61 protein-coding genes and 1 pseudogene (1 of these 62 only partly in view) are annotated in these 54754 nt (G+C 71.7%); 35 read left to right on the top strand and 27 right to left on the bottom strand.

Annotated elements, in window-relative coordinates:
• Window positions 1-286: 286 nt before the first annotated feature.
• The 8 genes and pseudogenes from ACGFH8_RS25150 to ACGFH8_RS25115 form a co-directional block, all read left to right on the top strand.
• On the top strand, window positions 287-433 hold the full coding sequence (locus tag ACGFH8_RS25150; protein ID WP_393371359.1) for a hypothetical protein: 147 nt from the start codon (window positions 287-289) through the stop codon (window positions 431-433).
• Entirely contained in the window at window positions 433-1629 is a 1197-nt protein-coding gene (locus ACGFH8_RS25145; RefSeq protein ID WP_393371357.1) for a YeiH family protein, read from the top strand. Before ACGFH8_RS25150 ends, ACGFH8_RS25145 begins: the two co-directional genes overlap by 1 nt.
• 158 nt (window positions 1630-1787) lie before the next feature.
• On the top strand, window positions 1788-4175 hold the full coding sequence (locus ACGFH8_RS25140; protein WP_393371355.1) for a discoidin domain-containing protein: 2388 nt from the start codon (window positions 1788-1790) through the stop codon (window positions 4173-4175).
• Window positions 4176-4277: 102 nt separating this feature from the next.
• Window positions 4278-4616 carry a hypothetical protein gene (locus ACGFH8_RS25135; protein ID WP_393371352.1) on the top strand — a complete coding sequence of 113 codons (339 nt, stop codon included), beginning with the start codon at window positions 4278-4280 and terminating at the stop codon, window positions 4614-4616.
• Window positions 4617-4678: 62 nt separating this feature from the next.
• On the top strand, window positions 4679-5200 hold the full coding sequence (locus ACGFH8_RS25130; RefSeq protein WP_393371350.1) for an NUDIX hydrolase: 522 nt from the start codon (window positions 4679-4681) through the stop codon (window positions 5198-5200).
• A gap of 204 nt (window positions 5201-5404) precedes the next feature.
• Window positions 5405-5809, top strand: a complete 405-nt coding sequence (locus tag ACGFH8_RS25125; protein ID WP_393371347.1) for an SgcJ/EcaC family oxidoreductase — start codon at window positions 5405-5407, stop codon at window positions 5807-5809.
• Window positions 5810-6043: 234 nt separating this feature from the next.
• Window positions 6044-6319, top strand: a complete 276-nt coding sequence (locus ACGFH8_RS25120) for a hypothetical protein (RefSeq protein ID WP_393371344.1) — start codon at window positions 6044-6046, stop codon at window positions 6317-6319.
• 71 nt (window positions 6320-6390) lie between these two features.
• Window positions 6391-6471 (top strand): annotated as a pseudogene (locus ACGFH8_RS25115) (transposase family protein); the annotation flags it as partial.
• Between the two features lie 179 nt (window positions 6472-6650).
• On the opposite strand, the gene ACGFH8_RS25110 reads toward ACGFH8_RS25115, so the two are convergent.
• Window positions 6651-7538, bottom strand: coding sequence for a metallophosphoesterase family protein (locus ACGFH8_RS25110; protein ID WP_393371341.1), 888 nt, complete (start codon window positions 7536-7538; stop codon window positions 6651-6653).
• Window positions 7539-7677: 139 nt separating this feature from the next.
• On the opposite strand from ACGFH8_RS25110, the gene ACGFH8_RS25105 reads away from it, so the two are divergent.
• Window positions 7678-8529: an alpha/beta fold hydrolase gene (locus ACGFH8_RS25105; RefSeq protein WP_393371338.1), complete on the top strand. Its 852-nt coding sequence runs from the start codon at window positions 7678-7680 to the stop codon at window positions 8527-8529.
• A gap of 89 nt (window positions 8530-8618) precedes the next feature.
• Here the strand turns inward: ACGFH8_RS25105 and ACGFH8_RS25100 are convergent, their stop codons facing one another.
• Genes ACGFH8_RS25100 through ACGFH8_RS25075 form a run of 6 tightly spaced genes read right to left on the bottom strand, consistent with a single transcriptional unit; the run spans window position 8619 to window position 14239 of the window.
• Window positions 8619-9635, bottom strand: a complete 1017-nt coding sequence (locus ACGFH8_RS25100) for a methyltransferase (protein ID WP_393371335.1) — start codon at window positions 9633-9635, stop codon at window positions 8619-8621.
• Window positions 9636-9677: 42 nt separating this feature from the next.
• A complete protein-coding gene (locus ACGFH8_RS25095) occupies window positions 9678-10307 on the bottom strand; it encodes a hypothetical protein (protein WP_393371332.1) in 630 nt (209 codons plus the stop codon).
• On the bottom strand, window positions 10304-11710 hold the full coding sequence (locus tag ACGFH8_RS25090) for a selenium-binding family protein (RefSeq protein WP_393371330.1): 1407 nt from the start codon (window positions 11708-11710) through the stop codon (window positions 10304-10306). Before ACGFH8_RS25090 ends, ACGFH8_RS25095 begins: the two co-directional genes overlap by 4 nt.
• A gap of 14 nt (window positions 11711-11724) precedes the next feature.
• Window positions 11725-12456 (bottom strand): ABC transporter ATP-binding protein, encoded by a 732-nt coding sequence (locus ACGFH8_RS25085; protein ID WP_393371328.1) that lies wholly within the window; start codon window positions 12454-12456, stop codon window positions 11725-11727.
• Entirely contained in the window at window positions 12429-13262 is an 834-nt protein-coding gene (locus ACGFH8_RS25080) for an ABC transporter permease (RefSeq protein ID WP_393371327.1), read from the bottom strand. The genes ACGFH8_RS25085 and ACGFH8_RS25080 overlap by 28 nt, the downstream gene beginning before the upstream one ends.
• Entirely contained in the window at window positions 13259-14239 is a 981-nt protein-coding gene (locus ACGFH8_RS25075; protein WP_393371324.1) for an aliphatic sulfonate ABC transporter substrate-binding protein, read from the bottom strand. The genes ACGFH8_RS25080 and ACGFH8_RS25075 overlap by 4 nt, the downstream gene beginning before the upstream one ends.
• Window positions 14240-14416: 177 nt before the next feature.
• Between ACGFH8_RS25075 and ACGFH8_RS25070 the strand changes: the two genes are divergently transcribed.
• Window positions 14417-15592 carry an LLM class flavin-dependent oxidoreductase gene (locus ACGFH8_RS25070; protein WP_393371321.1) on the top strand — a complete coding sequence of 392 codons (1176 nt, stop codon included), beginning with the start codon at window positions 14417-14419 and terminating at the stop codon, window positions 15590-15592.
• Window positions 15593-15679: 87 nt separating this feature from the next.
• Here ACGFH8_RS25070 and ACGFH8_RS25065 read toward each other — a convergent pair whose 3' ends face one another.
• The 6 genes from ACGFH8_RS25065 to ACGFH8_RS25040 all read right to left on the bottom strand — a co-directional run bounded on the left by ACGFH8_RS25065 (window position 15680) and on the right by ACGFH8_RS25040 (window position 18813).
• Window positions 15680-16021, bottom strand: coding sequence for a DUF1036 domain-containing protein (locus ACGFH8_RS25065; protein WP_393371318.1), 342 nt, complete (start codon window positions 16019-16021; stop codon window positions 15680-15682).
• Between the two features lie 3 nt (window positions 16022-16024).
• Complete coding sequence (locus ACGFH8_RS25060; RefSeq protein WP_393371316.1) at window positions 16025-16402, bottom strand: hypothetical protein; 378 nt, start codon at window positions 16400-16402, stop codon at window positions 16025-16027.
• Window positions 16403-16852: 450 nt separating this feature from the next.
• A complete protein-coding gene (locus ACGFH8_RS25055; RefSeq protein WP_393371314.1) occupies window positions 16853-17611 on the bottom strand; it encodes a VOC family protein in 759 nt (252 codons plus the stop codon).
• 85 nt (window positions 17612-17696) lie between these two features.
• On the bottom strand, window positions 17697-18242 hold the full coding sequence (locus tag ACGFH8_RS25050) for a GNAT family N-acetyltransferase (protein ID WP_393371312.1): 546 nt from the start codon (window positions 18240-18242) through the stop codon (window positions 17697-17699).
• Between the two features lie 95 nt (window positions 18243-18337).
• Entirely contained in the window at window positions 18338-18643 is a 306-nt protein-coding gene (locus tag ACGFH8_RS25045) for a hypothetical protein (RefSeq protein ID WP_393371310.1), read from the bottom strand.
• Window positions 18640-18813: a hypothetical protein gene (locus ACGFH8_RS25040; RefSeq protein ID WP_393371308.1), complete on the bottom strand. Its 174-nt coding sequence runs from the start codon at window positions 18811-18813 to the stop codon at window positions 18640-18642. The genes ACGFH8_RS25045 and ACGFH8_RS25040 overlap by 4 nt, the downstream gene beginning before the upstream one ends.
• 386 nt (window positions 18814-19199) lie before the next feature.
• Between ACGFH8_RS25040 and ACGFH8_RS25035 the strand changes: the two genes are divergently transcribed.
• Genes ACGFH8_RS25035 through ACGFH8_RS25010 form a run of 6 tightly spaced genes read left to right on the top strand, consistent with a single transcriptional unit; the run spans window position 19200 to window position 23720 of the window.
• A complete protein-coding gene (locus tag ACGFH8_RS25035; protein WP_355029767.1) occupies window positions 19200-19502 on the top strand; it encodes an urease subunit gamma in 303 nt (100 codons plus the stop codon).
• Window positions 19499-19834 carry an urease subunit beta gene (locus ACGFH8_RS25030; RefSeq protein ID WP_393371305.1) on the top strand — a complete coding sequence of 112 codons (336 nt, stop codon included), beginning with the start codon at window positions 19499-19501 and terminating at the stop codon, window positions 19832-19834. The genes ACGFH8_RS25035 and ACGFH8_RS25030 overlap by 4 nt, the downstream gene beginning before the upstream one ends.
• The gene (locus ACGFH8_RS25025; RefSeq protein WP_393371302.1) at window positions 19831-21534 is read left to right on the top strand and encodes an urease subunit alpha; all 1704 of its coding nucleotides are present in this window, start codon (window positions 19831-19833) and stop codon (window positions 21532-21534) included. Before ACGFH8_RS25030 ends, ACGFH8_RS25025 begins: the two co-directional genes overlap by 4 nt.
• The gene (locus ACGFH8_RS25020; RefSeq protein WP_393371300.1) at window positions 21534-22223 is read left to right on the top strand and encodes an urease accessory protein UreF; all 690 of its coding nucleotides are present in this window, start codon (window positions 21534-21536) and stop codon (window positions 22221-22223) included. Before ACGFH8_RS25025 ends, ACGFH8_RS25020 begins: the two co-directional genes overlap by 1 nt.
• Window positions 22213-22998 (top strand): urease accessory protein UreG, encoded by a 786-nt coding sequence (gene ureG, locus ACGFH8_RS25015; protein WP_393371297.1) that lies wholly within the window; start codon window positions 22213-22215, stop codon window positions 22996-22998. Before ACGFH8_RS25020 ends, ureG begins: the two co-directional genes overlap by 11 nt.
• Window positions 22998-23720 (top strand): urease accessory protein UreD, encoded by a 723-nt coding sequence (locus tag ACGFH8_RS25010; protein ID WP_393371294.1) that lies wholly within the window; start codon window positions 22998-23000, stop codon window positions 23718-23720. The genes ureG and ACGFH8_RS25010 overlap by 1 nt, the downstream gene beginning before the upstream one ends.
• A gap of 101 nt (window positions 23721-23821) precedes the next feature.
• On the opposite strand, the gene ACGFH8_RS25005 is transcribed toward ACGFH8_RS25010, so the two are convergent.
• Window positions 23822-24319, bottom strand: coding sequence for a MarR family winged helix-turn-helix transcriptional regulator (locus tag ACGFH8_RS25005; protein WP_393371292.1), 498 nt, complete (start codon window positions 24317-24319; stop codon window positions 23822-23824).
• A gap of 96 nt (window positions 24320-24415) precedes the next feature.
• On the opposite strand from ACGFH8_RS25005, the gene ACGFH8_RS25000 reads away from it, so the two are divergent.
• The 10 genes from ACGFH8_RS25000 to ACGFH8_RS24955 all read left to right on the top strand — a co-directional run bounded on the left by ACGFH8_RS25000 (window position 24416) and on the right by ACGFH8_RS24955 (window position 33505).
• Window positions 24416-25498 (top strand): substrate-binding domain-containing protein, encoded by a 1083-nt coding sequence (locus ACGFH8_RS25000; RefSeq protein WP_393371289.1) that lies wholly within the window; start codon window positions 24416-24418, stop codon window positions 25496-25498.
• A 415-nt stretch (window positions 25499-25913) separates the two neighbouring features.
• Window positions 25914-27158: an urea ABC transporter substrate-binding protein gene (gene urtA / locus ACGFH8_RS24995; protein ID WP_393371287.1), complete on the top strand. Its 1245-nt coding sequence runs from the start codon at window positions 25914-25916 to the stop codon at window positions 27156-27158.
• A 75-nt stretch (window positions 27159-27233) separates the two neighbouring features.
• Complete coding sequence (gene urtB, locus ACGFH8_RS24990) at window positions 27234-28121, top strand: urea ABC transporter permease subunit UrtB (protein ID WP_357253273.1); 888 nt, start codon at window positions 27234-27236, stop codon at window positions 28119-28121.
• The gene (gene urtC, locus ACGFH8_RS24985) at window positions 28118-29305 is read left to right on the top strand and encodes an urea ABC transporter permease subunit UrtC (protein ID WP_393371284.1); all 1188 of its coding nucleotides are present in this window, start codon (window positions 28118-28120) and stop codon (window positions 29303-29305) included. The genes urtB and urtC overlap by 4 nt, the downstream gene beginning before the upstream one ends.
• Window positions 29302-30078, top strand: a complete 777-nt coding sequence (gene urtD / locus ACGFH8_RS24980; RefSeq protein ID WP_393371281.1) for an urea ABC transporter ATP-binding protein UrtD — start codon at window positions 29302-29304, stop codon at window positions 30076-30078. The genes urtC and urtD overlap by 4 nt, the downstream gene beginning before the upstream one ends.
• Window positions 30078-30770, top strand: a complete 693-nt coding sequence (gene urtE / locus ACGFH8_RS24975; protein ID WP_357813753.1) for an urea ABC transporter ATP-binding subunit UrtE — start codon at window positions 30078-30080, stop codon at window positions 30768-30770. The genes urtD and urtE overlap by 1 nt, the downstream gene beginning before the upstream one ends.
• Before the next feature lie 63 nt (window positions 30771-30833).
• On the top strand, window positions 30834-31304 hold the full coding sequence (locus ACGFH8_RS24970) for a molybdenum cofactor biosysynthesis protein (protein ID WP_393371277.1): 471 nt from the start codon (window positions 30834-30836) through the stop codon (window positions 31302-31304).
• 94 nt (window positions 31305-31398) lie between these two features.
• On the top strand, window positions 31399-32097 hold the full coding sequence (locus tag ACGFH8_RS24965; protein ID WP_393371275.1) for a DNA polymerase beta superfamily protein: 699 nt from the start codon (window positions 31399-31401) through the stop codon (window positions 32095-32097).
• 20 nt (window positions 32098-32117) lie between these two features.
• Window positions 32118-32876, top strand: a complete 759-nt coding sequence (locus ACGFH8_RS24960; RefSeq protein WP_393371781.1) for a DNA polymerase beta superfamily protein — start codon at window positions 32118-32120, stop codon at window positions 32874-32876.
• A gap of 107 nt (window positions 32877-32983) precedes the next feature.
• Complete coding sequence (locus ACGFH8_RS24955; protein ID WP_393371273.1) at window positions 32984-33505, top strand: SUKH-4 family immunity protein; 522 nt, start codon at window positions 32984-32986, stop codon at window positions 33503-33505.
• 6 nt (window positions 33506-33511) lie between these two features.
• On the opposite strand, the gene ACGFH8_RS24950 is transcribed toward ACGFH8_RS24955, so the two are convergent.
• The 4 genes from ACGFH8_RS24950 to ACGFH8_RS24935 all read right to left on the bottom strand — a co-directional run bounded on the left by ACGFH8_RS24950 (window position 33512) and on the right by ACGFH8_RS24935 (window position 35896).
• Window positions 33512-33889: a nuclear transport factor 2 family protein gene (locus ACGFH8_RS24950; protein WP_393371271.1), complete on the bottom strand. Its 378-nt coding sequence runs from the start codon at window positions 33887-33889 to the stop codon at window positions 33512-33514.
• Between the two features lie 104 nt (window positions 33890-33993).
• Window positions 33994-34413 carry an ATP-binding protein gene (locus ACGFH8_RS24945; RefSeq protein WP_393371269.1) on the bottom strand — a complete coding sequence of 140 codons (420 nt, stop codon included), beginning with the start codon at window positions 34411-34413 and terminating at the stop codon, window positions 33994-33996.
• A gap of 284 nt (window positions 34414-34697) precedes the next feature.
• Window positions 34698-35534 (bottom strand): oxidoreductase, encoded by an 837-nt coding sequence (locus ACGFH8_RS24940; RefSeq protein WP_393371266.1) that lies wholly within the window; start codon window positions 35532-35534, stop codon window positions 34698-34700.
• A 29-nt stretch (window positions 35535-35563) separates the two neighbouring features.
• On the bottom strand, window positions 35564-35896 hold the full coding sequence (locus tag ACGFH8_RS24935) for a nuclear transport factor 2 family protein (RefSeq protein WP_393371265.1): 333 nt from the start codon (window positions 35894-35896) through the stop codon (window positions 35564-35566).
• 214 nt (window positions 35897-36110) lie between these two features.
• On the opposite strand from ACGFH8_RS24935, the gene ACGFH8_RS24930 reads away from it, so the two are divergent.
• Both ACGFH8_RS24930 and ACGFH8_RS24925 read left to right on the top strand, forming a co-directional pair.
• The gene (locus ACGFH8_RS24930; RefSeq protein WP_393371262.1) at window positions 36111-36497 is read left to right on the top strand and encodes a DUF2267 domain-containing protein; all 387 of its coding nucleotides are present in this window, start codon (window positions 36111-36113) and stop codon (window positions 36495-36497) included.
• Between the two features lie 175 nt (window positions 36498-36672).
• A complete protein-coding gene (locus ACGFH8_RS24925) occupies window positions 36673-37635 on the top strand; it encodes a hypothetical protein (protein WP_393371778.1) in 963 nt (320 codons plus the stop codon).
• 74 nt (window positions 37636-37709) lie between these two features.
• Here ACGFH8_RS24925 and ACGFH8_RS24920 read toward each other — a convergent pair whose 3' ends face one another.
• A complete protein-coding gene (locus ACGFH8_RS24920; protein WP_393371260.1) occupies window positions 37710-40115 on the bottom strand; it encodes a ricin-type beta-trefoil lectin domain protein in 2406 nt (801 codons plus the stop codon).
• A gap of 354 nt (window positions 40116-40469) precedes the next feature.
• Window positions 40470-41333 (bottom strand): copper resistance protein CopC, encoded by an 864-nt coding sequence (locus ACGFH8_RS24915; protein WP_393371257.1) that lies wholly within the window; start codon window positions 41331-41333, stop codon window positions 40470-40472.
• Between the two features lie 101 nt (window positions 41334-41434).
• Between ACGFH8_RS24915 and ACGFH8_RS24910 the strand changes: the two genes are divergently transcribed.
• From ACGFH8_RS24910 to ACGFH8_RS24900, 3 genes are read left to right on the top strand one after another with little or no spacing between them, the layout of a single operon-like run.
• Entirely contained in the window at window positions 41435-41899 is a 465-nt protein-coding gene (locus tag ACGFH8_RS24910; protein WP_393371255.1) for a hypothetical protein, read from the top strand.
• A 5-nt stretch (window positions 41900-41904) separates the two neighbouring features.
• A complete protein-coding gene (locus ACGFH8_RS24905) occupies window positions 41905-43245 on the top strand; it encodes a hypothetical protein (protein WP_393371252.1) in 1341 nt (446 codons plus the stop codon).
• Between the two features lie 36 nt (window positions 43246-43281).
• On the top strand, window positions 43282-44052 hold the full coding sequence (locus ACGFH8_RS24900) for a nucleotidyltransferase domain-containing protein (protein ID WP_393371249.1): 771 nt from the start codon (window positions 43282-43284) through the stop codon (window positions 44050-44052).
• Between the two features lie 17 nt (window positions 44053-44069).
• Here the strand turns inward: ACGFH8_RS24900 and ACGFH8_RS24895 are convergent, their stop codons facing one another.
• Window positions 44070-44606, bottom strand: a complete 537-nt coding sequence (locus ACGFH8_RS24895; RefSeq protein ID WP_393371246.1) for an N-acetyltransferase — start codon at window positions 44604-44606, stop codon at window positions 44070-44072.
• A 9-nt stretch (window positions 44607-44615) separates the two neighbouring features.
• On the bottom strand, window positions 44616-45833 hold the full coding sequence (locus ACGFH8_RS24890) for a helix-turn-helix domain-containing protein (protein WP_393371243.1): 1218 nt from the start codon (window positions 45831-45833) through the stop codon (window positions 44616-44618).
• Window positions 45834-46053: 220 nt separating this feature from the next.
• Here ACGFH8_RS24890 and ACGFH8_RS24885 point away from each other — a divergent pair, with 220 nt between their 5' ends.
• Window positions 46054-46314, top strand: a complete 261-nt coding sequence (locus ACGFH8_RS24885) for a hypothetical protein (RefSeq protein WP_393371240.1) — start codon at window positions 46054-46056, stop codon at window positions 46312-46314.
• On the top strand, window positions 46311-46628 hold the full coding sequence (locus ACGFH8_RS24880) for a hypothetical protein (protein WP_393371237.1): 318 nt from the start codon (window positions 46311-46313) through the stop codon (window positions 46626-46628). Before ACGFH8_RS24885 ends, ACGFH8_RS24880 begins: the two co-directional genes overlap by 4 nt.
• A gap of 32 nt (window positions 46629-46660) precedes the next feature.
• Here ACGFH8_RS24880 and ACGFH8_RS24875 read toward each other — a convergent pair whose 3' ends face one another.
• Window positions 46661-48055 carry a dihydrolipoyl dehydrogenase family protein gene (locus ACGFH8_RS24875; protein WP_393371234.1) on the bottom strand — a complete coding sequence of 465 codons (1395 nt, stop codon included), beginning with the start codon at window positions 48053-48055 and terminating at the stop codon, window positions 46661-46663.
• 193 nt (window positions 48056-48248) lie between these two features.
• On the opposite strand from ACGFH8_RS24875, the gene ACGFH8_RS24870 reads away from it, so the two are divergent.
• Window positions 48249-49571: an alpha/beta fold hydrolase gene (locus ACGFH8_RS24870; RefSeq protein ID WP_393371232.1), complete on the top strand. Its 1323-nt coding sequence runs from the start codon at window positions 48249-48251 to the stop codon at window positions 49569-49571.
• 21 nt (window positions 49572-49592) lie between these two features.
• Here ACGFH8_RS24870 and ACGFH8_RS24865 read toward each other — a convergent pair whose 3' ends face one another.
• The 3 genes from ACGFH8_RS24865 to ACGFH8_RS24855 form a co-directional block, all read right to left on the bottom strand.
• Complete coding sequence (locus ACGFH8_RS24865; RefSeq protein WP_393371229.1) at window positions 49593-50324, bottom strand: class I SAM-dependent methyltransferase; 732 nt, start codon at window positions 50322-50324, stop codon at window positions 49593-49595.
• A gap of 162 nt (window positions 50325-50486) precedes the next feature.
• Window positions 50487-52091: a DivIVA domain-containing protein gene (locus ACGFH8_RS24860; protein WP_393371226.1), complete on the bottom strand. Its 1605-nt coding sequence runs from the start codon at window positions 52089-52091 to the stop codon at window positions 50487-50489.
• A gap of 254 nt (window positions 52092-52345) precedes the next feature.
• The gene (locus ACGFH8_RS24855; protein WP_393371224.1) at window positions 52346-53920 is read right to left on the bottom strand and encodes an FAD-dependent oxidoreductase; all 1575 of its coding nucleotides are present in this window, start codon (window positions 53918-53920) and stop codon (window positions 52346-52348) included.
• A 75-nt stretch (window positions 53921-53995) separates the two neighbouring features.
• Here ACGFH8_RS24855 and ACGFH8_RS24850 point away from each other — a divergent pair, with 75 nt between their 5' ends.
• Window positions 53996-54574, top strand: a complete 579-nt coding sequence (locus ACGFH8_RS24850; RefSeq protein WP_393371222.1) for a helix-turn-helix domain-containing protein — start codon at window positions 53996-53998, stop codon at window positions 54572-54574.
• Between the two features lie 77 nt (window positions 54575-54651).
• Here the strand turns inward: ACGFH8_RS24850 and ACGFH8_RS24845 are convergent, their stop codons facing one another.
• Window positions 54652-54754, bottom strand: partial view of a collagen-binding domain-containing protein gene (locus ACGFH8_RS24845; protein ID WP_393371219.1) — the final stretch only. It continues 4691 nt past the right edge of the window; 103 of the gene's 4794 nt are visible here — the last part of the coding sequence; its start codon lies beyond the right edge, outside the window — the gene reads right to left on this strand; it ends in the stop codon at window positions 54652-54654.

Below are 54754 nucleotides of genomic sequence, written 5' to 3'. Positions count from 1 at the left end.
AATCCGCGTCGACGGTCTTGAATTCCTATCCCGCAGGTAGGAAAATGCGGGAATGCCGGTCGGTCCGTTCCTCACCTCGCGTCGGGTCGTCGACCTGATGCGGACCGCCAGTGAGCTCTGTCCGGGCACCCCGGCCACCGACTGAGCACCGCGCCACCGCATCTCTCCTCCGGCCGCACCGCCGGATCCGCGTCGAACCGCCACCCCTGCGCGCCGGCGAGGCACCGCACCGCACTTCCGACCGATCCGGCACGGCCGGATCGGTTCACACCCATGGAGGTACGCCATGACATCCGACGAATCACCGGCCACCCGACCGACGGCGGGCGAGTCCCGCCTCGCGTTCAACGAGGACTGGGTGGCGACCGTCCTCGGCCTGGCGCTGCTCGCCCTGGTCCTGCTCGGTGCCATCCCCGCCGGGCTGGTGCCCTGATGACCACGGACGCGACCCGGGCGGACGACGCGACGGGCACCGGCGACGCCGTCGAGCCTGCCCCGGCCAGCGGCCCACCCACCACCGTGGACCCGGCCGGCCCCACCCGTACGGCGCGCGATGGTCGGTTCTGGGCCTGGACGGCACTCGGCCTGGTGATCGTGCTCGGCCTCGCGGCGCTCACCCGCTATCTGGAGCAGAACGTTCCCGGGTGGGCCGAGGGCACCGCCGTCGAGGACATCGGGGCGGCGATCGAGTACCCGGTCTACGCCATCCTGCTGGGCCTGCTGGGCAACGTCGCCGTCACGCTGCTGGGGTGGCGGGACCGGATCGCCGCCGCGTTCCGGACCGAGTTCTTCATCAAGACCGGCCTCGTGCTGCTCGGAGCCTCGATCAACCTCGCCGTCATCAAAAGTGCCGCTGGCCCGGCCATCGCCCAGGCGATCCTGCTGATCAGCGGGGTCTTCTTCTTCACCTGGTGGCTGGCCGGCAAGTTCGGCCTCGAGGACAAGCTGCGCGCGTTGCTCGCGTCGGCGGTGTCGATCTGCGGGGTCAGCGCGGCGATCGCCGCCGCCGGCGCGGTACGGGCGCGGCGGGAACAGTTGGCCTACACGGCGAGCCTGGTCATCATCTTCGCGCTGCCGTCGATCTTCATCCTGCCCTGGCTGGCCGACGTGTTCGGGCTGTCCGACGCGGTCGCCGGCGCCTGGATCGGCGGCAACATCGACACCACCGCCGCGGTCACCGCCGCCGGGGCGATCGCCGGTGAGGAGGCGCTCCAGATCGCCAGCATCGTCAAGGTCACCCAGAACGCGCTGATGGGTGTGGTCGCGGTCGCGCTCACCGCGTACTTCACCCTGCGGGTGGAGCGGCGGCCCGGCGCGGAACGGCCGGGCCTGCGCGAGCTGTGGACCCGGTTTCCGAAGTTCGTCCTGGGCTTCATCGCCGCCTCGGTCATCGCCACCTGGTACCTCGACGGGTCCGGTGCGGACGGCAAGGCCACCATCGCGATCGTCAACGACCTGCGCGTCTGGTTCCTGATCCTGGCGTTCGTCAGCATCGGCCTGGAGGTCCGGGTCGCGTCCCTGCGGGAGGCCGGGTGGCGGCCGGTGGCCGTGTTCGCCAGTGCCACAGTCTTCAACCTCGCGTTGGCGCTCGGCCTGGCGTCGCTGTTGTTCCGCAACTTCTCGGCCTGAACGGCTCGCGCCCCGCCCCTCGACATCCCGGGGCGGGGCGCTCTACTACTTCCGCTGCGCTGACGAATAATTTCATCGATCAGTCGTACTCTTGCGGTGCGGCAACCACTCCTGCCACGATGGCCGTCAATGCCTTCCGTCCCGAAGGAGTGGTCCACATGGCGGTCTCCCGCCGCAGGTTCGTCACGTCGGTGCTGGGTGGGTCCGCCCTCGCCGCCGCCTCCACCACCGAGCTGCTCACCGCCCTGGCCAGCCCCGCCTCCGCCGCCAGTCCCCCCGGGGACGTGGTCGGCAAGGTGACGGTCGGCTACCAGGGCTGGTTCAGCGCCCCCGGCGACTCCGCGCCGATCGGCGGCTGGTGGCACTGGAGCCGCGACCGGTTCCAGCCGCCCTCGCCCGCGAACACCACGATCGTGTCCTGGCCGGACATGCGCGAGTACACACGCAGCTACCCGACCGCGTACCCCAACCTGGGCAACGGATCGCCGGCCACCCTCTTCTCCTCCTACGACCAGCAGACGGTCGACACCCACTTCCGGTGGATGCAGGAGTACGGCTGCGACACCGCCGCCCTGCAACGCTTCAACCCGACCGGCGACGAGGGGCCGACCCGCGACGCGATGACGCTGAAGGTCCGCTCGGCGGCCGAGCGCTACGGCCGCAAGTTCTACATCATGTACGACGTCACCGACTGGCTGACAATGCAGTCGGACATCAAGACCGACTGGACGACGAAGATGTCGACGCACACCGCGTCCAGCGCGTACGCCCGGCAGAACGGCAAGCCGGTCGTCTGCATCTGGGGCTTCGGCTTCAGCGAATCGAGTCGACCCTTCACCCCCGGGCCCTGCCTGGAGGTCATCAACTGGTTCAAGGCGCAGGGCTGCTACGTCATCGGTGGCGTGCCCACCTGGTGGCGGCTCGGCCGAGAGGACTCCCGCCCCGGCTTCCTCGACGTCTACCACGCCTTCAACGCGATCTCGCCCTGGATGGTCTACCGGACCGACACCCTGGAAGGGCTCGACTCGTACTACAACAACGTCAACATCGGCGACATGGCCGACTGCGCGGCGCGCGGCATCGACTACCTGCCCTGCGTGATGCCCGGTGACCTCGCAGGTGGCCACCGCCGCCACGGCGACTTCTACTGGCGGCACATCTACAACATGGTCCGGCTCGGCTCCCAGGGCCTGTACGTGTCCATGTTCGACGAGTACAACGAGGGCAACCAGATCGCCAAGACGTCCGAGACCCAGGCCACCACCCCGGCCGGCGCGAACATCCGCGCCCTGGACGAGGACGGCGTGGCCTGCTCCTCCGACTACTATCTGCGGATCACCGCCGACGGTGGCCGGATGCTCAAGGGCCAACTCGCGCTCACCGCGGTCCGCCCCACCCCACCGACGACCGGCACCCCGCCCCCGACCGGCGGGGACCTGGCCGCCGGCAAGTCAACCTCGGCGAGCAGCCAGGGCGGCGGCTTCCCGTCGGGCAACGCGGTGGACTCCAATGCCGGCAGCTACTGGGAGAGCGGCGGCGGCGCGTTCCCGCACTGGTGGCAGGTCGACCTCGGCGCCAGCCACCAGGTCAACAAGCTCGTGGTACGACTGCCCGCCGGCTGGGGCGCGCGTACCCAGACCCTCACCGTGCAGGGCAGCGTCGACGGTGGATCGTTCAGCACCATCGCCGGGGCCTCGGCGTTCGCCTTCGACCCGGCCAACGGCAACACCGTCACCCGCACGCTGCCGACCACCACGACCCGCTACGTCCGTCTCAGCATCGGCGGCAACACCGGCTGGCCGGCCGCGCAACTCGCCCAGGTCGAGGTGTACGCCGCCAGCGGCACCACGGACAACCCGCCGAGCACGCCGAGCGGCCTCACCGTGACCGGCAAGACCTCGACGAGCGTGTCCCTGGCCTGGACGGCGTCCACCGACGACAACGGAGTGACCGGTTACCAGGTGCGGCAGGGTGGCACCGTGGTCGCCACCGTCACCGGCACCACGGCGACCGTGAGTGGGCTGAGCGCGAACACCGCGTACACGTTCACGGTGACCGCGCGCGACGCGGCCGGCAACAGCTCCAGCGCGTCCTCCGCGGTCACGGTCACCACCGACGCCCCGGCCAACGCGGACCTTGCCCGGGGTCGGTCCACCTCGGAGAGCAGTCACGTCCAGAGCTACGGGTCGGGCAACGTGGTCGACGGTGACGCGAACAGCTACTGGGAGAGCGCCAACAGCGCGTTTCCCCAGTGGGTGCAGGTCGATCTGGGTTCCGCACGGGCGGTCGGGCGGGTGGTATTGAAGCTGCCGCCGTCGTCGGCCTGGGGCAGTCGGACGCAGACCATCGCGGTGCAGGGGAGCGTCGACGGGGGGAGCTTCGGGACGTTGTCGGGTTCGGCGGGGCGCACGTTCGACCCGGCCAGTGGCAACCAGGTGACGGTCACCTTCAGTGCCGCGCAGACGCGGTACGTGCGGATCACCGTCACCGGCAACACCGGCTGGCCGGCCGGACAGCTGTCGGGCCTGGAGGTGTACGCGAGCTGAGCAGCGGTTGGGCGGTCGCCGTACGCGGACCGGCGGCCGCCCGCCTCATTGGGAGCTGTCGTTATGGCAACATCTCGACCGAAACCGAGCAGGTCCCGCCTCGTGACGCGGCGGTCGCCGGGGGAGTGGGCCCTGGGCGGGACGCTGCTGCTCCAAGCGGCCCTGGCCGCCGCCGGCTCCGGCGAGCGGGGTGTGGGACACCGCGATATCCCGGAAACCGAGTTGATCGTGGTCTCACGTGGGCCGCGACCCTTGCTGCTGGGGCCCGTGTGGTATCTCAGCGCACCGAGGAAGTCCCGGGAGGTCGACGCGGATCACGTCGCGCTGGACGAGGTCCGGGGCCGGCCGTTGGCGCGTACCCTCATCGCCGATGTCGCCCGCGCGAAGCCGGCGCTGGCGGGCGTGACGCGACTGGCGACGGTTGTCGGTATTACCCGGTGACGTGGCCGCGAGGCATCGGAGAGATCACGCCGTAACCACATGGACGGGCTGAGCATCGCGTGGTGCACATCGCAACCGACAGGGAAGCCGTCGACATCATCACGGCTGGCGACCACTGGCAGTCCTCCTGGTATCCGCCGTCGAACCTCCCCGCTGGCACCCCACACGGATCGACCGGGGTCTGCGTGGTCGGTGGTCGTGTGATCCTGGTCCGCGACGACGGCAACCACTGGCAGTTTCCGGGCGGACGCCCGGAAGCCGGCGAGGACTGGTCCGACACCCTGGCCCGTGAGGTGAGCGAAGAGGCGTGCGCGACGGTGCTCGGCTGTCGATTGCTGGGCTTCAGCCGCGGGTGGTGCAGGAGGGGGCCGGAGCAGGGTCTCGTGCTCGTGCGGGCACTGTGGCGCGCGGATGTCCGCCTGGATGCGTGGACGCCCGAGCACGAGATGGTCGAGCGTCGTCTCGTCCCTCTGGAAGGCGTGTGGGACGCGTTGTCTGTCCCGACCGGTTGGGAGCCGATTTACCGCCGAATCCTGATTGAGGCAGGCATCCCAGTTGGTCAATTGCCGAAGGCGGACAGGTGAACCCCTGACCGCTGCCCTGGTACGGTTGCTCCTGGAAACCAATGTTTAGGAGCCTCGGGCTCCGAAGGGATCGAGTCTTCGATCCTCCAGCGAGTCTCAGGCTCGCCTCGCAGGATTTCCGCCAGGCGCACATTCGTGCCACGGCCTCCTGCGATGCCCTTTTCGTAGCGGGCCTGCCTGGCCCTACGAGACGAGGGGCTTCCCATGACCGCCACCGTCAGCTACGCCGACGAGGCCGCGATCCGCGATCACTACCAGCACATGCTCGACAGTTGGGGCGATTCGTTCGCCTACGCCGAGTGCTTCACCCCCGACGCGGACTACATCATCGCGAACGGGATGATCGAGCACGGCTGGCAGGAGATCATCGACGGCCACGACATCATCTTCTCGGCGTGGGCGCGAAACAGCCGACTGATCGGGCGGATCGAGAGCATCCGCTTCATCACCAACGATGTGGCGTTGCTGATCGCGCACGGGCACATCGAGTACCTGGACAACCGTTCCAGCGACAGCAACAAGCGCACCGTGTACTCCCTGGTCGCCCAGCGATTCGAGGGCCGCTGGCTGTTCGCCGCGTACCAGAACACACCGCTGGCCGGTCACTGACCAGCCCCGCCCTACCGCCCCGGTGATCATGGAGTTGGCGGGCCTCGTGGAGATCAGACCGTCCGTCAACCTCATGATCGGCAGGGCAGGGCGACGTTTGTCGTCCTCGCCCGGCCCTGACTAAACGATGTCTCGTGATTGGCGTCGATCTTCACTGCATGCGATGGTCCCGTTGTGACCGGACGAGCCTGGGACGACGTGGACGTAGGGCACCTCGCAAAGGTGACTGCGCTGGTGGAGCAGCTCGTGACCGCTCAGGATCCCTACGAGGTGGGGATGGAGCTGTGGGACGCCTCCGGACGCGCTGCAGGCGAACTGGCTTACAACATGCAACTGATCTGGGGCGCGCTCACCGACTGGGTGGAGTTGAAGCCAGAGGACGGGCAGCAGGCCAGGGCCGAAATGCAACGCGCAGCACGAGAGTGGTTGGCGCTCGATTCCGCCGACCGAACCGCCGTTGAGCGGTATCTGGACGACTGGGTACATGACGTGTGCGGCTACGACAGGTAGCGGCGGATCCAATCGATTTCTCGCTAGCCCGGTGGCGGTCCGGGTTCAAAGCGTGGGTGATCATCGATCTACTGCTCGTGGCCGTGTACTGGCGCACCAACTTGACCATGCGCCAGATCGGCCCGCTGTTCGGGGTGTCGCACTCCGCCGCTCGCTTAGCCGAGTCCGCCTCCCGACTGTTGGGAAAGCGATGATGATCGACTCGGTTTCGGTGAAGCCGGGGTGTCCGAGCCGCTCGGACACCGCGATATCGCGGAAACCGAGTCGATCTTGAACCGGCTCGGCCCGCGCGTGGCCCGCGCGCGGCCGGGTGTGGCGCGACTGGCGGCGGTTATCCGCTGACCGGCCGGGAGGAGCCGGAGAGGCCGCGCATCCGGCGGACGTCCTCGGCGGGGTTGATGGTGCGCACGGGATCGGGCACCGGCCCGCGCCGCCGCCACTCGCGCGGGTAGCCCAGCGAGACCTCCTCGAACCGCACCTCGTCATGGAACGTGGTGCGGGGGATGTGCAGGTGCCCGTACACCATTGTGGCCGCGCCGAAGCGCAGGTGCCAGTCGCGGGTGCGGACGGTGCCGCACCACTGGGCGAACTCCGGGTACCACAGGATGTCGGTCGGCTCGCGCACCAGCGGATAGTGGTTGACCAGCACGGTCGGCAGGGCCGGGTCGCGTGCGGCCAACCGGCGTTCGGTCTCGGTGATCCGGGCGTCGCACCACGCCTCGCGGCTCGGGTAGGGGTCGGGGTGCAGCAGCGCCTCGTCCGTGCACACCACCCCGGCCGCGTGCGCCAGATCCAGTGACTCCTGCTTGGTACGCGCCGCCGGCACCCGGAACGTGTAGTCGTAGAGCACGAAGAGGGGGGCGATCGTGGCCGGGCCGCCCACGCCGTCCCAGACCGGGTACGGATCCTCCGGGGTGACGACGCCCAGGCCACGGCACAGTCGGACCAGCTCCTGGTAGCGCGCCTCGCCGCGCAGTTGCACCGGGTCGTTGGGTGGGGTCCACAACTCGTGGTTGCCCGGCGCCCAGACGACAGTGGCGAACCGGCTGCTCAGCACCTCCAGTGCCCACTGGACGTCGGCGTACCGCTCGGCCACGTCACCGGCGACGAGCAGCCAGTCGCCGTCGTGCTCCGGGCGCAGCTCCTGCACGAACGAGCGGTTCTCCGGGTAGGCGATGTGCAGGTCGCTGACGGCCCGCAGCCGGGGAGAAGGACTCACGCGTCGAGGCTAGGCGCTTCTGCCCCGATCGGCACGCCCCCGGTCCGGCGTGCTGGGCGATTCCCGCCGCCGGCATATCCGCCGACTCGGCGGGAAAGCCGCGACGTCCGACAGCCCGAGACCGGAGCAGGAGACAAGCATGCCTTTCATCACCGTGGGTACGGAAAACTCCGCGCCCATCGACCTGTACTACGAGGATCACGGTTCCGGTAAGCCGGTCGTGCTGATCGCGGGTTTCCCGTTCAACGGGGCGACCTTCGAGAAGGCGACGAACGCGCTCCTCAAGGCCGGATACCGGACGATCACCTACGATCGACGCGGTTACGGCAACTCGGCGCAACCAGCCTTCGGGTACGACTACAACACGTTCGCGGCTGACCTCGACGTGCTGATGACCGAGTTGGACCTGAACGAGGCGACCCTGGTCGGCCACTCGATGGGCACCGGCGAGGTGGTCCGCTACCTGGCCAACTACGGCTCCCGCCGAGTGAGTCGCGGCGTTCTCCTCAGCCCGCTGCAACCCATGCTGGCCAAGGCGAAGGACAACCCGGAGGGCGTCGACACGAGCCTCTTCAAGGGCTTCCAGGACGCCATCATCAAGGACCGCTACGCGTACCTGACGTCGTTCTGCGACGCGTTCTTCAACCCGGACCAGAACATGGGCAAGCGGGTCAGCGAGGACGCGTATCGGGGCCACTGGCAGATCGGCGCGATGGCCTCGGCCAAGGCCACCCACGACAGTGTGGACGCCTGGCAGGAGGACTTCCGCCAGGACCTGCCGAAGATCGACGTACCGATCTTGATCATGCAGGGTGACCAGGACCGGGTGCTGCCCTATCCGGTGACCGGTCAGCGGCTGGGGCCGATGATGCCCACCGCCAACCTCATCACTCTCAAGGGCGCTCCGCACGGCATCCCGTGGACCCACGCCGACGAGGTCAACAAGGCGATCATGGACTTCATGAAGCAGCCGGCCAAGGCTCGCGCCTGACCCCGTACCGGTAGCCGATCGGACGCCGGCGTCGTGAGACGCCGCGACACCCGGCCCAGGGTTCGCACCGGGGCCGGGTGTCGCGTCGGTCAGGGCCGGTGCGCCACCACCGCGCCGTTGGCGCCGGGGGCGTCGAACGGCACCGTACGCACGTCGACGAAACCGGCGTCGGTGAGCCAGGCACGGTATTCCGCGCCCGAGTAGTTGCGCCCGCCCTCGGTCTCGACGAGCATGTTCATGCCCATCAGCGCCGCCTCCGGCGGCCCGGTGCGCTCGTCGTTGAGCAGCAGCTCACAGACGACGATCGCCCCACCGGGCGGCAGCGCCGCGTGACAGCGGGCCAGCAGCGCCCGGTTCGTGGGCTCGTCCCAGTCGTGCAGGATCATGCTGAGCAGGATGACGTCGTGCCCGCCCGGCAGCGCCGGGTCGACGAGGAAGTCCCCGGCGACCGCCTCGATCCGTTCGGTCAGACCGGCCTCCGCGATCCGCTCCCGCGCCCGTTCACACACGTGCGGCAGGTCCAGCACGGTGGCCCGCAGGTCCGGCAGGCGGCGGCAGAACTCGATCGGGAACGCGCCGGCCCCGCCGCCCACGTCGAGCAGGCGGCGATGCGCGGAGAAGTCGTACGCGTCGGCCAACGCGCTGGCGGTGAAGCTCGACGTGGAGAACATCGCGTCCCAGAACTGGGCCAGCATCGCCGGATCTTCGGTGTCGAACATCGACTGTTGGGCCTCCGGGTCCCAGGTCAACGGCCGATCCGTGCGCAGCGCCTCGCCGATGCGGTGCCAGGGCAGGTAGGTGCGCAGGTCCGAGTAGCGCACCTGCGCGCCGAAGTAGTAGGGGCGACCCTCGACCAGGAACTGCTCGGCCAACTCCGTGTTGCGGTAGCCGTCGCCGGCCTTCTCCAGCAGGCCGAGCGAGGCGCTGGCGGCCAGCAACAGGTCCGCGGGCCGGTCGGGCAGCCCGAACTCGGCGGCGACCTCGTCGACGGTCATCGTCCGCCCGCTGGCCAGCCGGGTGAACAGGCCCAGCTCGACGCCGACGGCGAGGGTCTTGAACCCCCAGACACCGGCCACCAGCCGCATGAGGGGAGTGGGAGTGGTCACGGAAACATCAGATCACAGGTTCACTTCATCCACGATGGTCGTTCACGCCCGGATGAGCGTCACGAGCCCGGCCGCGACAAGCACGCCGGCCCAGAGCCGATCAACGTTGAACCACGCCCGACGCAGCACCCCGACCCCGAGCACCTGGTAGACGAGCATCGCCACGACCAGGGCCGTGCCGAGCATGGCCACGGTGTGCACCCCCGCCGCCGCGAGCCCGGACAGCGCACCGACCGGCGCGGCGGCCAGGTGCCCGGCATGACCCCCGGACACCGGCGCGGCCACCAGCAGCGGCAGCAGCATCAGCCCCGCGCCGTGCGCCGACGACATGAGGAACGACCAGCCGGCGAGCTGCGCCGAGGACAGCCGCATCCCCGCCCAGCGGAAGTGCCGTTCGGAGAGCAGCCGCCACAGCCCGAACGCGACGAGCAGCACACCGCCGACCACCGCCAGGGCGGTGCTCGCCGTCACCGACCGGGTCGCGCTGACCAGCGCCGCGACGACACCCACCGAGGCGAGGTGCCCCGCCGCGATCGGCGGCAGCGACCGCAGCAGCGCCGCCCGGCTGCGCTCCTGCAGACCCCGGGCCACCGCGAACAGCCAACCCATCGCCGGGTTCAGACCGTGGAACGCGCCGAGCGCGGCGAGCGTCACCCAGGTGGTGACGGTCACGGGAAGCAGTACGAGTCGGAGGACGCGTCCCCGCCCTGCAACCGGGTCTGGTGCACCCGCAGCCCGCGGAACTCCTCCCCGTGCGGGAAGAACCTCTCGTCGGCGGTGAGCCCGCCGGAGTCGGTGTCGACGTCGACCTTCGCCAGCCAGGCCCCCACGCCGTCGGGGTAGAACTGGTCGTCCCAGGCGCCGTAGAGGGAGTTGCTGACGTAGACCCGCCGGCCGTCGCGGCTGACCTCGACCATCTGCGGGCCGCCCGCGAGGGCCTCGTCCGGCGCGGACGGGTGCGCGGTCCGGCGGACGATCCCACCGAGGCGTACCGAGCCGGTCTGCACGGGGTGCAGCGGGTCGCTGACGTCGTACTGGCGGAGCTGCCCGGTGCCCCAGCAGGAGACGTAGAGAAACCTGTCGTCGACGGACAGGTCGATGTCGGTCACCAGCGGCGGCACCGCGCCGAACGGCTTGAGCAGGTCGGGCAGATCGGCCGGGTCGGCCGGCTCCGCCGGGATGTCGATCACCTTGGTGACCGCCCAGGCGTCGCCGTCGCGGTGCCACAGCCACACCGAGGCGGACAGGTCCTCGACGCTGATCACCACCCCGACGAACCCGTACGACTTCGTCGGGTCGTGCGCGGGGCGCAGCTCCAGCGGCATCTGGTACTGATCGCCCAGGTCGACGCGCTGCACGTGTCGACGCTTCGCGAGGTCCCAGAAGTGGATCGCGTGGCCGTAGCGTCGGCCCAGCAGCAACTCACCGACGATCCCGTCCTCGATCATCGACGGGGTGCCCCACTCGCTCGTGACAAGCACGTCCTGGGTGAGGTGCCACCACACGTCGTACGCCAGGAACTGCGGACCCCGGTCGGACTCCCACGCCCCGCGTACGTCGAACGTGGTGTGGTCGAGGATGGCGATGCCGCCCGGCCCCTCCGCGCCGTCCGCGCCGCCGAGGGCGGAGAGGTAGATGCCGTCCGGACCACAGTGCACGGTGTGCGGGCGCGAGTAGCCGGCCTTCTTCGCCAACTCCTCCGGGCCGATGACCTTGACCACCTGGGGCTGGCGCGGATCGGGCTGCGTGTCGAGCACGTGGATGCGCGACGACCGCAGACCGGGCACGATCAGGTAGCGCCGCTCGACGTGCGGGTGCGGGGCGGTCGGGCAGAGCGCGCTGCTGCACGCGTTCCATCCGAAGTGGTGCAGCTCGTCGCCGAGGTGCGGCAGATCCGTCCAGCCGACCACGGTGCTGTAGGTGGGGGAGTCGGGGTCGGTGTCCAGCACCACGATGGCGTCCGGGCGTGTGGCCGTCCGGTCGAAGGCCGCCACGTACGCGAGCTTCTCCGCCGGCGCGGCCACCGCCTCCCGCGGGGAGGGATAGAACGTGGGATCGGGGGTCCAGCGGGTCATCGGGTCTCCGCTCGTCAGGTGGTGGGTACGCCGAGTCGATCGAGCAGGTGCCGGCGCAGCGCGCCGAAGGCCGGGTCGTCCGGCGTACGGGTGGGGGCCAGGTCGACGGGCAGGTCCGCGGCGATGCGGCCCTCGTCGAGGAGCAGGATCCGGTCGGCGAGCAACAGCGCCTCCTCCACGTCGTGGGTGACAAGCAGGGCGGCGAAGCCGTGCTCGGCGCGCAGCCGGCGCAGCAGGACCTGCATCCGCAGGCGGGTCAGCGCGTCCAGGGCCCCGAACGGCTCGTCGAGCAGCAACAGGTCCGGTTCGCGGACCAGGGCCCGTGCCACGGCGACCCGTTGCGCCTGCCCACCGGACAGCTCCGCCGGCCAGGCGCGGTCCCGTTCGGCGAGCCCGACCTCGGCCAGCGCGCGGCCGATCCGGCCGGCGGTGTCCGCGCCGGTCAGCCCGAGCCCGACGTTGGGCGCCACCCGCTTCCAGGGCAGCAACCGGTGCTCCTGGAAGACCACGGCGGCGGTGCCGTGCACGACGATGTCGCCGCTGGCCTCGCCGTCCAGCCCGGCGAGGATCCGCAGGAGGGTGCTCTTGCCGGAGCCGCTGCCGCCCAGCAGCGCCACCACCTCGCCCCGGGCGATGGTCAGGTCGACTCCGGCCAACACGACAGTCGGCCCGAACGCCCGGTGCACCGCGTGCGCGGTCAACACCGGCGTCGTACCGGTCAGGTGGCCCGCAATCCGCGACGCCATGTCAACATCCTCCTCTCCAGCACCCGCAACGCAAGGTCGGATATCAGCCCGAGCAGGGCGTAGACGAGCAGGCCGAGCACCACCACGTCGGTCTGGCTGAACTCCCGCGCCTCCATCATCAGAAAGCCGATGCCGGTCTGGGCGTTTACCTGTTCGCCGACGACCAGGCTGAGCCAGGCCGCGCCGATCGCCAGGCGCAGGCCGAGGAACAGCGACGGCAGCGCGCCGGGCAGCACCACGTGCCGCAGTCGGGCGGCCTGGCCCAGCCCACAGGTACGGGCGGCCTCCACCAGCCGCTCGTCGATGTCCCGGATGCCGGCGTAGGTGTTGAAGTAGATGGGGAAGAACGCGCCCAGGGCCACCAGGCTGATCTTGAGTGACTCGCCGATCCCCACCCAGATGATCAGCAACGGGACCAGGCCCAGGTGCGGCAGCATCCGGGCCATCTGCACCGGTGGGTCGACCAGGTCGTCGCCGAGGCGCAGCAGCCCCGCCACCGTGCCCAGGACCAGCGCCAGGACGCCGCCGATCAGCAGCCCCGCCCCGGCGCGGGTGAGGGAGTCCAGCAGGTGCACGAGGAGCGTCCCGTCCCGGGTCAGCCGCCAGCCGGTGGCGAGGACGTCGCTGGGCGCGGGCAGCTTCTCCGGTGCCAGCAACCCGGTCCGGGCAGCCAACTCCCAGCCCAGCACCAGCGCCACCGGGCTGATCAGCCGCCGGTAGCGCCGGGTCGGCCGGGGACGCCGAGGCAAAGCGGGCGCGGCGGTCACGACCTCGTCGGGTGCCTCGGCGAGCGTGGTCCGGCTCACTGGAAGACCGCGCTGAACCGGTCGTCGACCCGGGACCGCAGGTCGACCGGCCCGGGAATGAGCTCCAGGGCGATGAAGCTGTCGGTGATCGCCTGGAGTTCGTCGCCGATGGCCGGGCTGACCGGGGCCAGCGGCCGGGCGCTGCGGGCCAGGGCGCGGCTGGTGACGTCCTGCGGGATCTTCAGTTCCGGCGCGAGGGTGCTGGCCCGCTCCTCGGGATGGGCGATGCCCCAGTCGGTCACCTCCCGGTAGCGCTGGAGGAACGCCTTGACGTCGTCCGACCGCTTCGTGACGGCGTCCGGGGCCGCCAGGACGTACTCCCGGTTGCTGGCCAGACCCGTCGCGTCCGCGAGCACCTGGACCCCCGGTTGCTCGGCCAGCGCGAAGTACGGGTCCCAGATCACCCAGGCGTCGACCTGGCCGCCGTCGAACGCGGGTCGCCCCTCGGCGGGCTTGAGGTACTTGACCTGGATGTCCTTCAGGGTCATGTTGTTCGCCTTGAGGAGCTGGACCAGCAGCCAGTGCACGTTCGACCCCTTGTTCAGCGCCACCGTCCTGCCCTTGAGGTCGGCGAAGCTGCGGTAACCCCGGTCGGCCTTGACGAGCACCGCCTCACCCTGCGGAATCGGCGCCGAGGTCCCGATGATGGAGAACGGGATCTTCCCGGCGGCGGCGAAGACGGGTGGGGCCTCGCCGACCTGTCCGATGTCGATCGAGCCGGCCTTGAGGGCCTCGGTGAGCGCCGGGCCGCTCTCGAACAGCGACCACTCCACGTCCGGCGCGGCGCCGCGCGCCTTGACCAGGCTGAGGCCGCCGAAGCGCTGGTACCCGATCCGGAGCTTGCCCCCGCCCTCCCCGGCGTCGGCGGAGCCGCCACAAGCGCTCAGGATGGCCGTGGCGAGCAGGGCCACGGTCGTCAGCGCGGCGGTGGCCAGGCGACTGTGGTGCGGGGGACGGCGGACCGAGGGGGTACGCATGGCGGCTCCTTGGGTGGTCAGGTGTGCCGGGCCGCGTCGACCGGCGTGAGTGCGTGGGCGGTAGCCTACTAACCCGATAGGTTTTATGGGTAGGCTGTCGGCGCGATCGTCCCACCCCTCAGGAGGTGCCCGCCGCACCGCGTGCGCCGCCCGTCCCCGCTGGAGGAAAGAGCCGCGATGACCCTCACCTTCCACTGGTTCCTGCCCACCAACGGCGACAGCCGGGACATCGTCGGCGGCGGACACGGCGTACCGACAGGCGCCGCCGGAGGAGCCCGCCCGGCCAGCGTGGCGTACCTGGGACAGATCGCCCGCACCGCCGAACAACTCGGCTTCGTCGGCGCGCTCACCCCGACGGGCGCCTGGTGCGAGGACGCCTGGCTGAGCACGGCGATGCTGACCGAGGTGACCGAGCGCCTCAAGTTCCTGGTCGCCTTCCGACCCGGGCTGACCTCACCCACCCTCGCCGCCCAGATGGCCTCGACCTTCCAACGGCTGTCCCGGGGCCGGCTGCTGCTCAACGTGGTCACCGGCGGCGAGTCGTCGGAGCAGCGGGCCTACGGTGACTTCCTGGACAAGGACGCCCGGTACGCGCGGGCCGACGAGTTCCTGCACGTGGCGCACGCGCTCTGGCGCGGCGAGACGGTCGACCACGCCGGCGCCCACGTCCGCGTCGAGCAGGCGCGGCTGCACCGGCTACCCGACCCGGTCCCACCCGTCTACTTCGGTGGGTCGTCCGCCGCCGCCCTGCCGGTGGCGGTACGGCACAGCGACGTCTACCTGACCTGGGGCGAGCCCCCGGCGCTTGTCGCCGCCAAACTGGCCCGGGTCCGGGCGCTGGCCGCCGACGCCGGGCGCGAGCTGCGCTTCGGCATCCGGTTGCACGTCATCGCCCGGGACACCGCCGAGCAGGCCTGGGCGCAGGCTAACCGGCTGCTCGACGGGATCGCCGAGGCCGACATCCGGGCCGTGCAGGACGGGCTGCGCCGCAGCGAGTCCGAGGGACAGCGCCGGATGCTCGACCTGCACGGCGGCTCCCGCGACGGCCTGGAGGTCGCACCCAACCTGTGGGCCGGGGTCGGGCTGGTCCGCGGCGGGGCCGGCACCGCGCTCGTGGGCAGCCACACCGAGATCGCCGACCGGATCGCCGAGTACCACGCGCTCGGGATCGACGAGTTCATCCTCTCCGGCTATCCGCACCTGGAGGAGGCGTACTGGTTCGGCGAGGGCGTGCTGCCGATCCTGCGCGACCGCGGACTGTGGCGGCACCCCGACGGACCGCCCGGCGTGGCGGAGAACATCGATGTGCCGTTCGCCGCGATGCCCACGCCGCAGCCGGCCGCGGCCCACTGACCGACCGGCCCGGCTGGGTTCTGGCTCGCCGATCATGAAGGTCGCTCGTCATCCACGCCCGGATCGGGCCCGAGCGGGAGTGGCGGCTCACGGTACGAGATTGATCGTGTGCTTGTCGCTGGGTATGTAGACCTCGCGGAGCCCGACGACCCGCGCGTTGGTACTGCCGGTATTCGAGCACCAGCTGAAGGCGGTCTGCGGGACGTAGATGGGTCCGTACGGGCCGGTCCACACCGTGCCGTCGGCGGCCTCGGCATAGTAGTAGGCGTAGCGATTGTTCGTGTTCAGCACGTACGCCTGGCCGCCGTTGTCAATGGTCCACCAGCCCCGGGTCGCCCACGAGGACCCGTCGGAGTTGCAGCCGGTGTCGTAGTACATGATCGCGACCCAGATCCGAGGGCCGTAGCTGTTGCGGAAATGCAGCTGCATCGCTCAGCCCTCCACGGTCCACGGCGCCGGGCGGCGGCTCAGCGGGGTGTTGATGATGCGGCTGTGGTTGGGGGCGAGACGGGCCCCGGAGGCGGTGCCGGGCGCGGGCCCCGTCGCCTGGCCCGGCCGGACGTTGGTAATGCTCCCGGTGCGGGCCCGGTTCGCCTGCTGGGGGGCGATCCCCGGTGCCGGCGGGGCGCCGAATCCGCCCGGAGCGTCCGGGACAGCCGGCGCGCCGGTGTCATTCGCTGACGCGCCGGCACCGACCGCGGCGATGCCGGCGGCAGTCAGGCCGAGCACGCCGCCGATGCGGAGGAGTACGCGCCTGGTGAACGACGCGTCGGCGGGATCGGGTGGATTAGGATACGGGGAATCAGGCATAATTCGGTCCCTTTCCGATTGCCTTCTCCGGCGGGGCGGATCTGGCCGTTTCGGCCGGTCGCTCATCCGAGAGGCGATAAGGATATTGGCGCTCCCACATCGAAGGTATGACGCCTGTTATGAACCGGTCCAGGGTTCGGAAGAAAGGGCACAACCCGAAAAATCCCGAATGACCACGCTGAATGCCTTGGCCAATTCTCCAACTGTCCGAAATTGGCCCCTCGCATCGTGCGCACGCTCGCCGATCAAGGGCAAGCGCGCATGCTTTGATCTCCGATCCGCGCGCTGGAGTCCCCGGTGCACCGCCGGCGTTTCGGGCCGAACGGCCTGTGTGTCAACCGCCCGGACGGCAAACCGGCCGAGCCGCTCCCCGTCCGGGAAGAGGCGGGTTACCTCTGGCTGCTGCCCCCGGGTCGGGCCGCTGACTCCGGCGCGGGTGTTCCGGCCTGATCAGCCGGACTCGCCCCCGGGAGCTGCGAGGACGCAGAGCTCATGTCCGTCAGGGTCGGTCAGGCAGATCCAGGAGACGTCGCCGCCCTGGCCCACGTCGAGATCGGCGGCACCGAGCGCGCGCAGGCGAACGGCCTGGGCGGCCTGGTCGTCGCCGGTGTCGGGCCGCAGGTCGAGGTGCAGCCGGTCGAGTGTGGGCGTGGTGCCGGGGACGCGGACGAAGGTGAGGTCCGGTCCGGTGCCGCGGCCGGACCGCAGGGTGGCCCGCTCGCCGGTGACGGCAACCACGGGCCAGTCGATCGCCGCGCCCCAGAAGCGAGCCATGGCGGGCGGGTCGGTGCAGTCCATGACCACCGCGGAAATGGGACCGGTGTCCCGGCCGGTCTCCTGCGGTCCTGGTACGCAGAACTCGTTGCCCTCCGGATCGGCCAGCAGGGCGCAGGACGCGCCGAGCCGATCGGCGCCGGCGGGTTTCGCGCCAAGCCTCTCCAACCGGGCCAGCAGCTCGGCCCGGTGTCCGGACGAGCTGCTGGCGAGTTCGAGACGCATGCGGTTCGTTGTCGCTGTCTTCGGCTCGGGCACCGGGACGATGTCGATGCCCAGGAAGTCCGGGTCGGGCCAGACCAGCTCGGCTCGGGGCCCGACGTACGTGGTGACGCCGGGGTGGAACGCGTTCCAGCCGAGCGCCTGAGCCCAGAACTCGCCGACCGCGACGGGATCGACTGCCTTGATGTTCACATGAGCCGGTCGCAGGGCCATGCCCCGATTCTACGGGCCGCTGGTCGCGCCGGTCTGCTCGTCGACCGTGTACCGGGTGTCCCAGCCCAGCCAGAGGATCCACCGCCTACAGGTCCATCGCGTAGACCCGGACCCGGCGGCCGGTGTCCGGCTGCACCGTCTCGCGCTCCAGCGACATGCCCAGCTTGACCATCACCCGCGCCGACGCCTCGTTGCCGACGACGTGGATGCTGACCAGCCGCCGCAGGGCGAGCGCGGCACGGGTGTGGGCGACAACGGCCTGGGCCGCCTCGGTGGCCAGGCCCCGACCCCAGTACGCGCGGCCGAGCCGCCAGCCGATCTCCACGGCCGGCATGATCTCGGGCAGGAACGTCGGCGTCGCCAGTCCGGTGAAACCGGCCAGCTCGCCGGTCTCTCTGACCTCCACCCGGTACAGGCCGAAACCGTGCTCGTCCCAGTGCCGCTGGTAGGTGGCCAGACGCTCCGCGGTCGCGGCCCGGTCCAGGGTGCGGCCGTCATGGATGTAGCGCATCACCTCGGGCTGCGCGTTGACCGCGGCGAACGCGTCCAGATCATCGCCCCGCAAGGGGCGCAACAGCAGTCGCGGAGTCGTGAGGGACGAGGCGGCAGGGAAACCAGTCAGGTCAGGCACGTCCTCTTCGTAGCATTTCGGCGTCCACCGGGTTGTCCCCGAACGGTCCGGTACGGCGAACGCCCGCACCGGAACAGCCGTCCCGCGCGCCGACCTCAGACGCCGGTGGCCTCCCAGACCACGACGTGGACGACGAACACCTGATCCCTGCCGGGCGGGGCGATGGTCGCGAACCCCACGCGCCCCTCCGAGGTGCGGAAGCAGAAGTCCGCCCCCGGTGTGAACGACGCCCGCGCCGACCCGGAGCCGCCCCGGGCGCAGTCCTGGTACGCCCGGCGGGGGTCGCCGCCCGAGAACTGGTAGACGTTCGGCGGGTTGGCCACCTGGATGTTGTCCGACCGGATGTCCGCCCAGTCGTGGTACAGGTCGAGCCCGTCGGTGGCCCCGCCGGCGTGTTTCACGACGACCTGCTGATTCGGCTTATCCACGTCGATCGCGGCAGCGCGTCCCGGCGCAGCACGCTCTCCACCGCCGTGACCACGCCGAGGACGTTGGCGGCCACCCCGACCACGGTGAGCGTCCGCAGCCGCCGCTCGCCGTCACCGTTCGCCGCGGGCGCTGACTCCTGCATCGGATGCCTCCCCAGCGGCCGGTGCCCGATCGCGCCGCAGCCCGACCGGGACGGCGGAAAGCCCGCCCAGGTCATGCTCTCACCGGACCGCACGCCGCCGCGGACCAGGACACGCGGGTGCCCGACCCATCCGTGGTCGACTGTTGCCTTGGTCGGTGGCGATCCTCTACGGTCTGCTCAGCGGTGGGCGGTGCGGTCCGCATCCGACCGGACACCGCCGGTTGCCCGTCGTTCGGGCCGGGATGGTGGAGTCCCGGGTCGACCCGTCGGCGGCGGCTCGGCGGTCGTGTGACTCCAGCTCGTACTCCCGGGTGTGTTGCCGCCCGGCGTGGCTCAGTGCGGAGCCGACGACGAGCGGGGCACGCTTACCCCACCGGGAGAGCCCCGTGTTTCTCAGCCCGCACGAGCAGGACCGCCTGCTCGTCCATGTCGCGGCCGATGTCGCCCGCCGCCGCCGCGAACGCGGCCTGCGCCTCAACTATCCCGAAGCGGTCGCGCTGATCACCGCGTTCCTGCTGGAGGGGGCCCGCGACGGCCAGTCGGTGGTCGACCTGATGTCGACGGGCCGGACCGTGCTCAGCCGCGACGACGTCCAGGACGGCATCCCCGAGCTGCTGAGGGAGGTGCAGGTGGAGGCAACGTTCCCGGACGGCACCAAGCTGGTGACGGTGCACCACCCGATCCCGTGATCCCGGGGGAGATCCTGCCGGCCGCCGGCCCGGTCGAGATCAACGTGGGCCGTCCGGTGACCACAGTGCTCGTGGTGAACACCGCCGACCGACCGGTACAGGTGGGATCGCACTACCACTTCGCCGAGTCCAACCCGGCGCTGGCGTTCGACCGGGACGCCGCCTGGGGGCAACGGCTCGCCGTGCCGGCGGGCACCTCGGTCCGGTTCGAGCCGGGCATCAGCCGCAGCGTCGACCTCGTCCCGTTCGGGGGAGCGCGCGTCGTGCCCGGACTGCGGGGCGAGTGCGCCGGTCCGCTGGACGCGCCGGACGCCAGCGGGTCGTCGCGGTGAGCGCCGTGCGGCGGGACCGCTACATCGACCTGTACGGGCCGACCACCGGTGACCGGATCCGGCTGGCCGACACCAACCTGCTGATCGAGGTGGAGACCGACCACTGCGTCGGCGGCGACGAGGCGGTCTTCGGCGGCGGGAAGGTGATCCGCGAGTCGATGGGCCAGTCCCGTGCGACCCGCGCCGAAGGGGCGCTGGACACCGTCATCACCGGCGCCGTGGTCCTCGACCACTGGGGTGTGGTCAAGGCCGACGTGGGGCTGCGCGACGGGCGGATCGTGGCACTCGGCCGGGCCGGCAACCCGGACACCATGCCCGGCGTCCACCCCGACCTGGTCATCGGCCCGGCCACCGAGGTGATCGCCGGTAACGGTCGGATCCTCACCGCCGGCGCGGTGGACACCCACGTGCACTTCATCTGCCCGCAGATCGTCACCGAGGCGTTGGCCAGCGGCATCACCACGATGGTCGGCGGCGGCACCGGGCCGGCCGAGGGGACCCGGGCCACCACCGTCACCCCGAACGCCTGGCACCTGGCCCGGATGCACGAGGCCCTGGACACGCTGCCGGTGAACGTGCTGCTGCTCGGCAAGGGCAACACCGTCTCCACCGAAGCGCTCTGGGAGCAGTTGCGGGCCGGCGCGGGCGGGTTCAAGCTGCACGAGGACTGGGGCACCACACCGGCGGCGATCGACGCCTGCCTGCGGGTGGCGGACGCGTCCGGGGTCCAGGTGTCGATCCACACCGACACGCTCAACGAGGCCGGTTTCGTCGCCGACACCCTGCGGGCGATCGGCGGCCGGGCCATCCACTCGTACCACACCGAGGGCGCCGGCGGCGGGCACGCACCGGACATCATCACGGTGGCCAGTGAGCCGAACGTGTTGCCGTCGTCGACGAACCCGACCCGGCCGTACACCGCGAACACGCTCGCCGAGCACCTGGACATGTTGATGGTCTGCCACCACCTCAACCCGTCGGTGCCGGAGGACCTGGCCTTCGCCGAGAGCCGGATCCGACCGTCCACGATGGCCGCCGAGGATCTGCTGCACGACCTCGGCGCGATCTCCATCATCGGCTCCGACGCGCAGGCGATGGGTCGGGTCGGCGAGGTGATCATGCGGACCTGGCAGAGCGCGCACGTCATGAAGGACCGGGTCGGCGCGCTGCCGGGCGACGGCGCCGCCGACAACCACCGGGCCCGACGGTACGTCGCGAAGTACACCATCTGTGCGGCCATGGCCAACGGGTTGGAGGACGAGGTCGGCTCGGTCGAGCCGGGCAAGCTCGCCGACCTGGTGCTCTGGGACCCGGCGTTCTTCGGCGTACGACCCCACCTGGTCCTCAAGGGCGGCATGATCGCGTACGCCCAGATGGGTGACGCCAACGCGTCGATCCCCACGCCGCAGCCGATGTTGCCGCGGCCGATGTTCGGGGCGTACGGCGCGGCGGCGGCCGCCACCAGCCTGGCCTTCGTGGCGCCGGCGGCCCTGGACGCGGGACTGCGTCTGGACGTCCGACGCCGGGTGGTGCCGGTGCGCGACGTGCGGTCGCGGGGCAAGGCCGACCTGCCGGAGAACAACGCGATGCCCCGCATCGAGGTGGACCCGGACACGTTCACGGTCCGCATCGACGGGGTGGTGGTGGAGCCCGACCCGGTGACCCGGCTGCCGATGGCCCAGCGGTACTTCCTGTTCTGATGGCGACATCGAGCCTGCTGTTGCTGTTGGCCGACGGGCGCTTCCCGGCCGGGGCGCACGCGCACTCCGGCGGTCTGGAAGCGGCCGTCGCCGCGGGCCGGGTCACCGACCTGGCCTCGCTGGAGGCGTTCCTGGCCGGACGGTTGGCCACCGCCGGCCTGGTCGGCGCGGCCTTCGCGGCGGCCGCGCACCGGGCGGTGGAGCCCGGGTCCGTGGCCCGGTCGGGCCTGCTGGCTCAGCTCGACGTGGAGCTGGACGCGCGTACCGCGTCGCCGACCCTGCGGACGATCTCCCGCCGGCAGGGTCGAGCGCTGCTGCGCGCCGGCCGGGCCATCTGGCCGGACGCGCCGTTCGGTGACCTACCCGCGACGTCCTGCGGCGTGCACCAACCGCTGGTGCTGGGGCTGCTCTGTGCCGGGGCCGGGCTGTCCCGCGTCGAGACCGCCACGGTCGCCGCGTACGGGACGCTGACCGGTGCGGCCAGCGCCGGCGTACGCCTGCTCGGCCTCGACCCGTACCAGGTCCAAGCCCTGCTCGTCGGTCTTGCCGACGCCTGCGACGGCACGGCCGCCGACGCGGCGCGGGCCGCCGACGACCCACCGGAGCGGCTGCCGGCCGCGGCCGCTCCACTCGCCGACATCCATGCCGAAAACCATGCCACCTGGGAGGTGCGTCTCTTTGCGTCCTGACACTGTTGTGCCGAGCGCTGGGCCCGCTGTCGAACCGATCACCCCGTCACCGAACGGCCAACCGCACGACGAGAGCGTCCCGCACACCCATCCGGAACCGGGGGTCGACCCGCATCCGCCGCTGGCGCAGGCGGACCGTGCCCTGCGGGTCGGCATCGGTGGCCCGGTCGGGTCCGGAAAGACGGCGCTGGTGGCCGCGCTCTGCCGTGCCTTCGCCGACGAGTTGCGGCTCGGTGTGGTGACGAACGACATCTACACGACCGAGGACGCCGACTTCCTCAGGCGGGCCGGAGTGCTGGACCCGGCGCGCATCCGCGCGGTGGAGACCGGCTGCTGCCCGCACACCGCGATCCGCGACGACATCGGCGCCAACCTGGACGCCGTGGACGAGTTGGCCGAGGCGGTCGGCCCGCTGGACCTGGTCCTGGTGGAGAGCGGTGGGGACAACCTGACCGCGACCTTCAGCCGGGGCCTGGTCGATCGGCAGATCTTCGTGGTCGACGTGGCGGGAGGGGACAAGGTGCCGCGCAAGGGCGGACCCGGCGTCACCGCGGCCGACCTCCTCGTGATCAACAAGACCGACCTGGCGCCGATGGTGGGCGCGGACCTCGGCGTGATGGACCGCGACGCGCGGGCCCGACGCGGCGACCTGCCGACCATCTTCCTGTCCATCGTGGGCGACCCGACGGCGAGCAGGGTCGCCGACTGGATCCGGCACGAGTTGGCCCACCACGCCACCGCGCACCCCCTCGCCGTGCCGGTCGGCCCGCTCTGATGCGGGCGTCCGCCCGGATTGTCGCTCGGGCCGACGGTCGGGGTGGGACGGTCCTGGTCGAGTTGCACGGCGAGACGCCACTGCTGCTGCGCCAGACCCCGGCCGACGGCGGTGTCGCCACCGTGCACCTCGTCGGAGGGGCGGCCGGGCCGATCGCCGGTGACGATCTGCGCCTGGACATCGAGGTGGGACCGGGCGCGGCCGTCCGGGTGCACACCGTCGCCGCGTCGATCGCCCTACCGGGCCGACCGGGCGCGGTGTCCCGGATGGCGGTGCGGGCGGTCGTGCGGGCCGGGGCCACGCTGCACTGGCTTCCGGAACAGTTGGTCGCGGCGGCCGGCTGCGCGCATCTCGCCGAATCCAGGATCGACCTGGCGGCCGGGGCGAGCCTGCGCTGGCGCGACGAGCTGATCTGCGGCCGGTACGGCGAGACGCCCGGCGGGGCCGTCGTGCACACCCAGGTCGACTACGCGGGCCGGCCGCTGCTGCGGCAGTCCCTGGCCGTGGGCCCACAGGCACCGGGTTGGGCCGGGCCGGCGGTGCTCGACGGCGCGCCGGCCACCGGCTCGCTGCTGGTGGTCGACCCGTCGCGACCCGCCGAGCCGCCGCACGTCCGGCCCGACGCGGCCGTCGCCCGACTGCCACTGGCCGGCGGCCCGGCAACACTGTGGACCGCCACCGCCCCGGACGCCCACACCCTGCGGGCCCACCTCACGACCTAGCACAGTCGGCCGCCGGGCGGTGTCGGCCGCCGGCCGGTGTCGGCCGCCGGGCGGTGCCGGCCGCCGGGCGGTGCCGGCGGCCGAGAGCTGGACGGGGAGGGTCAGCGGTGCGGGCTGCCGGCCCGGCCGGCGTTGGCGTGGTCGCGGTGGCGGGCCGGGTCGAGGCGGCTGATCAGGTCGTCGAGCGCGCCGACCAGGTCGCCGGCCGGCGCCCCATCCGGCTCGGCGGTCTGGGTGATGCCCAGCTCGGCGAGGCTGGCGCGGACCCGCTGGTCGAGGCGGTCGTGCTCGCGTCGGCCCCGGGCCGTGAGGTAGGCGCGGATCCGCCGGCGGTCGATCGGATCGATCCGGCGGAAGACGAGGTTACGGTCGACAAGCTGGTCGACAAGCTTGGTGAGGGTGCCAGGAGGCAGTGACGCCTCGGCGGAAACCTCTGTCATCGGGTGGCCCTGGCCGTCGGCGAGCAGGCAGAGCACCCGCCACGCCTCGATGGTCAGCGCGTCGTCGGCCAGGACGGCGCCCAGTCGGCGGGAGAGCAGCCGCTCGGCGCGGGTGAGCGAGCGCAGCAGGTCCGCTGGCGCCCCGGGCACGTCTGACATGAAACTCCCTGGTCCGGTGGCCCTGTCATGCTACCGAGTCGTCCCGGTCCGTGGTGAGCTCTGGCCTTCCGTCGTGGACCGGGCAATCATGTGCACATGTCCGCGCCGGCACCGCCGTGGCTGACCGTCGACCGTGCCGTGGTCAGCATCGCCCTGGTCTATCCGATGCGCGGGCCGGCCGGCATGTTCGGCCCCACCTGCGAGCTGTGTGCGCAACTCGCGGTCGAGGAGATCAACAGGTGTGGCGGGGTGCTGGGTCGGGAAGTGCGGCTGGTGTTCGTCGACGGTGGCGCACCGCCGGCCGAGGTTGCCGCCGAGGTCGAGGCGTTGGTGTCGGTGGGGGCCGTGCAGGGGGTGACGGGGTGGCACATCTCGTCGGTGCGCCAGGCGCTGGCACCCCGCGTCGCGCACCGGGTGCCGTACGTCTACACCGCACTCTACGAGGGCGGTGAGCGTACCGAAGGGGTCTTCCTGACCAGCGAGACGCCGGACGCCCAACTGTGGCCCGCGATGCGGCTGCTCGCCGGCGAGCAGGGGGCGCGTCGCTGGTTCGTGGTCGGCAACGACTACGTGTGGCCGCGGCGTACCGCGCGAGCCGCCCAGTCGTACGCGCTGCGCAGCGGTGGACAGGTGGTGGGGCAGCACTTCCTGCCGTTGGACGCGCACCGGTTCGACGAGGTGCTGCGCCGCATCGAGCACAGCGACGCCGACGCGGTGTTGATGCTGCTCGTGGGTGCGGACGCGGTGCGGTTCAACCGGGCGTTCGCCCGCTCCGGGCTGGACCAGCGCTGTCTGCGGCTGAGCACCCTGATGGACGAGAACATGCTGCTGGCCAGCGGTGCCGGCGCGACCCGCCGGCTGTACAGCACCGCGGGTTTCTTCGCCGGGCTGGTGACCCAGGAGAACCTCGACTTCCACGGCGAGTTCGCCCGTCGGTTCGGGATCGAGGCGCCGCCGCTGGGCAGCCTGGGGGAGTCCTGTTACGAGGGTGTGATGCTGCTGGCCGCGCTGATCGGCCAGGCCCGCACCCTCGACGTGCGAGCCATCGAGACGGCCGCCGACACCGTCGCGTACCACGGGCCGCGCGGGCGGTTGCGGTTGCGCCGGCGGCACGTGCGTCAGCGCATCTACCTCGCCGAGGCCGACGGGCTCGACTTCACGGTGCTCGCCCAGCTCTGACCGGCGGCCGGGTCGACGCAACCCTTGACAGCCGTACCCGACTCGGCCCTAAGATACTTCCTGCGTGAAGGATCTGCCCTCTGCGGGCAGCTGCCACCAATGTGTGTCCACGATCGGCGACATCATTCGCCGACCATTGTGCTGGCAATTTTTCCGAGCATTCCAGCGGCCGACACCGTCTTTCCCCGACGGTGTCGGCCGTCTTTTTGGCGACCGTGCCGCGCGGTTGGCGGGAAACACTCAATTAAGGGCCGGGAAACACGATCGCAATGATGCCGGTCGACGCTTTCCCTGCCCGCATCCGCTGCGGTGCCCCGGTGACGTCCACCCGTCGACCCCGGCATCGCCCACCTGAGATCCACCGGACCGCACCGACCGTCCATTCGCCACGTGAGTGCACCGCAGGGGAGAATTGATGTCATTATTCCGGGGCCGCCGCATCCTGGCGGGTGCCATGACCCTGGTCGCCGCGGCAGCGTTGACCGCGTGCGGCAGCAAGACCACCGACAAGACAAGTGCGGCAGGCGTCGCCGCCGACGTCTCCGGCGACACCGTCAAGGTCGGCCTGCTCAACTCGCTCTCCGGCACCATGGCGATCAGCGAGGTCACCGTCCGCGACTCCATCATGCTCGCCGTCGAGGAGATCAACGCGGCTGGCGGCGTCCTCGGTAAGAAGATCCAGCCCGTCGGTGAGGACGGCGCCTCGGACTGGCCCACCTTCGCCGAGAAGGCGGAGAAGCTCATCTCCGAGGACCGGGTCGCGGCCGTCTTCGGCTGCTGGACGTCGGCCAGCCGCAAGGCGGTCAAGCCGGTGTTCGAGAAGAACAAGGCGCTGCTGTTCTATCCCGTGCAGTACGAGGGTCTGGAACAGTCGCCCTACATCTTCTACACCGGCGCGACGACAAACCAGCAGATCGTTCCCGGGCTCGACTATCTCAAGGCGCAGGGCGCGAAATCGGTCTATCTGGTCGGCAGCGACTACGTCTTTCCCCGTACCGCCAACAAAATCATCAAGGCGTACGCGGCCGCCAACGGGATGACCGTGTCCGGCGAGGACTACGCGCCGCTCGGGTCCACCGAGTTCGGCACGATCGTCAACAAGGTCAAGTCGGCCGGGGCCGACGCCGTGTTCAACACCCTCAACGGTGACAGCAATGTGGCCTTCTTCAAGGAGTACAAGTCGGCCGGGCTGACCGCCGCGGCGATGCCCGTGGTGTCGGTGTCGATCGCCGAGGAGGAGGTCAAGGGGATCGGCACCCAGTACCTGGAGGGCCAGCTGACCGCCTGGAACTACTACCAGACCACCCCGGGGGCGGCGAACTCGAAGTTCGTGGCCGCGTACAAGGCCAAGTTCGGGGCGGACAAGCCGACGAGCGACCCGATGGAGGCCGCGTACGTGGCGGTGCACCTGTGGAAGGCGATGGTCGAGAAGGCCGGCGCCTTCGACGTGGAGAAGGTCCGCACCGCATCCGGGGGGATCACCCTCGACGCGCCGGAGGGCATGGTCACTGTCGACGGCCCGACCCAGCACATCGCCAAGACCGCCCGAATCGGCAAGATCGGCGCGGACGGCCTGATCAGCGAGGTGTGGAACTCCGGCAAGCCGGTCCAGCCGGACCCGTACCTCAAGACCTACCCCTGGGCGAGTGGCCTGAGCTGACGATGCCGGCCCGGGCGGAGCGCGTTGCCGCGCGGTCTGCCCGGGCCCCCCGACCAGCAGTACGGAGTACCCACCGTGACAGTCCTCTTCGGTCAACTCTTCACCGGCATCAGCATCGGCGCGGTGCTGCTGCTCATCGCTCTCGGCCTCGCGCTGACCTTCGGCCAGATGAACGTGATCAACATGGCGCACGGTGAGTTCATCATGGCCGGCGCGTACACCACATACGTCCTGCAGCAGAGCATCACCGGGGCCGGCCTGTCACTTGTGGTCGCGCTGCCGGTGGCGTTCGTGGTCGCCGGCACGATGGGCGTCCTGCTGGAGATGCTGCTCATCCGCCGGCTCTACGCCCGACCGTTGGACACCCTGCTGGTCACCTGGGGGGTGTCGCTGATGCTGCAACAGTTGGCCCGCGACGTGTTCGGCAGCCCGAACGTGCAGACCCGCGCCCCGGAACTGTTGACCGGCAACGTGGCGCTGCCCGGCGGGCTGACCATCGCCAACAACCGGCTGTTCATCCTGGCCCTGGCGTTGGCCGCCGTCGCGGCGCTCACCCTGGCGCTGCGGCTCACCCCGCTGGGGCGCCGGATCCGCGCGGTGGTGCAGAACCGCGACCTCGCCGCGGTGTCCGGCATCCCGACCGCCCGGGTCGACCGGACCACCTTCTTCGTCGGCTCCGGCCTGGCCGGGCTGGCCGGGGTGGCGCTGACCCTGCTCGGCCCGATCGGCCCGACCATGGGCACCAACCTGATCATCGACGCCTTCCTGGTCGTCGTGGTCGGCGGGATCGGCCAGCTCAAGGGCAGCGTGATCGTCGCCTTCGCCCTCGGCGTGCTCCAGGCCACCGGGGAGTACCTGACCACCCTCAGCGTCGCCAAGGTGATCGTGTTCGTGGCGATCGTCGCGTTCCTTCAGTGGCGGCCACAGGGCCTGTTCACCCTGCGGACCAGGAGCCTCGCATGACCGCCGTCACCCCCGCGCCCCCCGGCGCCGCCACCGGACCGGCGCCCACCAGCCCCGCACCTCCGGCCCGCACCGGCGGTCGTACCCGGCTCCGGACCGCCGCCGGCTTCGCGTTCGGCGCGGCACTGCTGTTCGCCGTGGCGCCGCTGGCGCTGTCGGACTTCCGGCTGGCGCTGCTCGCCAAGTATCTCTGCGTCGCCATGGTGGCGGTCGGCATCGGGATCGCCTGGGGCCGGGGCGGGATGCTGACCCTCGGCCAGGGCGTCTTCTTCGGCCTCGGCGGCTACGCGATGGCCATGCACCTCAAGCTCGCCGACGCGGGTCCCGGTGGGATGCCCGACTTCATGCAGCTGTACGGGCAGCTCGACGAACTGCCACTGTGGTGGCGGCCGTTCGCCAGCCCGTGGTTCGCGCTGCCCGCGACGGTGCTGCTGCCGATGGCTGTCGCCTTCGGGCTCGGCTCGCTGGTGTTCCGTCGCCGCGTCCGGGGCGCGTACTTCGCCATCCTCAGCCAGGCGCTCGCGGCGGCCATGGTGATCCTGCTGATCGGGCAGCAGGGCACCACCGGAGGCACCAACGGGCTGACCGACATCAAGGGCTTCTTCGGCTACGACCTCGACGACCCGGTCAACCAGCGGATGGTCTACTTCATCATCGCCGCCACGCTGCTGGCGTTGCTCGCGCTGACCCGCCAACTCATCCAGAGTCGCTACGGGGAGCTGCTGGTGGCGGTCCGTGACGGCGAGGAGCGGGTCCGTTTCCTCGGCTACGACCCGGCGTCGGTCAAGCTCGTCGCGTACGTCGTGGCGGCGGGCATGGCGGGGCTGGCCGGGGCGCTGTTCGTGCCGGCGGTGGGCATCATCTCGCCCGCGTTGATCGGCATCGTCCCGTCGATCGAGTTCGTCATCGGGGTCGCGGTGGGCGGCCGGGCCACCCTGCTTGGTCCGGTGCTCGGCGCGGTGGCGGTGGCCTGGGCGCGTACCGCCCTGTCGGAGCGTTTTCCCGGCACCTGGACGTACCTGCAGGGTCTGCTCTTCGTGGTGGTGGTGGCGTTCCTTCCCGGCGGCCTGGCGTCGCTGTGGGCGCTGGCCCGCCGCCGGGAGGACGGCGTCGCAGCGCGTCGACGTCTGTGGTTACCAACGACTCGGCGACGCGCCGAGCGGGCGGAGGTGCCGGCGGCATGAGCGAGGAGCGGCTGGACGGGTTGTCCGTCCGTGACGTGCGGGTCAGCTTCGACGGGTTCACCGCCGTCGACGGTGTCTCGTTGGAGGTGCCCGCCGGTGACATCCGGTTCCTGATCGGGCCGAACGGCGCCGGCAAGACGACACTCGTCGACGCGATCACCGGCCTGGTCCGGGCCACCGGTTCGGTCCGGTTCGGTGAGCACGAGCTGCTGGGCCGCCCGGTGCACCGGATCAGCCGGTTGGGCATCGGGCGCACGTTCCAGACCTCGACGGTCTTCGAGGAGCTGTCGGTGTTGCAGAACCTCGACATCGCGGCGGGCGCCCGTCGCGGCTGGGCGACCCTGGCCCGTCGTCGGCGCGTCATTCCCGACGAGGTGGCCGCGGCCCTGGAGACCATCGGGCTGACCGGGCGCGCCGGGCACCTCGCCGGGACGCTCGCGCACGGCCAGAAACAGTGGCTGGAGATCGGCATGCTGCTGGTGCAGGACGTCCGGCTGCTGCTGCTCGACGAGCCGGTCGCCGGGATGAGCCACGAGGAACGCGACGCCACCGGCGCCCTGCTGGAGACGGTGAGCCGGGACCGCACGGTGGTGGTGATCGAGCACGACATGGACTTCCTGCGCCGGTTCGCGCGCACCGTCACCGTGTTGCACGCCGGTCGGGTGCTCAGCGAGGGCACCGTGGCGCAGGTCCAGGCGGACCCGCGCGTCCAGGAGGTCTACCTTGGCCACCCGGTCGACGCCGGGGCAGGCTCCACAGTTCGGGAGGCATGATGCTGACGCTGCGTGGGGTGCACGCCGGGTACGGACGCTCGCGGGTGCTGCACGGGGTGGACCTCGCCGTCCCGCCCGACGGGGTGGCCGCCGTGCTCGGGCACAACGGCGCCGGCAAGAGCACCCTGCTGCGGGTCGCGGCCGGGCTGCTGCGCCCGAGTGCCGGCACCGTCGAGTTGGACGGCGAGGACGTCACCCGTCTCGGGCCGCACGAGCGGGTGGCGCGGGGCATGGCGTACGTCCCGCAGGGCCAGCAGAGCTTTCCGCACCTGACCGCCGCGGAGAATCTGCGGCTCGTCGCCGATGGTCGCCGCGACGGCGCGGTGGCCACCGCCGAGGTGCTGGACCTCTTCCCGGCGTTGCGCCCGTTGCTGAGGCGGCGCGCCGGGTTGCTCTCCGGCGGTCAGCGCCAGCAACTGGCCATCGCCCGGGCGTTGATCACCCGGCCGAGGTTGCTGATGCTCGACGAGCCGACCGAGGGCATCCAGCCGTCGGTGGTCGCCGAGATCCAGGAACGGATCGTCGAGTTGACCCGGCAGTCCGGGTTCAGCGTGCTGCTCGTCGAGCAGCACCTGGGCTTCGCGTTGCGGGTGGCGAACCGCTATCACGTGCTGGAGTCCGGCCGGGTCACCTCGCACGGCGACGGGGGTGTCACGGCGGAACGGGAGGTCCGGGCGGCCCTGGCGGTCTGAGCCTCGCGGCGCGCTCCGCCGACCTGGCCCGGCGAGTGCCCTCCGGTTCGTAGAATCCGTGCCATGCCGGAGATCATCGAGTTGCTGGCCTCGCCCGTGCACCGCTTCCTGGGCCGGCCCGCCGACGGCCCGGCGCCGGCCCCACCCGGTGAGCTTGTCGACGCCGTCCGGATCCGGGCCCACCTCGGCATCGTCGGCGACCGCTACTTCGGCCAGCAGGCGCACCGCGACGCCAGCGTCACGGTCATCGCCCAGGAGTCACTGCCGGTCGGCATCGGCCTGGCCGAGGTGCGGCGCAACATCCTCACCACCGGGATCGCGGTGGACGAGCTGATCGGCAGGGTGCTGGTCCTGGACTCCGGCGACGGCCCGGTCAGCCTGCGGGTCAACCGGGCGGCCCGGCCGTGTGCCTGGATGGACGTCACCGTCGGCCCGGGGGCCTGGAAGGCGTTACGCACCACCGGCGGCATCCGCTGCACGCCACTCACCGACGGGACCCTGCGCATCGGGCCGATCGACGCCGTGGTGAGCTGAGGAAACGACTCGACGCCAGCGCCCCCGGACCGGCATGGTGTGCACCGGACACCGCCCGGTCGGGGCGGCCGACCAGCGCCCGGGGGAAGCGGCAATGCAGCAGTCGGTGACGGATCAGCAGGTCGAGGACCGGACGATCCTCCAGGTGGTGGTGGGGTCCCGGGCGTTCGGCCTGGCCGGTGCGGCTTCGGACACCGATCGGCGCGGGGTGTACGCGCTGCCCGCCTCGGCGTTCTGGGGGCTGCGGAAACCCGCCTCGCACCACGAGGGGCCGCTCCCGGAGCAGATGCGGTGGGAGGTGGAGCGGGTCTGCGCGCTGGGGCTGGCAGCCAACCCCACGGTCCTGGAGGTGCTGCACTCTCCGCTCGTCGAGACGTGCACCCCGCTGGGCGCGGAGCTGCGGGCGCTCACGCCGGCCTTCCTGTCCCGCCGGGTGGCCGACACCTACCTGCGGTACGCCACCGCTCAGTTCGGCAAGGCCGAGCGCGGGATCGCCCGCTCCGGCACGCCGGTGTGGCGGCACGTGATGCACCTGATCCGCCTGCTGACCGCCGGGGGTGACCTGGTCCGCACCGGCCGCCTGGTGCTGGACGTGGGCACCGACCGGGACCGTCTGCTGGCGGTCAAGGCCGGTGCGGTGCCCTGGGACGAGATCGTGGCCTGGAGGGACCGGCTGGTGCGCCGGATGACGGCGGACCTGGCCACCAGCCCGCTGCCCGAGCTGCCGGACGAGGTGAGGGTGGAGCAGTGGTTGATCTCGGTCCGGGACCGCTCCGTGCGGTGCCCCGCGTGAGCACCTGGGGGTCCGCGGGTCTGCCGGCCGGCATCGACCTGACGGCGATCGTCGACGAGCAGCCGTACCCGCTGGTGTTCGCCACCATCTCCGGCGCCCACCTGTACGGCTTCCCGTCCACCGACTCGGACGTCGACCTGCGCGGCACGCACCTGCTTCCGGTCGAGGAGGTGATCGGGCTGGCGCAGCCGACCGAGACGCGTACGGTCATGGCCGACCGCGACGGTGTGGAACTGGACCTGGTCACGCACGACCTGCGCAAGTTCGTGCGGCTGATGCTGGGTCGCAACGGCTACGTGCTCGAACAGCTGCTGTCCCCGCTCGTGGTGCGGACCACCACTGTGCACGCGGCGTTGGTCGAGCTGGCGCCGCTGGTACTGACCCGGCACCACGCCCACCACTACCGTGGCTTCGCCGCCACCCAGCGACGATTGTTCGGCACGACCGGTGAGATCAAACCACTGCTGTACGCCTTCCGGGCGCTGCTCACCGGCATCCACCTGATGCGTACCGGTCGGGTGGTGGCGCACCTGCCGAGCCTGCTCGACGCCGAGACGGCGCCGGCGTACCTGGCCGACCTGATCGCGGCGAAGCGGACCGCCGAGCACGGGGGACTGGGCGACCTCGTCGCCGGCGCCGTCCTGGATCGTGACCTCGCCGAGGTGTCGGCACGGCTCGACGAGGCGCACCACGACACCCGGCTGCCCGCGCAGCCCGCCGGGGCGGCTGCGCTCAACGACCTCGTGGTGGCGGCCAGGCTTGCCGATTCGGCGAGGTGACGTCGCCGTACGCCGATGCGTGGTAGAACCAACACGCGCACCGGTTCGCGGAGCTGAGGGCAGATCCGGGCCGACCGGACGGACCTGAGGCGAACAGAGGTGGTGGATTGATCCCCGAGCTGCGGCAGCTCATCGAGGAGCTGCGGGTGGACCTGGCCGACCAGCCGGCGAGCGTGGCGTTCGCCGAGTTCGGCGAGGGCGCCGCCATCGACGCCGTCCCGGTGGGTGTGCCGGACGACCTGCGGGACCTGCTGCTGGTCGCCGACGGGCTGCGCGCCGGTCGGGTCGAGCTGGCGTCCACGGCGACCCTCACGGGGATCCAGTACCACCTCGACTACGCGCCGGACTTCTCGTCGATCCCCGAGGACCGGGCGGGCTGGCTGGTGATCGGCACCCGCAGCGACGAGCCGATCTTCATGGACCGCGGCACGGGCGCCATCTGGTATTTCCCACCCAACGGCACCGAGTGGTTCATGGCCGACGCGTTCGAGGAACTCGCCCCCGACCTCGGCTCCTTCGTGGACTACTACCTGCTCGGCCCGGGTTACGCCGAGCTGACCCCCGGCGACGACAGGTGGTTCGCGTTCCTCGACGAGCAGGGCCTGCTCGACACCGACGACGACATTTGAGCCGGGTCAGACCGGGCTGATGTGTGCGGCGAGGACCCGCCAGCCGTGCGGGTCGTCGTGGACCCAGGTCCGGGTGTAGCGCAGGCGCGCCGCGAACGCCGCCCCCTCGTACACCCCGGCCACCCGGCCCAGGAAGAACGTCACCCCGGTCTTGCCGACGACGAGCAGGTCCAACTCCTCCTCGACCAACTCCTCCACCACCGAACGGCGCTCCCGGTGGGCGGCCAGGTCATCCTGCTTGGTGTGCGTCCGGCCGTCCGGGCCGATGGCGATGAGCTGGTCGACGAGCAGTTGGTCGAGGGCGGTCACGTCGCCGGCCCGCTGGGCGGCCTGCAGGGTCCGCTCGGCATCGAGCAGCTCTGCCTCGCGTGCGCTGTCCGGCATCGTGGCGTCCTCCCGATCGGTGTCGCCCGGTGTCACCGTCGGCCCGGGCTGTCCGCATTGTGGCAGCCGGCGGGGGCCCGCGGCGGGTGGATCGCCAGTGGCGGTCACAGGCTCAGGCGAATCCGTACGACTGTCTCGCCGGGGCTGGTGAGCACGGCGACCTCGTCGCAGATCTGCTCCACGATCGCCAGCCCTCGACCCCGTATCGCGTCGGCGGCCGGCATGCGCCGGCCCAACGCCCGGGTCGGCCCCCGGTCGACGACGTCGCAGAACAGCTGACCCGGCTCCGCCCAGAGCCGGACCCAGCCGCCGCCGGTGGTGTGCTGCAACGTGTTGGTGGCCAGCTCGCTGACCGCGAGGGTCAGCAGCTCCACCCGATCGGGCGGCAGGCCCCGGGTCAGCGCCCCGACGCTGACGAACGCGCGCAGCGCTCGTACGTCCGTCGCGACCCGGTACGACATGGTGTCCGCGAGATGGGCGGGGACGTTCTGGTCGGCCACGGCCTCCGGTCGCTCGGCCGGCATCAGCCCGCCATCCGCGCGTTGCCGGGGAGCGTCACCACGACAGGCCCGGGTGTGGGGAACGTGCGAGCCGCGAAGTGCGCCATCGGGCAGCAGCAACCCTTCTCCTAGCGACAGCTGGTTGTCGCCACATCATGTCACCTGTTGGCCCGGTGGCTGTGCCACCCGTTCGGAGGCCGATCCGGCGACGCGCGGTCATGCCGGCCACACCGCCGTCCGGGGGCCGCGTCGGCCGGGGCCGAGTCGGTCAGGGAGGCCGCCTCGGTCGGTCGGGGGAGCCGGGTCGGTCAGGGGGCCGGGTCGAAGGCGATGGACTCGCTCAGCTCGCGCCAGCGCGCGTCGGACGCGGCCAGGGCCTCGGCGGCGGCCGAGGCGCCCGCCACCGCATCGGCGCCGAGCAGCAGCCGCAGGGGCGGGTCGTCGACCCGGGTGATCTGGATGATCGCCTGGGCGGCGCGGGCCGGGTCGCCCGGCTGGTTGCCGCTGGCCTGGCGCAGCCGCTGCACGGCCGGATCGATGACCGGCCGGTACGGGTCGCTGATCGGCAGCATGCTCATCGACGAGCCGGCCCAGTCGGTCCGCAACGCGCCCGGCTCGACGCTTGTGACCCGGATCCCGAAACCCTCGACCTCCTTGGCGAGCACCCCGGAGAAGCCGCTGACCGCCCACTTGGCGGACTGGTACGCGCCCAGCCCGGTGCTGGCGACCCGGCTGCCGACGCTGGAGATCTGGAGGATGTGCCCGCGCCCCTGGGCGCGCATCGCCGGCAGGGCCGCGCGGGAGAGGTTGACCACCCCGTAGAAGTTGGCCTCGATCTGGGCCCGGAGGTTGTCCTCCGGCATGTCCTCGATCGCGGCGACGTCGGCGTACCCGGCGTTGTTGACGAGGATGTCGAGGCTGCCGAAAGTGTCCACGGTGGTGCGGGCGACGGTGTGCGCGGCGGCGGGGTCGGTGACGTCGAGGGCCACCGTCCGGACCCGCTCGCCGTACCTGTCGCTCAGGGCGTCGAGCTGGGCCGGGTTGCGGGCGGTGGCGACCAGGTGGTCGCCGTCGGCCAGCACGGCCTCGGCGAGCGCCCGACCGAGACCCCGGGAACAACCGGTGATGAGCCAGACTCGCGGCACGTGGTCTCCTCGGGGCGGGTGGGCGGCTGCTAGGGGCGGATGTCCAGCGCGCCGACCAGGTCGTCGCGCAGGGTGAACCGGTAGCGCAGGTCGATCGGGCTGCCGGGGAAGTCGCCGGACACCCGGGTGCGGACCAGGTACGAGTCGCCGGCCTGCGGGGTGACACCGACCGGCTCGGCCGTGTACGAGGAGGCATCCATCGTCTTCTGCCGCCAGGCGCGGATCGAGGCCCGACCGTCGTAGAGCCGGTCCTCGTCGGCGACGCTCGCGGTGTCCGCGAAGCAGGCGACGAAGGCATCGAGGTCCCGGTCGTTGACGGCCCGGAAGTACCTGTCGATCACGTCGGGCAGGTCCACCGCCATCTGCTCCTCCTGCGACACGGGCCGCCGTCGGGCAGCCGTCGGGTTCCCGGTCCGACCTCACCGTACGAGAAGCGGGCGGCGCCGCGCGGAGCAACGAACAGAACGGCCGGGCGCGCGACCGGAGCGTGCCCCGTGGTGGCCGTCCGGGCCGGTGGGCGGGTTTGCTACCGGTGGGCCCGGGTAGGCACGCCTTTCCGGAGCGAAGGGCGGGGGCATGGCCGAGCTGAGGTTCGTCGACAAGGTCGCGGCGCGGGCGGGCATTCCGCCGGAGCAGGCGTACGCGCTGACCGAGGCTGTCCTGCGGACCCTCACCGAGCGCCTCAGCGGCGGTGAGGCGGGCGCGTTGGCCCCGCACCTGGCCGAGGAGTTGAGCCCGCTGCTGGTCAAGGCCGCGGAGCCGCCCGAGGCGTTCGGCTCCGACGAGTTCCTGCGCCGGGTGGCCGAACGCGCCGGGATCGACAGGCCCGCCGCCGAGCGGGGTACCCGCGCCGTCCTGCAGACGATGCACCGGGTGGTCGGGCACCGGGAGTTCGAGGATGCCCTGGCCCAACTCCCGTCCGAGCTGCGGGCGTTGGCGCAGCCACTGCCGCACGGCCCCTGACCGACGCGGGGGTACCGCCGGACGCCCAGGTATCGATGACCGTTCGGTCCCTGGCGTGCCGGGGGCGACGCCAGCTCTACTGTGCGTGACCAATCGAACGCGCAGTGGTGTTGCCCGGCCGCTTCCCACGCCGGTCATGCGCTGCTCCGATGCGAGGAGCGTCCCCTTGACGTCCGTGGTGTCCCCGCGTTCCCTGTTGACCATCGCGACGACGACAGTCGTCGCCCTGACCACCGTCGCCCCCGCTCCCGCCGCCGCCTCCCCGCGCACCTACCGGGTCGTCGACCTCGGCACCCTCAGCGGAGGCGACGGCGCCGCGACGGCGATGAACGACCACGGTGACATCGTCGGCTGGAGCACCGTCGCCAGCGGCGCCCGGCACGCCGTGCTGTGGCGGCACGGCGTCATCACCGACCTCGGCGTCCTGCCGGGCGACACGGATTCCGAGGCCGTGGACGTCAACGAGTTCGGCGACGTGGCGATCACCTCGTTCGGCGCCGACTACCTGACCCGCGCCGTGCTCTGGCGCAACGGTCACCTCGTCGACCTGGGCACCCTGGGCGGGGAGAACAGCGTGGCGATCGGCGTCAACGACCGGGGACAGGTGCTCGGCACCAGTGATCCCGCGGCCGAGATGTCGCACCGGGTCCTGTGGCGGAACGGCTCCGTCACCGACCTGGGTCTGCAGTACTTCTACGAGTACACCGCCGACGTCAACAACGCCGGTGACGTGGTGGGCGGGTGGAACGTGCCGCCGCGGGACTCTCCGTGCACCTGCGTCGGCGGCTTGTTGCACAGGGGTGTGCTCACCCAGATCGGCAGCGAGGCGATCGGGATCAACAACCGGGGCCAGGTGGTGGGCGCGGCCAACGGGCGGGCCTTCCGCTGGCAGAACGGGACGCTCACCGACCTGGGTACGCTCGGCGGCGGTTGGAGCCGGGCCACCGCGATCAACGACCGGGGCGACGTGGTGGGCGAGAGCACCACCACCGCGCAGTGGCGACCGTTCCTCTGGCGCGACGGGGTGCTGATCGACCTGACCACGCGGGGCGTGCTGGAGACCGACGTGATCGAGGACATCAACGTCCGGGGTCGGTTGGTCGGCGCCCGGGTGAACCGGCCGGTCCTGTTCCGCTGAGCGTCGGTCCGGTTCCGGGCGGGGGCGTCCGGGGCGTGACCCGACCCGTCGGTCGGGCCACGCCCTCGCCGAGGTCAGCCGGTTACCCCGCTACCGACGACCCACTTCTGGTGTGCGCCGCCCGAGTACGTGCCGAGCTGGATCTGGGTGCCGTTGGCGGTGCTGCCGCCGGCGGCCTCCAGGATCTTGCCCGACTGCGGATTGCGGATCGAACCGTCGGACTGCGGCTGCCAGACCTGTGCGCCGGTGCCGTTGCAGGTCCAGAGCTGGACCTTCGTTCCGTTCGCGGTGCCGGCGTTGTCCACGTCCAGGCACTTGCCGAGCACCCGGTACGTGTCGTCGACACGTGTCCAGGACTGCGCCGCGGTGCCGTTGCAGGTGTAGAGCTGGATCTTGGTGCCGTCGGCCAGGCCGGAGTTGTCGACGTCCAGGCACTTGCCGCCGGCGCCGGTGATGGTGCCGCCGGTCGGCGGCGGAGGACTACCCGGGATGGAGTTCAGCGTGTACCACGCCTCGGTGCTCCACAGTGACTGACCGCTGGTGGAGGTGAACGGGCGCGGCGAGCGCAGGTGCACCACCCGGCCGGCCTTGCGACCGGGCACCGTGAGGCTCACCTTCTTCCCGTCCGAGGAGAGGGTGGCCGAGGTGACGGTGAGTGTCTCCTCGTCGATCTTCGGTCCGCCGTAGTTCGACGTCGCCACGTACCGCCACTGCTTGATCTTGTAACGTGCGGCCAGCTCGGCGGCGGTCTCCGTCGAGACGGGCTGGGTGTACTCCACCTCGAAACCGGTGGTGGTGGCCCGCATGGCGAGCATCTCGAACGTGGTGGTGCTGGTCGGGGTGAGCTTCTGCAGGCCGTACGACAGCTTGCCGGTCTGACCCCAGTTGCCGCCCGCGCCGAGCCCGCCGACGTAGATCGCGCCGTCCGGGCCGACGTTGACCTCCGAGACGCCCGCCTCCAGGCCCTGGGTGAGCCGGAACAGCGCGCCCTGGTACTCGCCGTTGACCTTCTCCACATTGGCCCGCTGAAGGCCGCCGTACGTCACGTCGCCGATGACGAACTGGCCCGCGTAGCGGCCGCTGGTCAGGTAGAACGGCGTGCTGGGCGAGTTGGCGATCTCGTTCTGCGGCATCCAGAGCACCGGAGACGTCACCTGGGCGGTGTCGAAGGGGCCGGCCGGGTTCGTGTAGTGGTTGAAGAATCGGCCCTGCTTGACGTGCAGCAGCTTCGACGAGGGCAGCCAGCCGCCCTGGTTGTCGGTGACGAAGATGCCGCCCTCCGGGCCCCACCCGATGCCGTGCGGCGTACGCAGGCCGCCGGCGACGTAGCTGACCGCGCCGGTGTCCTTGTTGACCTTGAGGGTGGTGCCCCGGTTGGCGGCGGGCTGCGGGTTCGTGGTGGCGCCGCCGGAGTTGATCGACACCGACAGGTTCAGGTAGAAGAACCCGTCCTGGTAGAGCAGCCCGAACGCGAACTCGTGGAAGTTGCCGCCGTACGGCCAGGTGGCGACGGTGTCCAGCCGCTCGGCCACCTCGTCGCCGCCGGTGTTGACCAGCCGGGTCAGCCGCTGCTTCTCCGAGACGTAGACCACCCCGTCGACGACCTTGAGCCCCTGCGGCTCCTTCAGCCCACTGGCGATCTTCTTGGTGGTGACGGCGCCCGGAGTGGTCGCGCCGCCGGTGTTGCCGAGGATCCAGACCTCACCGTCCTGGGAGGTGCCGGACTGGTCGGTGCCGCCCCAGGTCGAGATGACCAGCCGGCCGTCGGCCAGCCAGTCCATCCCGGTGACCTTCGGCTGGAAGCCGCTGGGCCGCAGGTTGGTGAGCGTGTAGCCGGGGTGCACGCCGGTCAGCGGCAGGCCGTCGCCGGGGGTGTCGGCGATGCCCTCACACTCCTTGCGGCCCGGCGCGGTCACCCGGACCACGCCGGCGTCGGTGCTCAGGGCCGAGTTGGGTACGACCACGAAGGACGACGAGCCGGGTGTCTTCCATTCCAGGGTGATCTGCTGCCCGCCCCCACGCTCGAAGTGGTCGATGCGCAGCGGGTGCAGGCCGGCGGTGAGGGCGACGGTGCCCTCCTTCGGCGGGGTCGCGCCGTGCAGGCCGTCATGGTTGATCACGACCGTGTTGTCGATGGCCAGCTTGGATCCGTCGTCGCTGCTGAGCCGGAACGTGTAGCTGCCGGCCTGGGTGGTGGTGATGTTGCCGAGCACCTGCGAGACGAAGTTGTCCTCGAAGCCGAAGTCGGACGCCGAGGTCCAGTTGATCGTGGACATGAGCTTGTCCACGTTGGGGGTCTGCGCCGGCTTGAGGGTGCAGAGTTCGGAGAGCGGCACCTGCACGTCGAAGACGCGCAGCGTGACACCCGGTTCCTGTGCGGGGGCGGCGCTGGCCGGAGCGGCCCAGAGACCGGTGGTGAGGACGAGTGCGAGCGCACCCAGGACGGGATGGGGGAGTCGGCGTTGCGGGCGTGGGCCCATCGTTCCTCCAGGAGGCAGTGGAGTGTCCGACGGCCGGTGCGAGGCAGCGGTGAGGATGGCCGTCGGGCCCGGCTCCGTAACGTCCTCGACGCCGACGAGTGACAGTGCGGAAACACCGGGTTGATGGGTCGAGACATTAAGGTGCTTCGATAGAGCTGTCCATGGCTTCGCGTCGATACATCAAAAGTTCCTCATGTCCGTGCGAAAGTTCGCGCTGCTACGCGACGAATGTCGGATCCGCCCGGGTGCCTGGGGCGGCGCCGGCGGGCGGGCCACCGGCCTTCGACAAGGCGGGCCGCCGGCCCACAGCCGGCCTGACCCGCGCCCCAGACCGCCCGCCACTGGCCGGCTGGCCTATCGCCGTCCGCGTCGGGCCCGGCCGCCGGACCGATTGCCGGGTCCGCGGGTCGGGGTGGCGGGCTTGCGGGTCGGGGTGCCGCCCTTGCCGGCGGGCCGACGCCTCGGCGTGGTGGCACCACGTGTGGCGGGTCGACGGCGGGCCGCCACCAGCACGAGCACGGCGACCGTGACGACGATCAGTGCGGGGACCAGCCAGGACGGGAACCCGCCGTCCCGTTGCTCGTCGGCGGCGCCGGCCGGATCGCTCGCCGGGGCGCCGGTCGCGTCCGCCGGGCCGCCGGTCGCCCCGGGGCTCGCCGACCCCTCGCCCTCGCCCTCGGCCTGGGCGAGCAGTGCCGCGTCCGGCCCCGCCGTGGGCGCCACCCAACCGGCCGGCGCCGGCGTACTGGGACCCTGGTAGTCGAAGGTGACGGTGCCGCGCACCGCCTCACCGTCCGAGGCGACGGACAGGTAGCTCGCGGTGTAGCGACCCTTCGCCGGCCAGTGCGCGACGCTCACCATGGCCGGGAAACCCTCGTGGTAGAGCCGGGGCTCGAACACACCGTTGACCATGAAGTATTCGGTGACCGGCTTGTCCAGTCGCTTGGGCTCACCGAAGGACCAGCCATTGTCCACGCGCGAGCCGTTCGGCCCGCTGACGGCGAAGTGCGCGTTGGCGGCCGGCTTCTCGGTGAAGTACAGGGCCAACCGGGTCAGGGGCTCGCGCACGACGGTGCCGGTCAACGGGGTGGAGGTCGCCAACTGCCCGTGCGCGGACGCCGGAGCGGCGGGCAGCAGCAGCGACACCACAAGCACCGCGGCCAACGCCGCCGTCGTACGGCTCAGGGCGTTACGCGCAGTGACCAACCTCGATCGCATCCGTTCATCATGGTCATTTCCCCTCCGCCGAACAAGACGTAGAGTTCTCCTCCCCGACGATCACTCGACACCCGTCCCCTCGCGTCGTTCGGAGTCCGCCCGTGTTCCTCCGTACCCCCGCCACCCGCACCTCTGTCGCCCTCGCCGCAAGCGTCCTCACCGCCCTGCTCGCCGCTGGTTGTGGGCACGACGACGACCCCTCCGTGGCCACCCCCTCCGCGCCGGCCACGTCCGCCGCCCCGCCGAGCGCCGCCACCACCGCGCCGAGCCCGACGGCCAGCCCCACCCCCAGCGCACCGTCGGCGGACCGCGAGATCGTCGTGACGATCGCGAAGCGGCGGATCAGTCCGCCGACCGGACGGGTCACCGTGGCCAAGGGACAGCTGGTCCGGATCACCGTCACCTCGGACGTGTCGGACGAGCTACACGTGCACGGCTACGACCTGGGCGCTCGACTGCCGGCCGGCACGCCCGGATCGGTGGAGTTCCGGGCCGACAAGACCGGTCTGTTCGAGGTGGAGACGCACGAGACCGAGCTGGTGCTGTTCCAACTCGTCGTCCGCTGAACGAGATGACCACCCCCGCAACGGTGCTGGCGCACGGCGTCGGCGGCCGCCAGGACCTGCCGATCACGCTGCCGCAGCTCGTCGTCGCCGCCGCCCTGACCCTCGTCGTCACGTTCCTCGCGCTGGGCCTGCTCTGGCGTGAACCCCGACTCGACCGGGACGCGACAGGTGGACGCCCGCTGCCCCGCTGGCTCGCCCGGCTCGTCGACGCGCCCACGTTCCGGTGGACGCTGCGCGGGCTCGGCCTGCTCGCCGCCGCCTGGTTCTGCCTGGGTCTGCTGGGCGGGCCGGACACCCCGGACAACCCGACGGCCGGCGCGCTCTACGTGCTGCTCTGGGTGGGGCTGGCGCCCCTGTCACTGCTGCTCGGCCCGGTCTGGCGGGCGCTCAACCCGCTGCGTACCGTGCACCTCCTCGCCGCGCTGGCGTTGCGCCGCGACCCGGAGCGTGGGGTTCATGAGCTGCCGTCGGGTGTGGGCCTGTGGCCGGCCGCCGCCACACTGTTCGGGTTCGTCTGGCTGGAGCTTGTCGCACCCGACCGGGCCACCCTGCCGGTCGTCACCGCCTGGCTCGCCACGTACGCGGTGGTCATGCTGGTCGGGGCGGCGCTGTTCGGGGCCGGCTGGTTCGACCGCGCCGACCCGTTCGAGGCGTACGGCGCCCTGGTCGGTCAGCTCGCCCCGATCGGCCGTGCCGCGGACGGCGTGCTGGTCTGGCGCAACCCGCTCGACGGGATCGCCGGGCTGCGGCCCCGCCCCGGACTCGTCGCCGTGGTGGTCGTGCTGCTCGGCTCGACAATGTACGACAGCCTCTCCAACGCGCCGGGCTGGCTGCGCTTCGGCCAGGAGAACGGCCTGCACCCGGCGGTCACCGGCACCGGTGGACTGGTCCTGGTCAGCGCCGCCGTCGCGGTGGCGTACCTGCTCGCCACCGCGGCCGCGGCCCGCGTCGGCCGGGCCGAGCCGGCCGACGCCCGAGCGGTGCCGGGCGAGATCGCCCACTCGATCGTGCCGATCGCGGTGGGCTACGTGGTGGCGCACTACTACTCGCTGCTGATCCTGGAAGGCCAACGCACCGTCGCGCTGCTCTCCGATCCGCTGGGCACCGGCGCCAACTGGCTCGGCACCGCCGACTGGGAGCCGCACACCGGGCTGGTCACGCCCTCCGGGGTGGCCACCCTCCAGATCACCGTCATCATCCTGGGACACCTGGTCGGCACGCTGCTCGCCCACGACCGGGCCCTGTACCTGTTCCCCCGGGCTCGGGCGGTGGCCGGCCAACTCCCGCTGCTGGCGCTGATGGTCGCGTACACCATCGCCGGTCTGCTGCTGCTCTACGCGGGGTAGCCAGGCCCGGCGCCGACCCGTGCGTCATGATGGCCCGTGGACTCCGCTCTTCGGCACTACCTCGACGACCTGGTCGCCGCCGCCCGCGACGTGCTCGGGGCCGACCTGGTCGGCGCGTACGCGGCCGGCTCGGTGGGGCTCGGCGCGTACCAGGCCGGCCGCAGCGACGTGGACGTGGCGCTGGTCAGCGCCGGGCCGCTCACCGACGCCGCCAAACGGGCGCTCGTGGCCCGGCTGCGGCACGAGGCCCTGCCCTGCCCGGCGCGCGGGCTGGAACTGGTCGCCTACCGGCGTGCGGTGGCCGCCTCCGGAAACCCCGAGCCGGGCTTCGAGGTCGAGCTGAACACCGGCTCCGGCATGCCGTTCCGGTGCACCCTCGACCCCGCCGACCGGCCGGCCGCCGACGGCCGCTTCTGGTACGGGCTGGACCGCAGCATCCTGCACCAGAGCGGGCTGCCGCTGCTCGGCCCGCCGGCGCACGAGGTCTTCGCCGACCTCGCCCCCGCCGACCTGCGCCGCCTGCTCATCCACGCGCTGTCCTGGTGGCTGTCCCTGCCGACACCGCCGGACGACACGCCCGCACCCGGTACGGAGGACGCGGTCCTCGGTGCGTGCCGGTCTCTGGTGCGCCACCGCGACGGCGTCTGGCTGGCCAAGGTCGCGGCCGGCCAGCGGCTGATCGACGCCGACGACCCGGCCGAGGTGATCCGTCAGGCGATCACCGCCCGGCACGGCGGGCCGCCACCCACCGGCGCGCAGGCCCGCGCCTTCCAACAACGGGTACGCGACGAGATCGCCGCCACGTAGGCACGGGCCGGCAGCGGTCAGCGGATCGGCTCCGGGCCGAGATCGAGGACCAGCAGATCCATGGGCGGCCCCCACGGCAGGACCGATAGACCGACCTGCCGCCACCCGTTGCGCGCGTAGATCTCCCGTGCCCGGGAGCGGGAGTCGGAGGCGAGGGTGGCGTACCGCTCCGGTCGCCCGGTGAGAAGCCGGCGCATCAGCTCCGCGCCGACTCCCTCGCCACGGCGCAGCGGGTGGACGATCCACTCCATGACCGCCAGCTTCGACGCCGCACGGATCCGCGCGGGCGGTTCGGCGTCGGCTCGCGACCACCAGTTCCCGGCCGACATGGTCCATCCGTAGGTCGCGCCGACCAGGGAGGAGCCCTCGGTGACGGTGACGAGGGTGAAACCGGGCCGGACGGCCTCGCCGGGCAGCCCGTCGCGGAAACGGGACACCTGGTCGGGACCCTCCTCGTACGGCGGCTCGGCGTAGACGCACTCGTACAGGTCGACAAGTGGCCCGAAGAATCGGGCCGCGTCGTGGCCGTGGCTTGTCGCGTAGGTCAGGGCCATGCCCGGATGCTAGACGCGTACCCGCTCCATCAGCTCGCCGTACACCGGGCGGTGCCGCTCGGTGTCGGGGACGGCATCGGCAACCTGTCGTGCGACTGCCCGGACGATTTCGTTGTGCTGTTCGGCGGGTAGGTGGTCGAGCAGGTCCGCCGCGAGGCGCAGCCCGTCGGGGATGGACCCGCTGCGGCACAACGCCGCCGCCTGGTGCAGTTGCACCTGCGTGCGTAGCCGACGCTGCGACGGCGGGTACAGCTCCAGGGCGCGCTGCTGTGCGGCCGCAGCCGCTCGCTGCTCGCCGGCGTGGGTGTACACCCACGACTCGGTATGCCGCAGCCGGTGCTCCGGCCACCCCCACAGCGACTCCACCTCGGCGGTGACGGCGGCGGGCAGAGCGTCCACCTGCTCGGCGAGGGACCGCACGGAGGCCACCGCGTCCGCATGTCGACCAGCCAGCGAGAGTGCCTGCGCCCGGCCGGCGAGCAGCCCGCAGATGGCTGCCGAAGACCTGCCGTCGATCAGTGGTAGGACCTGATCGGCCAGCGCCACCACGCTGGCCGGCGTCCGACCGTCGTAACAACCGTTCACCACGTCCCAGGCCCGAGTGAGGACCCGGGTCTCCACGTCGCCGGACGCGTCGGCGAAGCGGTGCGCGCTCGTCCGCCACCTGCCGGCGAGCACGGCCTGCCCCGACGCGTTCAGGCGGAGCGCCACGATGACCGCCAGGCGGGCAGCGGCGCGGAGCAGCAGTGGCCGGCGGTGTCCACGATCGGCGGCGATCTGGTGCCGCAACACGGTCAGATCCCGGCCAAGTTGGGTCACATGCTCGTCGTGCGGACGACGGTAGTAGCCGTGGCCGTAGTCTGCGACGATCTCAGTCCACTCATCGAAGTCGAGACCAGCGGCGGCGCCAAGCCCCTGCCGCAGTCTTTCCCAGTCGACGAGCCGATCCACGGCGGGCGCCGCAGCGAGCGCGCCCATCGCCTGGAGGATCGTCCTTCTGCCCATGTCCCGGTCGGCTGGCGGCCTCGTCGCGTATTCCTCTTCCAGCGCACCGCCAGCCGACAACGCGCGGTCGTAGGCGGCCACCACCACGGCGTTGGCGGGTCGGTCGCCGCGTTCGATCTGGCCAAGGTAGCCGAAGTCGTACGCCGTCAGCCCGGCGAACTTCCGTAGCGACCAGCCGGCAGCCTTGCGGCGCTGCCTGAGGGTGTCGCCGAAACCGTCCATGTCGCCCTCCGGCGTGTGTGCTGCAGTGTGGGCCCACTGCTCACGGCTGCCGCAACGCTCAGCGTAGCGGCCACGCTACCCAAGTCGGCCGATCTTCGGTCGGCACGAATGGGCGCGGCGGATCGCTGCCGGACGGGGCGTGATCTGTCGTAGCCGCTGGTTGTGGTGGCCGGCGGGGTGCTGTTCTTGTCGGCCACCGCGCAACCCTTGGGGTGGACGCATGTGCCGATCAAGCGAGGTTCCCGCCGGAACGAAGCTGTTCTTGCTGGCCGGAGAGTGGTTCCCCGAGCCCACCGCGCCCGCAAGGCGGGACGAGATGGTGACCGTCGTGGCCACTTGTCCGGACGAGATCAGCGGCCGGGTGTGGGTCCAGGGCCACGCGTGCGTGCGGCACGACCCACCTGACTGCGGCACCGGATCCTGCTTCGAGCACCAGGTGCTCGCCTCGGCCATCCGGGCGAACCTCGCCGGTCAACGGTGAGCGCTCGACCCGTACCCCCGTCCGGTCGGCAGGCCGATGGTCCGGCGGCGGACGGCGAAACGCCGCACACCCCGCTGCGCCCCCTGTGGTCTTGCCGGACAGACGGACAAAATTGGCCCTGCCGCGAGGCGCGGCTGCGGCTCACGACCGAGTTCGACGGCAACCCCTCGGGGTTGACTATCTATCTGGCCAGCATGTTCTGCGAGGCCGCCCAGGACATCCACCATCTGGGCCCGTCGAACGGACCCAGCCCGCGCGAGTTGTTCGACCGTTTCGTGGGCTGGGCGCGAAGGGGCGAGCCGCCGGATAGGTGAGCTGTGTGAGCCTTCGACGACGGGCGCGGCGCTCAGCGGACCGGGCGGGACCTGAGCGAGGCGAAGAGCAGGTTGAGACCCTCGGTCATGGTCGGGTGGGTGATGATCGCGTCGCGCAGGGCGGTCCACGGCATTCCGGCGAGCATGGCCAGCTGCACCGAGGTGATCACCTCACCGGACTCGGCCCCGAGCAGCGCCGCGCCGAGGATCCGGTCGGTGGTGGTGTCGATGACCGCCTTCCACATGCCCTCGGTCTGGCGCAGGGTGCGTGCCCGGGGGATCGCGGCGACCGGCAGGCGGGCGACCTGGATGTCGTACCCGGCGCGGCGCGCCTCGGTCTCGGTGAGTCCGACCCGGGCCAGCTCCGGGGTGGTGAAGACGGTGTACGGGATCAGCCGGTCGGTGGTGCTGCGTTGCCCGCCCGCGAGGTTGGCGCGGATGATCCGGTAGTCGTCCAGCGAGACGTGGGTGAACTGCGGGCTGCCGGCGACGTCGCCGGCCGCCCAGGTCCGCTCGGCGCTGGTGAGCAGGTGCTCGTCGACACGCACGAAGCCCCGCTCGTTGAGGCGTACGCCGGCCACGTCCAGGCCGAGCCCGTCGGTGACGGGTTCTCGGCCGGCCGCCACCAGCACGTCATCCCCGGTCACCAGGCTGCCGTCGTCGAGCGTCACCCGGAGCGTGCCGTCGACGTCCCGGTCGACCCGGGCGACGGCGATGCCGACGCGTACGTCGATGCCGTCGTCGAGGAACACGCGCAGCACCGCGTCACTCATGTCGGGATCCTCCCGGGGGAGCAGCCGCGGGCCGCCCTCGACGAGCGTCACCGCGCTGCCGAACGACGCGAACATCTGCGCGAACTCCACCCCGACGGTGCCGCCGCCGAGCACCACCAGCCGGGCCGGCAGCCGATCCAGGCGCAGCAGCTCGTCGCTTGTCAGCACACCGGCCTCGGCCATCCCGGGCACCGAGGGCAGATGCGGACGCGTACCCGTGTTGATCACCACGTCGTCGCCGCGCAGCAGCCGCTCACCGCCGTCGGCGAGGGACACCCGTACGGTCCGGGGGCCGACGAAACGGGCCTCGCCGATCACCAGGTGCAGACCGGAGTCGAGGAACTGCTGGCGGTTGGCCGCCACCATCCCCTCGACGACGTCCTGCTTGTGCGCCCGCAACAGGTCCACGTCGACCCGGCCGCCCTCGACCGCCAGGCCGAGCGCGGACGCGTCCCGCAGGTGACGTGCCGCCCGTGCGCTTGTCACCAGGGCCTTCGTCGGGATGCACGCGACGTTAATGCAACTGCCGCCGATCATGCCGCGTTCGACCATGGCGACCCGTTGCCCGGAGCGGGCGACGTCCATGCTCAACGTCTTCCCGGCCTTGCCACCGCCCACGACGAGCAGGTCGAACTCCTCCGGTTGGTCGGTCACCGGGCGCTCCTCTCGGTCGCCGGGCGGGCCGGCGGCCACCGCTGGTGCGCGGCGGCCAGCCCAGCCTGCCAGTTCCGGGGAGGTCGGCGGCCCCGTTCCGCGCAGAACCGTCCCAGGTCAGCCCGTGCCGATGGGCAGGTCGACCCGACTTCGGGAAAGCGGAAGCCACGCCGGCCGCCATAGGGTGTCGCCCATGGGCCTGGTCGTGCGCACCGACGACAACTGCCGCCTGTGGGCCGAGCAGTCCGGCACCGGGCCGCCGCTTGTGCTCTGTCACGGTGGTCCGGGCCTGTGGGACTACCTCGGCCCGGTCGCCGGGCTGCTCGACGACCGGGCCCGCACCGTCCGATGGGACCAGCGCGGGTGTGGACGCTCGCAGCGACGCGGGCCCTACCGCGTCGGCCGCTTCGTGGCCGACCTCGACGCGGTACGCGACCAACTTGTCGGACCACGAATGGCCCTGCTCGGCCACTCGTGGGGAGCGCACCTGGCGCTGCGGTACGCCATCGCACATCCCGAACGGGTCAGCCATCTGATCTACGTGTCCGGGACCGGCATCGACCCCGATCGCGGCTGGCACCCGCACTACGAGCGGAACCTGAGGCTGCGGCTCGGGCAGCATCTGGGCCGGTGGGAAACGCTCGGCGCCCGCAGCCGCACGCCTGCGGAGGAGCGCGAACGGGCGGTCCTGCAATGGTCGGCCGACTTCGCCGACCACGCCGACGCGCTGCGGCACGCCGAACGGATGGCCACCCCGTGGCTGGGTATCAACGACGACTGCAACCAGTCCATCAACGCGGAGGTCAAGCAGGAACTCCGCCACGACGGTCTGGTGGCGCGGTGCCGTGCGCTCGACCTGCCCGTGCTGATCATCGACGGCACCGAGGACATCCGTCCCCGCTGGGCAGTCGACTCGCTGCACCAGGCGTTTACCGACAGCCAACGCGTGAGCCTCGCCGGATCCGGTCACCTGCCCTGGGTCGAGAACCCTGACGGTTTCCGCGAGGCGGTGACCGCCTTCCTGGCGTACCGCGGTCGCCAGATCCCTGACGCCCCGGTGCGGTTCCGGGCACGGGTCCGCCACGAGCCGGACCGCTCCTACGCGGTGCTTGTCGAAGGACCCGAAGCAGAGGTGTACGTCGGCACCACGCGCAGCACGAGGGAGGTGCGCACGGTGGCCCGCGAGGGCGCGGCGCGCCTGTTCGGCGTGCCGACGGAGCGGATCGCCGAGCAGCACCTGGACGTGGAGATCCCGCAGCCGCCGTACGGGCGCGACGGGCAGTGGGTGCGGGTCGTCTCGACCGGTGGATCCATCGCCGCGGAGGACGTCGCCGATCTCGGCGCGGCCGGGCAGGCGCACTGGTTCGGCCGCGAGGGCGCCTGGTTCGTCACGGTGGCCGGCTCCGGCACCGCCGTCCACCCCAGCGAGCACCTCGACTTCACCCCCGTCCTCACCGCCGTGGAGGTCGCCGAACTGCGGAGCTATCTGGCGCGGTCCGCCCAACCTCCCTCCTGAGGCGCGGCGTCAGGGTGCGGCTCAGCGGAGCACCAGCAGGTCCAGCGCGTCGACGACCGGGCCGGACGGCGTCCGTGCGGCATCGTTCAACCGGGCGACGCCTGCCGCGTACGCCTCGTCGCTGATCAGTTGCAGAGGGGTGTGCGCTTCGCGGCGAAGTCCGGCGGCGGCGTCGGCTATCGAGGGGGCGGTCACCTGCGGAACCGGTTCGCAGCCCGTGACCGTGAACCCGGCGGTGGCGAACGCGGCCTCGACGTCGGCGATGCTCGGGTACCGGTCCAGCACGGCGACGGCCTCCGGAAACCAGTGGAACAGGCTGATCGCCTCGTGCCGACCGGCGAACGCGGACCGGATCAGCACCGGCGCGCCCGGTTTCAGCACCCGCCGGATCTCGCGGGCGGCCGCAGCGAGGTCGGCAACATGGTGAATCACCGTGGAGAGCCAGACCCCGTCGAGGCTCCCGTCCCGCAGCGGCATGTCGTCGGCGGCTCCCGGCACGACCGGCTGGAACACCGCACGCTCGCGCATGGCCGCCGAGGGGTCCACCGCCACGACACCGATCTCCGGCCACCAGGTGCGGAACGCGTACGCCCAACTGCCGGTGCCGCAGCCGAGGTCGAGCAGGCGCATCCCGGGTCGGGCCTCGAAGTGCCGGCTGATCGCCGTACGCCAGGTCGCGAGATCGTCGTCCCGCAGGTGTCGGGTCGCGTGGAAGGCGGCCGCGTCCACGCTGTCGTAGGCGATCAGAGCCATGCGCCCATCCAACCCGGCAGACCGTGCGGTGGCCAAGAGGGCGAGGGCCGATTCACACGGGCGGTGGCGTCCGGGTACGCGATCTGATCCCGTCCACGACCGGGCCGTCGTCCCCGGGCCCGCGCGGGTGCGCTCCGGGCCCGGGGACGACAGTGGTCGAGGTCAGTGCCGGGCGGCGCCGTTCTCGCTGACCGGCTGCCCGAAGGCGAGGAACGGCACGGGCGTCGGGGCGTCCGGCCGGGTGAAGATCCGCTCGGGCTCCTGGATGTGCCCGTCGGGGCCGGCCGCACGGTCGGCGAACGCAGCCACCGGCTCGTCCACTGTGGTCGGTCTGTCGGAGCGCTCACCCTCGGTCGGGTCGGCACCGGGCCGGTCGGCCGTCGACTGATCAGTAACGGACTGGTCGTCGGCGGGTTGGTCGCCCTCGGCCCGCCCGGCGCCGGCCCGCTCGACGTAGGGCCGGTCGACGCTCGGCCGGTCGAGGTGGGACCGATTGCCCACCATCGGGTACTCGGCGGTCTCCGGACCACCGGCCGCCGCCGCCATGACCGCGGCGGCGGCGAGGTCGGCGACCCGCTTCGCCTCGCGCTGCACCCGGGCGCGTACCTCCTTGGCGTGCCGCTCGGCGGAGTCTCCGGCCCGCCGGGCCTCCTCCAGCCGGGCGTTCTCGGCGGTGAGGTCCCGGCGGACCTCGCCGAGCCGCTGCTGCATGCGCGACAGCTCGTTCTCCAGCGTCTCGCCCTCCTGCTGGATCTCGGCGAGCTGCTGGCGGGCGGTGTCCAGCTCGGTGTGCAGCTCCTCGGCCTCCTGCCGGCGCTCGGCGATCTCCTGCTGGAGGGCGGTGAGTTGCTCCTGGTGACTGGCCGCCTGCTCGTCGGCCCGGTTACGCAGCTCGGTCACGTGCTGCTGGGCCTCGGCCAGCAGGGCGGCGATCTGCTGCTCGGTCGCGTCGCGCTGCTCGGCGAGCTCCTGCTCGGCGGTGGCCTGCTGCTCGGCGATGTCCTGCTCGGCGGCGGTACGCCGCTCGTTGACCTCTCGCTCCACGTTGGCCTGCCACTGGGCCATCTCCTGCTGGTTCTTGGCGCGGGCCGACTGGAGTTCCTGCTGGATCTGGGTGCGGGCCGACTTCATCAGCGCGTCGGCGGCGACCCGGGTCTGGTTGAGCTGCTGGGCGCTCTGCTCGGTGATTCGCTTCGCCTCGTGCTGGGCGCGCTCGTGGGCGGCCTCCCCGTCGGCGCGCAACTGCTCGGCGTGCTCGCGGATCGCGGTCAACTCGGCCTCGGCCAGGGTACGCCGCTCCTCGTGCGCCTGCTCCTGTTCGGAACGCCGGGTCGCCAACTCCTCGGACAGGTCCTGCCGTGCCTGCGCGGCCCGCTCCCGGGTGTCGGTGAGGATCCGCTCCGACTCGCTGCGCAGCTCGTTGGCCCGGTCGGTGGCCGACTCGATGATCATCGCGGCCTGCTTGTCGGCGAGGGTCATGATCTCGGCGACCATCGGGCCCAGGTCGTGGATCGAGGCGCGGTCCACCTGCACCGGTTGCTCCCGCATCTCGGCCAGCTCGGTGCGCAGCCGCTGCACCTCGGCGGTCAGCTCCCGGACCCGGACCGCGGAGCGGCCGTGCTCGCCGCTGAGCATCGTGATCTGACCGTCGAGCTGCTCCAGGTGCCGGTCCACCTGGCGTTTGTCATAGCCGCGCAGGGCGAGCTCGAAGCTCGGCCGTGAGGCCGCATCGTCGCGTGTTGCGTGCGGCTCAGCGCCGATGGACATGCGCCATCCTCCGTACGATCGGGGGCGTGAGGGTCGGCGGTCGCCTGCCCCGCGGGCCGTCAGTGTGGCGCAACGCTACCGCCGAGCCGACCGCATGCGAAGTCCCGCCCCACCACGTCCCACCCCGCCGCCCCGCCCCCGCCCCACTCCCGCGCCCCTCCCGCGCCCCTTCCGCGTCGACCATGGAGTTGTGGCGGCCGACATAGGTCGTGGACCACCATCATTCCGGCACCACAACTGCATGATCGACGGGGTTAGCGGCGGCGGGCCAGGAGGACTGCGTCGTGCAGGGTCAGGGGCTGGCCGTCGGGGTCGGTGGCGGGCCGGGGGCGGGCCTCGGCGGTCAGTAGCTCCCACTGGGACTGGTCCAGGGTGGTGGCCACGTCCTCCGCGGTGAACATCATGTCCGGCATGTGCATGCGGCGCGCCGACGTCCACAGATCCGACGGGTGGTGCCCGACGATCAGCAGGACGCCGCCGGGCGCCACCGCCTCGGCCAGCCGGGCGAACAACTCCCGCCGTTGCACCGGAGGCAGGTGCATGAACTGCGCGGACACCAGGTCGTACGCCTGCTCGGCGGGCGGCTTGTCGCGCAGGTCGGCGTGGGTGAACTCGATCCGGTCGCCGACGCCGACGGTGTCGGCGTGCGCGGCGGCCCGACTCAACGCGGTGGTGGAGATGTCCACAGCCGTCACCCGCCAGCCCCGCTCGGCCAGCCACACCGCGTCGGCGCCCTCACCGCTGCCCACGTCCAGCGCGCGCCCCGGGGCCAGGTCCGCGGCCTCGGCGACCAGTTGCGGGTTCGGTCGGCCGCTCCACACCGAGGGCCGGGACCGGTAGCGCTCCTCCCACGCCGGCTCCTCGAACGCCGTGGCCACCACCTGCCGGTACTCCGCCACCGCCACGCGGGTGTCCTCGCCGATGAGGTCGGCGTTGATGGCCGCCGCGGCGGTGAGGCCGGCCGCGGCGGACGTGATGACCTGACCACGGATGTCGGCCACGTTGCCGGCCACCCAGACGCCCGGGACGCTCGTCGCGCCGGTGGGATCGGCCGGGACCTGGGCGCCGATCACGTGCTCACCCATCGTCACCTCTTCCGGGGCGAGGCCCAGCCCCACCAACAGGCCGGCACGGGGAGTCAGCCGCGTCGCGACCACCACCGCGTCCAGTGCCACCACCCGGCCGTCGGCCAGCCGTACGCCGGTCAGCGCGTCGTCGGTCACCTCCAGCGCGGCGACCGGACCCGGCACCACGGCGATGCTCCGGGCGGCGAGCCGCTCGGCGGCCTCCGCGTCCGGCGCCGGGGCGTCGTGCAGCAGGAGCAGGACACTGGGGCTCCACTGTCGCCACATCTCGGCCTGGTGCACCGCCAGCGGCCCGGTCGCCAGCACGCCGATGCGCCGGTCCCGGACCTCCCAGCCGTGGCAGTACGGGCAGTGCAGCACGTCGCGCCCCCACCGCTGGGCCAGGCCGGGCACGTCGGGCAGCTCGTCGGTCAGCCCGGTGGTCACCAGCAGCCGACGGGCCCGCACCGCGCTCCCGTCGTCGAGGTCGAGCCGGAACCCGTCGTCCTCGCGGATCGCGGCCTCCACCCGTCCGGCGCGGAACTGCCCGCCGTACCCGGAGACCTCGGCCCGCCCGACCGCGAGCAGCTCGCCCGGCGGCGTCCCCTCCCGTCCCAGGTAGTTGTGCACATGGCCGGCCGGCGCGTTGCGCGGCTCGCCGGCGTCGACCACCAGCACCGACCGTCGCGCCCGGCTCAGCGCCAGGGCTCCGCTGAGCCCCGCGGCGCCGCCGCCCACCACCACCACGTCATATGTCTCGTCCACCGGTTCTCCCTCTTCCCTCGTCGGCTGAGCCCACCATCCGTCGTCACCGGAAGACCGGCAACTATTCTTGCCGTTATGGCAAACGAGGACACTGCCGCGCTGGCGGCCGTCGGTCCACGGCTGCGCGCCCTGCGCCACCAGCGCGGGACCACGCTGACCCAGCTCGCCGAGCTGACCGGCATCTCCGTGAGCACCCTGTCCCGGCTGGAGTCCGGCAGTCGCCGGCCCACCCTGGAGCTGCTGCTCCCGCTGGCCCGTGCCTACCAGGTGGCGTTGGACGAACTGGTGGACGCGCCGGCCACCGGCGACCCCCGGGTACGTCCCAAGCCGATCGTCATCCACGGCATCACGTTCCTGCCGCTGACCCGCCGGCCGGGTGGCCTGCGGGCGTTCAAACAGATCTTCCCTCCGGATCCGACGGCCGGGGAGCGGACCCCGCAGACCCACGAGGGGTACGAGTGGCTCTACGTGCTCTCCGGCCGGCTGCGCCTGCTGCTCGGCGACCGCGATCTGACCCTGCTCCCGGGCGAGGTGGCCGAGTTCGACACGCGCATCCCGCACCTCGTCCTCAACCCCGGGCCGGGCACCGCCGAAGCTCTCAGTCTCTTCGGGCCGCAGGGGGAGCGGCTGCACGTCCGGGCCCGACCCGCCTGATCAAGCGATGGTGGTGGTGACATGGCGCGAGGGCCGGACCGGTTCCCCTCCGGTCCGACCCTCGCGATCATTCCGCGCTAGGCGCGGGCCCTACGCTGCCGTACGACAAGCAGCAGAGTGGCGCCGAGGAGCACCGCCAGCACGCCGGCAGCCATCCAACCGCCCATCGGGAACGACGCG

This window comes from Micromonospora sp. NPDC049175 (genome assembly GCF_043197345.1).
Taxonomy (GTDB): domain Bacteria; phylum Actinomycetota; class Actinomycetes; order Mycobacteriales; family Micromonosporaceae; genus Micromonospora.
The sequence above is the reverse complement of the archived record's forward strand: the minus strand, read 5'-3'. Positions and strand labels throughout refer to the sequence as shown.

Bases quoted from the DNA above. Each gene is read 5' to 3' on its own strand.
- urtA (WP_393371287.1), top strand. From the start codon at position 25,914: ATGTCATTATTCCGGGGCCGCCGCATCCTGGCGGGTGCCATGACCCTG.
- urtC (WP_393371284.1), top strand. From the start codon at position 28,118: ATGACCGCCGTCACCCCCGCGCCCCCCGGCGCCGCCACCGGACCGGCG.
- ACGFH8_RS24930 (WP_393371262.1), top strand. From the start codon at position 36,111: ATGGCCGAGCTGAGGTTCGTCGACAAGGTCGCGGCGCGGGCGGGCATT.
- ACGFH8_RS25140 (WP_393371355.1), top strand. From the start codon at position 1,788: ATGGCGGTCTCCCGCCGCAGGTTCGTCACGTCGGTGCTGGGTGGGTCC.
- ACGFH8_RS25105 (WP_393371338.1), top strand. From the start codon at position 7,678: ATGCCTTTCATCACCGTGGGTACGGAAAACTCCGCGCCCATCGACCTG.
- ACGFH8_RS25020 (WP_393371300.1), top strand. From the start codon at position 21,534: ATGGCGACATCGAGCCTGCTGTTGCTGTTGGCCGACGGGCGCTTCCCG.
- ACGFH8_RS25040 (WP_393371308.1), bottom strand. From the start codon at position 18,813: ATGCAGGAGTCAGCGCCCGCGGCGAACGGTGACGGCGAGCGGCGGCTG.
- ACGFH8_RS24905 (WP_393371252.1), top strand. From the start codon at position 41,905: ATGACCACCCCCGCAACGGTGCTGGCGCACGGCGTCGGCGGCCGCCAG.
- ACGFH8_RS25125 (WP_393371347.1), top strand. From the start codon at position 5,405: ATGACCGCCACCGTCAGCTACGCCGACGAGGCCGCGATCCGCGATCAC.
- ACGFH8_RS24895 (WP_393371246.1), bottom strand. From the start codon at position 44,606: ATGGCCCTGACCTACGCGACAAGCCACGGCCACGACGCGGCCCGATTC.
- ACGFH8_RS25075 (WP_393371324.1), bottom strand. From the start codon at position 14,239: ATGCGTACCCCCTCGGTCCGCCGTCCCCCGCACCACAGTCGCCTGGCC.
- ACGFH8_RS25000 (WP_393371289.1), top strand. From the start codon at position 24,416: ATGTCCGCGCCGGCACCGCCGTGGCTGACCGTCGACCGTGCCGTGGTC.
- ACGFH8_RS24865 (WP_393371229.1), bottom strand. From the start codon at position 50,324: ATGGCTCTGATCGCCTACGACAGCGTGGACGCGGCCGCCTTCCACGCG.
- ACGFH8_RS25005 (WP_393371292.1), bottom strand. From the start codon at position 24,319: ATGTCAGACGTGCCCGGGGCGCCAGCGGACCTGCTGCGCTCGCTCACC.
- ACGFH8_RS25070 (WP_393371321.1), top strand. From the start codon at position 14,417: ATGACCCTCACCTTCCACTGGTTCCTGCCCACCAACGGCGACAGCCGG.
- ACGFH8_RS24890 (WP_393371243.1), bottom strand. From the start codon at position 45,833: ATGGACGGTTTCGGCGACACCCTCAGGCAGCGCCGCAAGGCTGCCGGC.
- ACGFH8_RS24950 (WP_393371271.1), bottom strand. From the start codon at position 33,889: ATGCCGGACAGCGCACGCGAGGCAGAGCTGCTCGATGCCGAGCGGACC.
- ACGFH8_RS24965 (WP_393371275.1), top strand. From the start codon at position 31,399: ATGCAGCAGTCGGTGACGGATCAGCAGGTCGAGGACCGGACGATCCTC.
- urtE (WP_357813753.1), top strand. From the start codon at position 30,078: ATGCTGACGCTGCGTGGGGTGCACGCCGGGTACGGACGCTCGCGGGTG.
- ACGFH8_RS25145 (WP_393371357.1), top strand. From the start codon at position 433: ATGACCACGGACGCGACCCGGGCGGACGACGCGACGGGCACCGGCGAC.
- ACGFH8_RS24970 (WP_393371277.1), top strand. From the start codon at position 30,834: ATGCCGGAGATCATCGAGTTGCTGGCCTCGCCCGTGCACCGCTTCCTG.
- urtD (WP_393371281.1), top strand. From the start codon at position 29,302: ATGAGCGAGGAGCGGCTGGACGGGTTGTCCGTCCGTGACGTGCGGGTC.
- ACGFH8_RS24860 (WP_393371226.1), bottom strand. From the start codon at position 52,091: ATGTCCATCGGCGCTGAGCCGCACGCAACACGCGACGATGCGGCCTCA.
- ACGFH8_RS25085 (WP_393371328.1), bottom strand. From the start codon at position 12,456: ATGGCGTCGCGGATTGCGGGCCACCTGACCGGTACGACGCCGGTGTTG.
- ACGFH8_RS24915 (WP_393371257.1), bottom strand. From the start codon at position 41,333: ATGCGATCGAGGTTGGTCACTGCGCGTAACGCCCTGAGCCGTACGACG.
- ACGFH8_RS25055 (WP_393371314.1), bottom strand. From the start codon at position 17,611: ATGGCCCTGCGACCGGCTCATGTGAACATCAAGGCAGTCGATCCCGTC.
- ACGFH8_RS24935 (WP_393371265.1), bottom strand. From the start codon at position 35,896: ATGGCGGTGGACCTGCCCGACGTGATCGACAGGTACTTCCGGGCCGTC.
- ACGFH8_RS25065 (WP_393371318.1), bottom strand. From the start codon at position 16,021: ATGCAGCTGCATTTCCGCAACAGCTACGGCCCTCGGATCTGGGTCGCG.
- ACGFH8_RS24920 (WP_393371260.1), bottom strand. From the start codon at position 40,115: ATGGGCCCACGCCCGCAACGCCGACTCCCCCATCCCGTCCTGGGTGCG.
- ACGFH8_RS25090 (WP_393371330.1), bottom strand. From the start codon at position 11,710: ATGACCCGCTGGACCCCCGATCCCACGTTCTATCCCTCCCCGCGGGAG.
- ACGFH8_RS24850 (WP_393371222.1), top strand. From the start codon at position 53,996: ATGGCAAACGAGGACACTGCCGCGCTGGCGGCCGTCGGTCCACGGCTG.
- ACGFH8_RS24945 (WP_393371269.1), bottom strand. From the start codon at position 34,413: ATGCCGGCCGAGCGACCGGAGGCCGTGGCCGACCAGAACGTCCCCGCC.
- ACGFH8_RS25060 (WP_393371316.1), bottom strand. From the start codon at position 16,402: ATGCCTGATTCCCCGTATCCTAATCCACCCGATCCCGCCGACGCGTCG.
- ACGFH8_RS24885 (WP_393371240.1), top strand. From the start codon at position 46,054: ATGTGCCGATCAAGCGAGGTTCCCGCCGGAACGAAGCTGTTCTTGCTG.
- ACGFH8_RS25150 (WP_393371359.1), top strand. From the start codon at position 287: ATGACATCCGACGAATCACCGGCCACCCGACCGACGGCGGGCGAGTCC.
- ACGFH8_RS25010 (WP_393371294.1), top strand. From the start codon at position 22,998: ATGCGGGCGTCCGCCCGGATTGTCGCTCGGGCCGACGGTCGGGGTGGG.
- ACGFH8_RS24870 (WP_393371232.1), top strand. From the start codon at position 48,249: ATGGGCCTGGTCGTGCGCACCGACGACAACTGCCGCCTGTGGGCCGAG.